Source organism: Methyloversatilis universalis EHg5, assembly GCF_000378945.1.
Classification (GTDB): domain Bacteria; phylum Pseudomonadota; class Gammaproteobacteria; order Burkholderiales; family Rhodocyclaceae; genus Methyloversatilis; species Methyloversatilis universalis_A.
The window spans coordinates 3017252-3073206 of sequence record NZ_KB900539.1 but is presented as its reverse complement, the minus strand read 5'-3'; the positions used below and the strand labels follow the sequence as shown (position 1 = coordinate 3073206).

Genomic DNA, 55955 nt, shown 5'->3' with positions numbered 1-55955 from the left:
CGCCACCGCAAAATCGAAGCTGCCGCCGTACTGGGCACGCCAGATCACCTCCAGCCACAGGCTGGCCATGTCCTGCGCACCGGGCGTCAGCGCTTCGTCCATGGTTTTCGCGCCGCTGCGGAGCATAACCCGACTGCCGGCCCAGTCGAAAACCACGGTTTCTTCCGGCGGCTTGCCGGAAGAGGATATCTGGCTGAAACGCTGCGGTCTGAGGCCATCATCGGCCAGTTCGCCTTCGCTGCGCTGATCGATGCGCAGGGGCTTTAGCAGCGCGGCCAGGCCGGTGGTTTCGGTCACCGTGTCCATCCGGTAGCGCTGGCCGTCGTGCACCCAGTGGTAGCGGCTTTCACCGATGCGCAGCGCGTCGCCGCGATACACCTCGAATTCGATCTTCGCCTCGCCCGGCAGCACGTCCTGCGGCTTCATCGCCACCGCGTCGTCGCCGACCGGTGGCATGTGGTCTTCGCCGGCCTGGTCGCGCGCACCGGTGCCGGCATCGGCTGCCACGCCGTCGTCGCTTGCCGACAGCGCGGGCTGACTGGCCGGCGAAGCGGCGGCGGTGCCATCGACCGGTTCGCTGACCGGAGGCACGGAACGGGGTCGGCGCACCTTGGGTGGGGCTTTCGGAGCAGGGCGGGCGGCGGGTACCGGTTCCGGCTCGGGTGGGGGCGGTGGCGGGGGGGCGACCAGCGCGGCGTGGATGACGGGTCCGTCATCTGGCTCAGCCGTGTGGTCGATGCCGCGCAGGCCGCCGACAAGCAGCAGGTGCAGCAGCAGCGACACGGCCAGCGCGATCGCCAGCCGCGGGCGGGACAGCGGCTCAGTCATCCGCACCCGGAACGCACAGCGCGGCGTCGCCAGGGGTGGCGTCGCCGGTCAGCACCGCGCGGCCGTCGCGCAGGCTGAGCCGTCCGTCCACGAACCAGCGCACCACCTGCGGGTAGAGCACGTGTTCCTGCTTCAGCACGCGGGCGGCCAGTGTGTTTTCGTCGTCGCCGGCCAGTACCGGCACCGCCGCCTGGGCGACGATGGGGCCGCCATCCAGTTCGCCGGTCACGAAGTGCACGGTCACGCCGGCCACGCGGCAGCCGGCCTCGATCGCCCGCCGGTGGGTGTGCAGGCCGGTAAAGGCAGGCAGCAGCGACGGATGGATGTTGATCATGCGGCCGCTGTAGTGATTGACGAATTCCGGCGTCAGGATGCGCATGAAGCCGGCCAGCACCACCAGATCCGGGGCGTGGCGGTCGATCTCGGTGGCGAGCGCGCGGTCGAAGTGGTCGCGGTCCGGGTAGCGCTTGTGGTCGACCACCGCGGTGGCGATGCCGCGCTCGCGGGCGTAGTCCAGACCGGCGGCGTCCGGCCGGTTGCTGATCACCGCGCGGATGTCGGCGGCCAGGCCGGCCTCGACGATGGAGCGCATATTGCTGCCGCGGCCGGAAATGAGGATGACGACGGATTTCATGGGGCGCCGGCACCGGGCCGGATCGGGTGGATCAAGGCGCGATTATCGCCCAGCCGCCCGGCGGCTGGCGTCTCCGCTCACCGGACCGGCAGGAAGACCGCGGTGGCCAGCGACTGCAGGATGCGGGTGACCACCCGCCGGTTCTTGTCGGCGACGATGGTCGAACTCATGTCGAGCCAGCCTATCATTTTGCCGATCTCGCGCTCGAAACTGAGGTTGCGCGTGCCGTCGGCACCGATCTCGTTGGACAGCAGCAGCAGGTTGCCGGCCTCGTCGCGCGACTGGGCCAGTTTCCAGGCGGCGATCTCGAGGTTGCGCGCGCAGTTCGACAGCGACTGCGGGTCCAGCTCGTCCATGATGAACAGTTCGCTGCGGTCGCCCCATGCGGTCTGGATCATGCCGCCCATGCCGGCGATCAGCGCGGCCACCCGGTCGCCGCCGAAGTCGGCAGCGAACGCCATGCGCATCACCTCGATGCCGCGCCGGCCGTCGAATTCCTTCAGCCGCCAGTCATGCTGCGCGGCGAACAGCCGGGCCATTGCTGCCTCGCGGCTGTCCAGCCCGGCGCGTCGCCATTCGCGCGGATTGCGCCTGTACAGCTTGTCGGCCAGACGCTCAAGACTGGCGAACACTTCCCGGTGATGAGCCTCCAGAACCCGGTCGATGTCACTTTTAACAATCTGTTTAGGATGCATGGAATCGGCCACTGGCGCGGGTTTCTGGCCGGTGCCCGAACAGCCCGTGATCAAGTTGGCTATCGCGGCGCAACAGAGCGCGCGCAGAATCGACTTGCAGGCTGTCATAAGGTCCATGACCGACAGCGTACGACAACCCGGGCAGTGTGTGGGACCCCGCCGCGAAGCGGATGAAGGGTCCGATGCAGCCCCTGAAGGAATCGATGCCGCAATGAAGATGGAACCGCTCGAACGGGTACGCGCTCCCGGTGTGAAGGCAGGCAGCCGGCGCTTTGGCCAGCTGCTGCGCACGCTGGCGCGCGTCGATCACGGCGGCGTGCTCATCTGCGGCGGCCAGGACGTGCAGTGCGACGCGCTGGCGATGGCGCTGGCTCGGCTGCGCGACCAGCCGCTGATGCGGGTCGAACTCGAGGCGGCCAATGACGAGCCGATCACGTCTGACCAGTGGCGGCCTTCGCTGCAGCAGGCGCGCGAACACGCGGCGCTGCTCTACCTGCATCTGGGCGAGGGCGCCGAAGTCGCCTTTGGCCGCGAAGCCAACGCCCGCAGCGGCCTGAAGGCGGAACACCTGCTGGCTGATGTGCAGCGCGCAGGCGTGGTGGTGATCGTCGCCGGCGCCGAGCGCTACAGTGTGGCGCTCGAAGCCTGCTGGCCGCGCATCAGGCTGCCTGATCCGGCTGCGTCACGGCTTTCGAACCCAGTTTCGACTTCACCCAGGCCACTGCCAGTGGCGCAAGTGATATCGCGATGATGGCGAGGATGACCAGGGTCAGGTTCTGCTTGACCCAGGGCTGATTGCCGAGCCAGTAACCCGCCAGCGACAGCGACACCACCCAGATCACCGCACCGGTCACGTTGAACAGCGCGAAGCGCGCGTAGCTCATCTGCGCCACCCCGGCCACGAAGGGCGCGAAGGTGCGGATGAGCGGCATGAAGCGCGCGATGATGACCGTCTTGCCACCGTGCTTCTCGTAGAAACCGTGCGTGCGGTCGAACGCTTCGCGGTTGAAGAAGCGCGAATTTTCCCAGCGGAACACCTTGGGGCCGAACCAGGCGCCGATCGAGTAGTTCACCGCGTCCCCCAGTACCGCCGCGATCACCAGCAGCACGATGAGCAGGCCGATGTGCATGCCGCCTGCGGCCGCCAGCGCGCCGGCCACGAACAGCAGCGAATCGCCGGGCAGGAAAGGCGTCACCACCAGGCCGGTTTCGCAGAACACGATGATGAACAGGATGGCGTACACCCAGGCGCCGTAGTTGGCGACCAGCACCGCGAGGTGCTTGTCCAGGTGCAGCATGAGGTCGATGAAGGTGGCGAGCAGTTCCATGTCGGGGCCGGCTGAAAACGAGCGCTGATGATAGCGGATGCGTATTGCGGCCCGTAGAATCGCGGTCCGAATCCCGTCCCGCGCGCCCGGCCGTGCCCCCCCTCATGCCCGCCATCCGTCTGTTGCCCGACCTGCTGATCAGCCAGATTGCCGCCGGCGAAGTGGTCGAGCGGCCGGCTTCGGTGCTGAAGGAACTGCTGGAAAACAGTCTGGACGCCGGCAGCCGCGACATCCGCGTGCAGCTCGAAGGCGGCGGCGTAAAGCGGCTGCGGGTGGCTGACGACGGCTGCGGCATGCCGCGCGAAGACCTGCCGCTGGCGCTGGCCCGGCACGCCACCTCCAAGATCGCCTCGCTGGACGACCTCGAAGCGGTGGCCACCATGGGGTTCCGCGGCGAGGCGCTGGCGTCGATCGCCAGCGTCGCCCGCGTCAGCATCACCAGCCGCGAGACTGGCAGCGCCCATGCCTGGCGCATCGACAACGAGGGCGAGGTCGAACCGGCCGCGCTCGATGCCGGCACCGTGATCGACGTGGCCGATCTCTACTACAACACGCCGGCGCGCCGGAAATTCCTGCGTACCGAACAGACCGAGTACGGCCACTGTGACGACGTGTTCGGTCGCATCGCGCTGTCGGTGCCGCAGGTGGCGTTCCAGCTCATGCACAACGGCCGCCTGATGCAGCGCCTGCCGGCCGGCGACATGGCGAGCCGGGTGCGCGCGCTGCTGGGCGACGAATTCATGCAGCACGCCCGCCAGGTCGAGGCCGATGCCGGCCAGATCCGGGTCAGCGGCTTCGCCGCGCAGCCCGCCTTTTCGCGCGCCGGGCGCGATGCGCAGTACTGTTTCGTGAATGGCCGCTTCGTGCGCGACCGCCTGCTCGCGCACGCGCTGCGCGAGGCCTACGCCGACGTGCTGCACGGCGCGCGCCACCCGGCCTATGCGGTGTTCATCGAACTCGATCCGCGTGCGGTCGATGTGAACGTGCATCCGGCCAAGACCGAAGTGCGCTTCCGCGATTCGCGCGGCGTTCACCAGTTCGTGTTCCACGCGGTCGAGCGCGCGCTGGCGCCGTCGATTCAGGTGGGCGCGGCCGCTGCGTCGCAGCCGCCACCGGCATCGACCGGCATGCAGCCGGTCTTCCAGGCGCCGTGGCCGTCGCAGCAGCAGGGTATGGCGCTGGAGCAGCCGCTGGCGCGCTATTTCGATTTCGTCCGTCAGGACGCGCCGGCTGCCGGCGGTTTTGCCACGTCACCGGCTGCGCTCGCGCCGGCCGCACGCCCCGACCTGCCGGCCCAGCAGGCCGATGCGCCGCCGCTGGGCTTCGCGCTGGCCCAGTTGCAGGGCGTCTATGTGCTGGCGCAGAACGCCGCCGGTCTGGTGCTGGTGGACATGCACGCGGCGCACGAGCGCATCCTGTACGAACAGCTGAAGAAGGTGCTCGAAGGCGAGCCGGCGGTGCAGCGCCTGCTCATTCCGGCAGTGCTGGCGATGAGCGCGCGCGAAGTGGCGACCGCCTTTGAATACGCCGACGTGCTGGAAAAACTCGGTTTTGACATCGGTCAGGCCGGCCCGAACGAACTGATGGTGCGCGCGGTGCCGGCGCTGCTGGCGCGCGCGGACACCGGGGCGCTGCTGCGTGCCCTGCTTGAGGAACTGCGCGAGGCGCCGGCCAGCCAGGTGGTCGAGCGGCGGCGCAACGAACTGCTCGCCACCATGGCCTGCCACGGCGCGGTGCGCGCCAACCGCCTGCTCACGCTGCCCGAAATGAACGCGCTGCTGCGCGACATGGAAGCCTGCGAACGCGCTGACCAGTGCAATCACGGCCGGCCGACCTGGGTGCAGCTCAGCATGGCCGAACTGGACCGCCTGTTCATGCGCGGTCGCTGACATGGCCGATTCGTCTGCGCCCGCATCCGCGCCGCCGGTCCTGGTGCTGCTCGGCCCGACCGCCAGCGGCAAGACCGCGGCGGTGGCCCGCATCGCGCAGGCGCTGCCGATCGAACTGGTCAGCGTGGATTCGGCGCTGGTGTTCCGTGACATGGACATCGGCACCGCCAAGCCCTCGGCGGAGGAACAGGCGCTGTGCCCGCATCACCTGATCGACATCGTGTCGCCGGAAGAGGCGTATTCGGCCGCGCGCTTCGCCGCGGACGCGCGGCGGCTGATCGGCGACATCCACGCGCGCGGCCGCATTCCGCTGCTGGCCGGCGGCACCATGCTGTACATCAAGGCGCTGCGCGAGGGCTTGTCGGATCTGCCGGAGGCGGACGCGGGCTTGCGCGCCGACATCGATGCGCGCGCGGCGGAACAGGGCTGGCCGGCGCTGCACGCCGAACTGGCCGCGCTCGACCCGGACGCCGCGGCCCGGCTCAAGCCCACCGACGCGCAGCGCATTCAGCGCGCGCTGGAAATCGTCACCCTCACCGGCCGTCCGCTGGCCGAAAGCTATGCGAAGCGCGAGGACGACGCACCGCTGCCGCCGCTCACCGTGCTGTCGCTGGAGCCGTCGGACCGCGCCTGGCTGCATGCCCGCATCGCTCAGCGTTTCGACCAGATGCTGGCGCAGGGGCTGGTCGACGAGGTGAGTGCGCTGCGTGCCCGATACCGCCTCGACCCGGGCCTGCCGTCGATGCGCTGCGTCGGCTACCGGCAGGCCTGGAGTTTTCTGGAAGGCGAAACCGATGCCACCACGCTGCGCGACACCGGCATCTACGCCACGCGGCAGCTGGCCAAGCGGCAGATCACCTGGCTGCGCTCGATGCAGATCGACCAGCGCATCGATTGCCTGCGCGCCGATGCGGCGGATGCGGTGCTGCACGCCTTCGCTCGCGTCTGCAGGTGACGGACACCAGACTTCCGCGGTCCGCGTGCGCAGGCCATTGGCCTGCACACCCTACGGCCTTCGTGCTGCGCGATTCGAGGTGCAGGGAAGACCGTCGGATTCCCGGGTAGGGTGTGCTCGCTGGCGAGCGCACGCTGTCGCGGCGGGTCACGTAAGCATGATTGTGGTGCGGTCCGCGTGCGCAGGCCGTTGGCCTGCTCACCCTACGGCCGCCGTTCCGGCGGGTTCCTCATCCGCTGTCCGCACATGAAAAAGGCGCCTCACGGCGCCTTCAGTGCATCATGAAACGGGCCGCCCGATCTCAGCAGCGCGGGCTCATCGCCTTTTTCAGGTCGTCCAGCTTGTGGATGCGGATGTTCTTGTTGCTGACCGACAGCAAACCTTCGTCCTGCAGGCGCGACAGGCCGCGGCTCACGGTTTCCAGCTTCAGGCCGAGGTAGGAGCCTATTTCCTCGCGCGTCATGCGCAGATTGAATTCGGTGGCCGAATAGCCGCGCGACGCGAAGCGCTGCGACAGGTTCACCAGGAAGGCGGCCAGCCGTTCTTCGGCGCGCATGGTGCCGAGCAGCATCATGACCGCCTGATCGCGCACGATTTCGCGGCTCATCACCTTGTGGAAGTGATGCTGCAGCGTGTCGATCTCGCGCGACAGTTCGGACAGCCGGTTGAACGGAATCACGCACACCTCGCTGTCTTCCAGCGCGCGGGCGTCGCAGTTGTGGTTGCCGGTGCCGATGCCGTCCAGCCCCATCAGTTCGCCGGCCATCTGGAAGCCGGTCACCTGTTCGCGGCCGTCCTCCGAAATGACTTCGGTCTTGAAGAAGCCGGTGCGGATGGCATACAGCGACTGGAAGGCTTCGCCCGAAAGATAGAGCGGCATGCCGCGCGCGATTTTGCGGCGGGCGCCGATCAGGGTGTCGACGCGCTCAAGCTCATCGTCGGACAGGCCGACCGGCATGCACAGTTCGCGAAGGTTGCAGGCAGAGCAGGCGACTTGAAGCCCCTGCGTGGTGATGGGTATCGATACGCTGTTCATTGATTGCGATCAATGCGCAACAAAGGGTGCGCTTGCATGATGAACATAACGCAAAGTGTGCCAATAAATCATGAATGTCGCAAAGGAACTGGTGTTCGACCCGCAGCTGATGCGCCGTTTCGACGTGCCCGGGCCCCGTTACACCTCCTACCCCACCGCCGACCGGTTCAATTTCTCGCACGACGCCCGCGCTCATGCCGGGCGTCTGGGTGCGCGGACCGCCAGCGCCGGCCCGCTGTCGATCTACATCCACATCCCGTTCTGCGACACCATCTGCTACTACTGCGCCTGCAACAAGATCATCACCAAGGACCACGCGCGCGCCGACAGCTATGTCGATACGCTGCTGCGCGAAATGGCGATGAAGGCAGCGCTGGTGAAGGGCAGTCGCGAAGTGGCCCAGCTGCATCTGGGCGGCGGTACCCCCACCTTCCTGAACGACGCGCAGATGGCCCGGCTGATCGAGGGGCTGCGCACTCACTTCCGGCTGTCCGACAGCGCGCAGTGCTCGATCGAGATGGATCCGCGCGGCGTATCGGCGGCGCGCATTGCGCACCTCGGTTCGCTCGGTTTCAACCGTATCAGCGTCGGCGTGCAGGATTTCGACCCGGTGGTGCAGCGCGCGGTCAATCGCATCCAGAGTGTCGAAGAAACCGAAATCGTGCTGAATGCCGCGCGTGACAACGGTTTCGTATCCACCGGCATCGACCTCATCTACGGTCTGCCCGGCCAGACGCCGGACAGTTTCGATGCCACGCTGGCCACTCTGGTACGGCTGGCGCCGGACCGGGTTGCCATCTACCACTACGCCCACCTGCCCAAGCAGTTCATGCCGCAGCGGCGCATCGACGAATCCATGCTGCCCGGCCCCGAAGTGCGGCCGCAGCTGCTGCGTCTGGCCATCGACCGGCTGCACGAAGCCGGCTATGTCCATGTCGGCATGGACCATTTCGCCCGTCCGGATGACGAACTGGCCATGGCGCAGCGCCATGGCCGGCTGCAGCGCAACTTCCAGGGCTATTCCACCCATGCCGGCTGTGATCTGGTCGGGCTGGGCGTGTCGGCCATTTCGCGGGTCGGCGCCAGCTTCGCGCAGAATCACCGCACGATAGAAAGCTGGACCCAGGCCATCGACGACGGCGAACTGCCGGTCATGCGCGGTCTGGACATGACGCCGGACGACAGCGTGCGCAGCGCGGTGATCGGCGCGCTCATGTGCCATTTCGAACTGTCGATCGAGGCGATCGAAAGCGCCTACGCCATCGATTTCCGCAAGTATTTCGCCCCGGAACTGCAGGAACTGGCCGAACTGGAAGAGGCCGGCCTGCTCACGCTGGAGCCGGACTGGATCGCCATCACGCCGCGTGGCCGGCTGCTGGTGCGCGCGGTCTGCATGGTGTTTGACCGCTATCTGCGTCTGGACAGCGAAACGGTGCGCTACTCTAAGGTGGTGTGAGCGCGGCACCGGCCGCGCGGTTTCCGGCCTTGCGTGTGTCCTGAATGAATCTCGGTCTTGCAGCGGTTTTCGTCGTCGGCCTGCTCGGCGGCGTGCATTGCGCCGGCATGTGCGGCGGCATCGTGTCGGCCATTTCGGCCGGCGTGCCGCAGGCGCGGCGCCCGGGCTGGCGCGGCCAGCTGCCGGCGCTGGCCCTGCACCTCGCCTACAGCGGCGGGCGCATCAGCAGCTATGCGCTGGCCGGTGCGGTGGCGGGCGGCGTCGGCGGCGTAAGCCTGCTGGCCGGCCGGGCTGCACCGGTGCAGATGACGCTCTACGTACTGGCCAATCTGATGATGATCGCGCTCGGCGCCTATCTGGCCGGCTACACCCGGCTGCTGGCGCCGGTCGAAGCGCTCGGCCGGCCGCTGTGGACGCGCATCCAGCCGCTGGCGCGCCGCTTCCTGCCCGCCCGCTCGCCGGCTCAGGCGCTGGGTGTCGGCCTGCTGTGGGGTTTCCTGCCCTGCGGCCTGGTGTACAGCATGCTGGGGCTGGCGCTGCTGTCCGGTTCGCCCGGCAGCGGCGCGCTCATCATGGTCGCCTTCGGCCTCGGTACGCTGCCCAATCTGCTGCTGGCCGGCATGCTGCTGACCCGGCTGCGCGGCCTCACCCGGCACCAGGGGCTGCGGCGAGTGGCCGGCCTGCTGGTGCTCGCCTTCGGCGTGGCCGGACTGGCCCGCGCATCGACGCTGGGCGACGGGCTGTGGAACGGCCTCATCTGCCATACTTAGCGCTCTTCCTATAACAATACGTCGAGAGACCACCATGCGTATCCTGCTTGCCGTCGACGGCTCCGACCACGGCGTGCGTGCCACCGCCGAAGTGCTGCGCCTGACTTCACAGCTCACCGCAGCGCCGGAAATCCACCTGCTTTTCGTTCATGCGCCGGTGCCCGGCGGCCTGCTGCAGCATCACGTGAGCCGCGAAGCGCTGAACGACTACTACCGCGAAGAGGGGCAGGACGCGATCCGTTCCGCGCTGGAAACCCTGCGCAACGCGAAGATCGAGCCGGTGGTGCACCTGCACGTCGGCCCGCCGGCTGAAACCATCGCCCGCTACGCCGAACAGCAGGATTGCGAACTGATCGTGCTGGGCCGCCGCGGCCACGGCGCACTCGCCAGCTTTGCCCTGGGCTCCATCGCCAGCGGCGTGCTGCACCATTCCAACCGCCCGGTGCTGCTGGTCAAATAAACGCGCCCGCGTGGCCGGTATCCGGGCAGGCCCCGGAAGGCCGGCCGCTCAAGCTTTCGCGTCTGCGCGCCGTTAGCCGGGCATGAAATCCATTTCCATGTCCGGATCCCGCCCATGAGCGCTCCCTCCGTCGCTGCGACCGATCCGCTGTCCGCCTGGGTTGCGCGCCTGCGTGCCCAGGACATGCCGATCTTCAGCGCCACGCTGGCTGCCATCGGCGAAGTGGCGGGTGACGAAGCCAGCCCGGCCTCGGCGCTCGGCCGCATCATCCTGCGCGATGCCGGCATGACCACGCGCGTACTGCGCATGGCCAATTCCGTCTTCTTCCGGGGCGAAAGCCACCGCGTCAGCACGATTTCGCGTGCCATCGTGGTGCTTGGCTTCGACACGGTGCGCAATATCGCGGTGTCGGTTGCGCTGATCGACGCCTTCCTGGCCGGCGGTGTGCGTGAGCGGGTAGCCGCCGAAATGGCCCGCTGCTTCCACGCCGCCGTACATGCCCGGCACGCCGCCCAGGCGCGTGGCGACGCTTCGCCGGAAGAGGTGTTCATCGCCACGCTGCTGTCGCACATCGGTGAAATGGCCTTCTGGTGCTTTTCTGGCGAGGTCGGCATCAGGCTCGACCGTGCGCTGCGCGAACAGCGCGGTGCGCCGGAACAGATCGAAATGGACATGCTGGGCTTCCGCCTGCGCTCGCTTACCCAGATGCTGGCCCGTGAATGGACGCTGCCCTCGCTGGTGGCCAGTGCGCGCGCTGACGGTGTGCGCGCCGACAGCCGCGAAGGCCTGATCGTTGCGGCCTACCGGCTGGCCGAGGCGGCCGAGGGCGGCTGGGATTCCGAACGCGCCCGCTCAGCGGTGCGCGATTACGCCAAGCTGCTCAAGCTGGGCGTGATCGAAGTGGCGCCGGTGGTGGCCGCCCACGCCAAGGAGGCGGCGCGCATCGCCGGCTTCTACGGCTGCGACGACGCCGCCCAGCGCATTCCGCAGGCCAGTCGAGCGGTGGATGCGGGCGCCGACGCGCCGGCGGGCGATGCCGAACCCGACCCGCTGGCCGAACTGGACGTGGCGCGCCGCATTGTGTCGCTGATCGCGCTGCAGGCGGCCAGCACCACGGTGCTGGATCTCGCACTCGAAGGCGCCGGGCGCACGCTGGGTGCCGACCGCGCGGTGCTGGCGCTGGTCACCGCCAACCGTGCACAGCTGGCAGCGCGCGCCACCGAAGGGCTGGGCGCGCAGCAGCTGATGCGGCATTTCAACTTCCTGCTTGCCGGTGCGCCGCGCGACGCGCTGACCGAACTTGTCGACCACGCCCGCACCATCGACGTGGCGGCCGGCTTCGTGCCGGCGCCCGGTCTGCCTTCGCTGACCCGGCTGCGTGCCGCGCTCGGCGACCGGCACCAGATGCTGGTGCCGGTCGAGGCGCACGGCCAGGTGATGGGCGTGCTCTACATCGACCGGGCGCCATCGCGCCCGGTGTTCCCGGAAGACGCCCAGGAGGGGCTGCTGCACTTCGCACGGCTGGCCGGGCTCGCGCTGGAACAGTCCGGCCCGCGCCCGCGCGGCTGAGCACTCAGCCGCGGCGTCGGGCCGCCCAGCCGATCAGGCCGAGGCCGGCCAGCAGCAGCGCGTACTGTTCCGGTTCGGGCACCGGCGCGATTTCCAGCGCGATGAACTGGGTGCTCTGGCTGCCGCTGAAATTGTTGTCGGCGGCCAGCACCAGCGTGCGGTGGCCGTTGGCCAGCGTGTGGCCCCAGCTGACCGCCTCGATGTTGTCCAGCGTGATGCCCTGGTAGGTGAGGGGCATTTCCAGCAGCAAGGTGCGGCGCATCGGCGTGTAGGCCGCGCCGGCCAGACTGGCGAAGGCGGACACGTCGGTGGTGTCGGCGGTGATTTCGGCCAGCGTCAGGCGGATGGTGTTGCCGACGCCGGACGCGAAGGCGCGTTCGATGGCGATGAACTGCGTGTCGGAAATCGCCAGCAGTTCGGGCAGACCGTTGTCCGGGACGAACGGGGCACCGGGGGCGGCATCGACCGGAATCGGCGGCAGTGCGTAGGCGTACTGCGCGCGGGCGCTGCCGCTGACCGGGTCGAGTGCGGTGACGCGCACCACGCTGCCCGCGTTCAGCGTCGTGATGTTTCCGTCCTGGATCAGCGCGTCTTCGTTGGCCACGAACACGGTGCCGTCCGGCGCCACGGTCAGCGCCTCGAACAGCTTGTTGCTGCGGCCGCCGGTGCTGGCGTTATCGACATAGTTGTACATCGCCGGCGTCGCGAACTCGCGCACGAAGGCGCCTGAGGTCGTCATTTCGCGGACGAAGGGCTGGTAGCGGGCCGCCGCATTCGTGCTCCAGTTGCCTTCCGACGACCAGTAAAGATTGCCGTTCGGCGCCACGCGCAGCCCTTCCGGATCGACCGTGCGGGCATTGGCCGGGAAGGTCGAGCCATCCGGCCGCTGCATGAAGGTCTGGCTGTTGATGCGGACGCCATGGAAGCCGCTGGCGTCGTAGTCCAGCGACAGATTGTAGAAGCGCGGCGTGCCGCGCTCGCCACCGCGGTCATCGGAAATGGCCCAGTAGCTGCCGTCGGCGGCGCGGTCGATGCCGGAAATGCCGCCGAACTCCACGCCCTGGTACAGCGTGCCGGTGGGCAGCGAGGTGGCGCCGATCACGCGCAGGGAAAAATCAGCCGCCTGCGCACCGGTTGCGAAGGCCGCGATCACGGCCGGGAGGATGAGCTTTTTCATTGAGACGTCTCCAGGTTCAGCCGCGACGGCGGGCCGCCAGACCGATCAGGCCGAGACCGGCCAGCATCAGCGCGTAGGTTTCCGGCTCCGGCACCGGGTTGGCGAGCTGTATGCGCAGGAATTCGGTGTTGTCCGAGGTCAGCGCGCGGCCGCCACCGCCCGGAAAGTTGTTGTCATTGACCACCAGCAGCGTCCGCTCGTCGAGCAGCAGCACGTCCTCGATCGTCACGTAGGGGAAGGTGAAGGTGGTCGAGCCGTCGCCATTCAGGTCGTCCGGGTCGGCGATGTTCATCAGGTCGACCAGTTCGGTCTTCTTCGCGAAGCCTTCGGCATCCCGCTGGCTGCTGTCGATCATGAAGATCTTCTTGAACGGCGTGCCGCTGGTGGCGGTGCCGCCGTTGCGCTCGATCACCAGAAAGCGGTGGTCGTCGATCGCGGTCATGTCGCCGATATTGGTGCCGTCCGCGTCCAGCCGGTAGCCGAACCAGTCGCCGGTGAAGGCTTCGTCCGCCAGGCTGAATTCCTGAACCAGCAGGCGCTTCTGGTTGCTGTCGGTGGTGAGCGGGCGCTCCAGCAGCGTGTACAGATGGGTGCCGCTGGCGTTCAGCGCCATGCCCTCGAAGCCGCCGGAGCCCGGCAGGTTGGTGGCGCCGCTCACCAGCGGGCTGGACGGCGACTGCACATACGGGTTGCTGCCCAGGCCCAGCACATTGGGCGTACGGAACACGTTCTGCACCGTGCCGGTGGCGTCGGTCTTGACCAGGAAGGGGCCGAATTCCTCGCCGAACCACAGATTGCCGGTGCGGTCGCGGCGCACCGACTCCAGATCGAGATCGGCCCCGGTGAGCAGGCGGCCGCTGCTGATGCGGCTGTCCACCGCGATGCTGCTGCCCGGGTAGGTCGCGCCGTCGGCCACGATGGCGAAGGGCAGCCTGCGGTTCGCGTCATTGAGCGTGATGCGCGAGGCGGCGTCGAAGCCGGGCAGGGCGGCGCCGTTGCCGAAGCCGGCCGCGCTCACGCTGTGCGCGCCCCAGTTCACCTGTACCGCATACATGCGCAGCAGCGCGTCCGCCGAATTGCCTTTGGCGCCGAAACCGTTGTCCACCAGCATCTGGTAGCTGCCGTTCGGGCCGGCCAGCACGCCGGAGAAGCCCTGTACCGGCTGGGCGTGCAGGTAGGGCGGATTGTTTTCCGGGCTGGCACCGTTGGTGAAGGCGAACTGGCCGGAGGTCGGGCCGTCGGAAAAGGTGGCGGCCGGCAGCATCGCCCAGCCGGTCAGCGTGTTCTGGGCGGCGTGCGCGGTGCTGGCGAACGGGCTGCCGAGGGCGCCGGCGATGGCCAGCGCGAGGGTGAGGCGGGCGGGTGCGTGCATGGTCAGCTCCTGTGCAGTGGTCGGCTCCGCTTCTTCGCGAATGCAAAAAAGCGTTAAGCCGGCACGGTAGGAGGGCGGCTTTTCACTGCCATGAAGACCGGGTGGTCCGTTCGGACCATGGCTGACGCATTCGCTGCGCTGCGGAAAGCAGGACGCCTGCGCGTGTAAACTGCGCGTTTTGCCTGACTGGATGAGCCTGCCATGCCCGTGAATTACCAGACGCCTTCCGCCGAAACCCTGCTGCCGGTCGCCGGCGTGCGCCTGGGCATCGCCCAGGCCGGCATCCGCAAGGCCAACCGCCGCGACCTGTGCCTGATTTCGCTGGTGCCGGGTGCGCGCGTGGCGGGCGTATTCACGGTGAACCGCTTCTGTGCGGCGCCGGTGCAGGTGTGCCGCGATCACCTGTCGCGCAGCGACATCCGCGCGCTGGTGATCAACACCGGCATCGCCAACGCCGGCACCGGCGAACCCGGCCTGGTGGCCGCCCGCGCCACCTGCGTAGCGGTCGCCCGCGCGCTGGAACTGGCGCCGGAACAGGTGCTGCCCTTCTCGACCGGCGTCATCATGGAGCCGCTGCCGGTGGATCGCATCGAGCGCGGCATTCCGGCCGCGATGGACAATCTGGACGAAGCCAACTGGTACGAGGCGGCGCACGCCATCATGACCACCGACACCGTGGCCAAGGCCGGCTCGCGCACCGTGCAGATCGGCGGCCGCAAGGTCACCATCACCGGCATCAGCAAGGGCGCCGGCATGATCAAGCCCAATATGGCCACCATGCTGGGCTTCGTCGCCACCGACGCGGTGCTGTCGCAGGCGGCGCTGGAGGCGCTGGTGAAGCACGCCGCCGACCGCTCGTTCAACTGCGTCACGGTCGATGGCGACACCTCGACCAACGACTCCTTCATGCTGATCGCCTCCGGCACCGCCGGCCACGCCGAAATCACCTCGCTCGACAGCGCCGACGGCCGTGCGCTGGCCGACGCGGTCACCTCGCTGGCGGCCGAACTGGCGCAGGCCATCGTGCGCGACGGCGAGGGCGCGACCAAGTTCATCACCATCGAGATCGAAGGCGGCCGCGACGTGGCCGAGTGCAAGGCGGTCGGCTACGCCATCGCCCACTCGCCGCTGGTGAAGACCGCCTTCTTCGCCTCCGACCCCAACCTCGGCCGCATCCTGGCCGCGGTCGGCAACGCAGCCCAGACCCACCCCTCGCTGATGGACCTCGACACCTCGAAGGTGAGCCTGTGGATCGGCGACTTCCTGGTGTCGAAGGACGGAGGCCGCAATCCGGACTACAAGGAAGAGCAGGGCGCGGCGGCGATGGCGCCGGCCGAAATCACCATCCGCGTGGCGCTGGGCCGCGGCGAAGCCCGCGCCACCTGCTGGACCTGCGACTTCAGCTACGACTACGTGAAGATCAACGCGGACTATCGCAGCTGATCCGTCGCAATTGAGTTGAGGCGGCCAGCGCTGCTTATCTGCAGCGCTGGCAAGTACATCAGAAACGCTGCGAAGCGGCGGTGGTCCGGATGGCGAGAATGAGGGTTTCACCCTCACCGGAATTCGTCACATGACACCTGCTTCGCTGCTGCGCCACCTGTTCGGCCTGACGGGCGCCTTCTTCACGTCGCTTGCGCTGGCAGGCGGAACCGTGGTCTATCACATCAACGATGCTGCGGCTGCGCGCGGGCTGCTCGGCAACGTGCAGAACCACCTGAACGCATCGCCGGACATCCGCATTCATGTCGTGAGCAACGGGCGCGGCGTCGATTTTCTGCTCAGGGACGCGCTCGACGCGGAGGGCAAGGCCTATGCGCCTGCAGTCCAGGCGCTGGCCAGCCGTGGCGTGGCATTCAAGGTGTGCCGGAACACGCTGAAGGCGCGCAGCCTGACGGACGAAGCCGTACTGACCGAAGCCAGCGTGGTGCCGGCCGGCGTAGCCGAAGTGGCACGGCTGCAACTGGACGAGAAGGCGGCGTATATCAAGCCCTGAGATCGTCTAATTCTTGGTTTTTAGGTTCTTGTTATTTTTGACCAACCTCTAACTTATGCGTTTGAAATAAACGCAACAGCAATAGACTGACCGCAGCGTGCATTACGACCGAATTTAGCCCACGCGCCCGCGAGGGAAGCGACCTCGCATATCGCTCCCGAGATCTGAAAGCAGGCAAGTTTCAACCCACGCGTCCGCGAGGGACGCGACGGTCACGCGGGGCGCCAGGCGCCTGCGCGAGGCGAAGTTTCAACCCACGCGTCCGCGAGGGACGCGACGACCGTGGGCGGACAACTACGTCGAGATGGGCCGGTTTCAACCCACGCGTCCGCGAGGGACGCGACGCGAGGAACTGGCCTGGGTGCGCGCGCTGGTCGAGGTTTCAACCCACGCGTCCGCGAGGGACGCGACACCTCGTAGTCGGTCAGCTTCAGGTCCGGGGTCTTGTTTCAACCCACGCGTCCGCGAGGGACGCGACTGATCAGGGCAGTGAAGACCGCATAGGCGGTCCAGTTTCAACCCACGCGTCCGCGAGGGACGCGACTCGCCGCGGTAGCGGATCGCTTCCAGCTCCTCCGTTTCAACCCACGCGTCCGCGAGGGACGCGACGGCGCGCGGGCGGCGGCATGGTACTGGACCGACCGGTTTCAACCCACGCGTCCGCGAGGGACGCGACATCGCCGCCCGCCTCACCGGCTACGTGAAGCGAGGGTTTCAACCCACGCGTCCGCGAGGGACGCGACAACCCCATCGCCCTTCAGGGCGGTGGCACAGCATGGTTTCAACCCACGCGTCCGCGAGGGACGCGACGCAGCGGAGCTGCCGGTCGAGCTCCCCAGTCGGTGGTTTCAACCCACGCGTCCGCGAGGGACGCGACGGAACATGGCGGCCCAGATCAGCCTGGAGACCCTGTTTCAACCCACGCGTCCGCGAGGGACGCGACGGCCTCGGTTGGCTCGACCTTGTACAAGCTGACGTGGTTTCAACCCACGCGTCCGCGAGGGACGCGACGCGGCGTAGTCTGCCGCGAACGATTCCGCCCGCTTGTTTCAACCCACGCGTCCGCGAGGGACGCGACAAGATCAGCCGCGCTGACCTGAAGGCGGACGCCAAGTTTCAACCCACGCGTCCGCGAGGGACGCGACCTGGCGGCCGCGTGTGGCGATGCGCGGGACGTTCTCGTTTCAACCCACGCGTCCGCGAGGGACGCGACCTCTATCTGCCCCCCTGTCGCAAGTGTTTGCCTGACCGTTTCAACCCACGCGTCCGCGAGGGACGCGACCGGTTCGCATCGCCCTGAGTCGCAAGAAGATCATGGTTTCAACCCACGCGTCCGCGAGGGACGCGACTCGGCATTGCTCTCGACGTTCTTCGCGCAGCGCCAGTTTCAACCCACGCGTCCGCGAGGGACGCGACGTGCGCATCGGGCGCATGCTGTAGCGGTAGATAGTGTTTCAACCCACGCGTCCGCGAGGGACGCGACCGCTATTGCGGTGGCACTGGGCGGCATGTACATCGTTTCAACCCACGCGTCCGCGAGGGACGCGACGCAGGCGAATTCATCCATCAAGACCGGCAGCGGTACGTTTCAACCCACGCGTCCGCGAGGGACGCGACCGGCGCGTGTCGCGGATCAACTCGGCGTCGCCTTGTTTCAACCCACGCGTCCGCGAGGGACGCGACTTCGAGTCGGCGCGCAGCTATGAGCAGTGGGGCGTGTTTCAACCCACGCGTCCGCGAGGGACGCGACTTCCGCCCGACGCGGAGGAAATGGCTGTGTCGGGTTTCAACCCACGCGTCCGCGAGGGACGCGACTTCGGTCGTCAGGGGCGCACCCGCGGCAGCGAGGGTTTCAACCCACGCGTCCGCGAGGGACGCGACGAAGCATTCCATACGGCGTCTGCGGACGAGAACTTGTTTCAACCCACGCGTCCGCGAGGGACGCGACCACTCGACTTTTTTGGCGGCTGCCGCGGGCCGGAAGTTTCAACCCACGCGTCCGCGAGGGACGCGACTGCTGCAGGGCGATGAGCTCAAGTCCATTCTGGAGTTTCAACCCACGCGTCCGCGAGGGACGCGACGATCGCTGCGCGCGCCATCGGTGTGACCACGCAGGTTTCAACCCACGCGTCCGCGAGGGACGCGACACGGTGCTGGTGCAGGGCGAAGTCGCGGCGGTTGTTTCAACCCACGCGTCCGCGAGGGACGCGACGACGAGGGGGCGGGGCATGTTGGTCACCATGTCAGTTTCAACCCACGCGTCCGCGAGGGACGCGACGCTGCCGGCGGCAGCCGCCATCGGTGCGGCGCTGTTTCAACCCACGCGTCCGCGAGGGACGCGACGGTCAAACCAGCTCACGACGCCCCCACAGAATCAGTTTCAACCCACGCGTCCGCGAGGGACGCGACTGGCGTCGTGGCGGCGCTGGGCGTGCTGGAAGGCGTTTCAACCCACGCGTCCGCGAGGGACGCGACGAGCGGGTGTTCGGCCGGGAGAGCAGCGGCGGCGTTTCAACCCACGCGTCCGCGAGGGACGCGACTATAGACGGTTGAGCCGCCCGGTGCGCAATACATCCAGTTTCAACCCACGCGTCCGCGAGGGACGCGACTTCAGCGGCCGGCTACATCGCGAAGTACATCAGCAAGTTTCAACCCACGCGTCCGCGAGGGACGCGACGCTCCGCTACCAGCCGAAGCCAGCTATTCGCCGCGTTTCAACCCACGCGTCCGCGAGGGACGCGACCGATACAGCATTTCCATCACCCCTTCATCAACATGGTTTCAACCCACGCGTCCGCGAGGGACGCGACTATTTCTCTACCTGGGCGCGCATTCCTCGTGCATTGTTTCAACCCACGCGTCCGCGAGGGACGCGACCAGCGTGGAGCGGCGGAACGCACCGGTGCCGACGTTGTTTCAACCCACGCGTCCGCGAGGGACGCGACTACGGCGTACCCGGCGAGCCCGATTCCGATCGTCTTGTTTCAACCCACGCGTCCGCGAGGGACGCGACCCGCGCTGCCGCTGCCGCAGGCCGCAGCACCCACCGAGTTTCAACCCACGCGTCCGCGAGGGACGCGACGGCCGGCGTGCGGGTTGTCCTCGTTGCTGACTTGTTTCAACCCACGCGTCCGCGAGGGACGCGACCCTGCACCGGCTCGATGTACGCGCTCTGCGTGCTGTTTCAACCCACGCGTCCGCGAGGGACGCGACGCCGACGCCCGATTAGGGCGGTCGGCCTTGACCGGTTTCAACCCACGCGTCCGCGAGGGACGCGACCGGCGGAAAAGAAGGGCGTGCAAGGCGTCATTGGCGTTTCAACCCACGCGTCCGCGAGGGACGCGACCGGGTCGCGCTTGACCAAACTGTTGAGCGGGCAGTGTTTCAACCCACGCGTCCGCGAGGGACGCGACCTCGATGGTGTCGATACGCCCTTCCTGGAGCTGGAGTTTCAACCCACGCGTCCGCGAGGGACGCGACGCCCGTTGGTGACCGCGTCGTCGAAGGTGACCCTGTTTCAACCCACGCGTCCGCGAGGGACGCGACACCCGGCAGCCAAGGCCATTGAGCGCGACAAGATGTTTCAACCCACGCGTCCGCGAGGGACGCGACAAAAAAGCCCCGCCGCTTAGGTTCCGCCGGAGCGGTTTCAACCCACGCGTCCGCGAGGGACGCGACACGGGCGACATCAGCGGCGCGGCAGCGGTAGCCTGGGTTTCAACCCACGCGTCCGCGAGGGACGCGACCAGAGGGAAGTCGGGGCATCGAACAGCTCCTCGCGTTTCAACCCACGCGTCCGCGAGGGACGCGACTCGGGTTCGTGGTGATGAAAGGGGGTGGTCTGGTGTTTCAACCCACGCGTCCGCGAGGGACGCGACCATCACGCACCGCTCCGGCTGAACATCAGCGAGAGTTTCAACCCACGCGTCCGCGAGGGACGCGACCTTGCATCCGCGCGGTGCTGAGGTCGGCATAAAGCAGTTTCAACCCACGCGTCCGCGAGGGACGCGACGGGCGTGTCGCTTTCGCTCACCGGCATCCCGTCGGGTTTCAACCCACGCGTCCGCGAGGGACGCGACGCCGCCCCCTCCGGCACAACGATTGCGGGCGTCTCGTTTCAACCCACGCGTCCGCGAGGGACGCGACGGCGTCGACGACATCAGCTATCTCGACCTGGAAACGTTTCAACCCACGCGTCCGCGAGGGACGCGACGCGGCCGGGGTGAGAGTCGTCAAGTGATCCGCGGCGTTTCAACCCACGCGTCCGCGAGGGACGCGACTTCACAGCTGACCCCCGTAGAAGCCGCCCGGAGCGTTTCAACCCACGCGTCCGCGAGGGACGCGACCTCTACGACACCTATCAGGACGACACGCTCACCCAGGTTTCAACCCACGCGTCCGCGAGGGACGCGACAATGGTGGCGCGCGCCAGTGCGGGCCAGCGCTGGCCGTTTCAACCCACGCGTCCGCGAGGGACGCGACCTGCAGCGCCTGGTGACACGCATCGAGACCGATATGTTTCAACCCACGCGTCCGCGAGGGACGCGACCGTCCGAACGGTCGTTTTCTCGCAATCATGGCGACGTTTCAACCCACGCGTCCGCGAGGGACGCGACCTGGCGGCGGCCTGGGTGTATTCGCGCGGCATCAAGTTTCAACCCACGCGTCCGCGAGGGACGCGACGTCGTGAGCTGGTTTGACCTGGGAATGACCGCGCTGTTTCAACCCACGCGTCCGCGAGGGACGCGACCACCGCGGGCTCCGAACACAGGGGGGGCGGGGTCGTTTCAACCCACGCGTCCGCGAGGGACGCGACACGGGGCCATCAACCAAGGAAGCCGCGAATGAACATGTCGTTTCAACCCACGCGTCCGCGAGGGACGCGACGTCTTCCTCTCGAACGAGCGCATGCCCGTGGTGCTGGTTTCAACCCACGCGTCCGCGAGGGACGCGACCCCAGGTGTCACCGCTTGAGCCGGAGGTACGCGACGTTTCAACCCACGCGTCCGCGAGGGACGCGACCAGCAACGCGCCCGCCCTAACGCTCCGGGGATTCGTTTCAACCCACGCGTCCGCGAGGGACGCGACACTGTCCGGCGGCCGATTACATCAAGTGGGCCGCGTTTCAACCCACGCGTCCGCGAGGGACGCGACAGCACACCCAACGCTGCCAGCCCCGCCCAGGTTGTTTCAACCCACGCGTCCGCGAGGGACGCGACCCGCGCCGGCCAGCAGCCACGGCAGGAAGCGGGCGTTTCAACCCACGCGTCCGCGAGGGACGCGACACCTATCCAGCATGCATGCGGCGCGGGCAAAAAAGTTTCAACCCACGCGTCCGCGAGGGACGCGACCTGCGAGGCGGTGTCGGTGCTGAGCGCGGTGACGTCGTTTCAACCCACGCGTCCGCGAGGGACGCGACCGACCGCTCACTCGCTGATCGAACGTCACATGACGTTTCAACCCACGCGTCCGCGAGGGACGCGACCCCGTCACGGTAACACCGTGCAGGAGAACGGAAATATGACTGGATTCCGCGAACCGGAACTTACGAGCGGGATGAAATAGCGGAGTACTTGGTGGCGCTAAGAAAGAGCCCACTAAATCAGTCGGATAGGAGCGCGCGAACGTTCCGGGGCTACTCCGGTTGCTAGAGGTTCGCGGAGGCGGTCAGAAAACCAGTGGGCCGTTCAGATCAAGCGATGCTTTCGCGCCTGCATGTTCGACCTTTGTCTTCCAGTTCTTGCCGAGGTAGTAGAAGCGCAGGCTGTCTTGCGCAGGGTCGATCACTTCCAGCAACCGGTGCTTGAGCAGCGTCCATTGCGCCGGATCGACTTCAATCTCAAAGACTGAGCATTGCACGCGCTGCCCGTAGTCCTGACAGGCCTTGGCGACGCGGCGTAAACGCCGCTCCCCTGCGGGCTCCCGGGTGCTTACGTCATAAGTCACCAGAACCATCACCTTGTTTGGCTCACTTCCACAGGAACGGCGGATAGGCTTCAAGGTCACCACGAAGGTGGCGGGCAAGAAGCTGAGCTTGTATTAAAGGAAAGAGACCGACAGCGATCTTCTCCTCGACAAAGATGTGGCGCAACTCTTCTCGTTTGCGCTCCTGATAAGCCGTCAGCACTGTTTTTCGAGATTCTTCCCGCAGCGACACTGCTCCATTATCTAGCTGGATGAAATCGCGTTTTGTCAGCTGACGCCGATTGATGAGCGATAGTGCCAAGCGATCCGCCATGACGGGGCGGAACTCTTCAAGCAGATCCAGCGCGAGGCTGGGCCGACCAGGACGATCTCGATGCAGGAAGCCAACAGCTGGATCGAGCCCCACGCTCTCTAACGCAGAACGGCAGTCGTGAGTCAGCAGCGTGTAGAGGAACGAGAGCAGGGCATTCACGGCATCCAATGGCGGGCGGCGACTCCGTCCCTTGAAGCGCAGGGTGGATTCTGGGGCACGGATCAGGTGGTCGAATACGCCGAAGTAGGCCTGTGCAGCCTCTCCTTCAAGTCCGCGGAGCACTTCTATGTCATCTTCCTGCAGCAGGCGTGCGGATATACGACGCAGGCGCTCACGGGCGTGCGTCAAAGCGGCCATATCAGCTTCTCGCATCCCCTCGCCGTGATCCCTCATCGCACGGCCAAGCACCGCGCGTTGGTTATGTACCTTGCCAATCAGCAGATTGCGAACTACCAGAGCACAGCGGGAGGGATCGTCGGTGCGGCGGTATTGCTCCCGCCGCAGCAGTACGTTGCCTGACACAGGGCCTTCCATCCGAGCCAGAAACCGGCCGTTCGGCGACAAAAAACTGACGGAAATGCCTTGTTCGGCGCAATAGCCGAGAAGCGGAGGCGAAACCATCACCCGCCCCATGCACACCATGCTTTCAAGCATGTGGGAGGGTAATCGGGCCCGTTCCTCGCCCTCGACCTCCATCACGATGTTGGCGCCGTCCTTCTTGAGCCAGGCGCCGTCGGTGGTGACATATAGGGTGTTGAGCTGGCGGCGCATGCGCTTCAGTCCTCGTTCTGCAACTGGCGTTTCAGCCAGGCGTCCACATGGCCGGCTTTCCCCAGTAATCGCGGCTGACAGAGATCAAGCAGGGAGCAGCTGTCACAGCGTCTGGCCTCATAACTCGCGAGTGGCGTAAGGCGGGAAATGAACATGGCACGCGTGCCATCGATCGTTTCTCGTGTCAGCGAACGCAGCGTTTCATCAAACACCACACGCTCCCGCCTCCGTGGCTGCCCGTAAAACAAGGCACCCTCCGCCACTGTCTTCCCGAACATTGCTTCGAGGCACAGGCCCTGAGCACAGAGTTGAACTTCATCCGCACGGTGAGCCTTGGGACGCCCTCGTTTGTACTCCACCGGATACGGCCGTTCGCCGGTTGGTTCGACGTGGAACTCCACTACGTCCGCCACCCCGCCGATACCCAGGTCCGCGCTGGACAAGGGCATGGCGGTGACTGTGCGCACGCCGTGCCGCAGCTCCACGGCGGGTGTATCGGCCTTGTCGTGCAGCAAGCGCCCTTCTGCTGTCTGGCGGTTCTCTGCCCACTGCTGCTCCAGATGAATGAGCGCACACTGGCGCGGGCAATAGAGATAGTGCTGCAGAGCGGACAGGGGGATGAGATCGTCGTCCATGCTCGTCCCCCTGTCTGTACTCAGAGGTACTCGCGCATCGTGACGCCCTGGGGCAGGGCCTCTGCATTCACGGTGACCCGGTAGTCGGCGAAGCTGCGCGCAGGACCATCCTCATCGTGCGTCGCCCGGGCCACGACGACGGCCTCGAAAAGTTTGTGCGCAGGTGCGTTGCCCATTGCACTCTCATGCTCGAACACGATCAGCTTGCGAGCCGCCATTTCACCGCGGGCGGCAGAGCGGTCGTGCTCGAACATGTTGATGAGTGCCTGCCAGAGCAGCTGCAGATCGGCATCGGAGAAGCCGGTGCGTTCGGCCAGCTTGGCGGAGACGAAGCCGTGTGCGCGGTAAAGACCATAGGGCAGGATGTGCTTGCGGCCCATCGTGCGGTTGTCACCGCTCTGTGCCTCAGCTTCTTTCTCGGTGGTGACCGCCATGCGCGTGATGGAGATTTCCAGCGGCAGCACCGGCTCAACCGAGGTGGCGAAGCCGAGCTGAACTGGGCCGCGCACCTGACCGGCATTGATGCCGGTGGTCATCACAGCGCCGAAGGTACGCACATCGAAGAAGTTGGCGCACATCCAGGCCGTGATCTCGCGCGCCTTGGCTTCGTCCTTGGGCAGCTTCTTGTCTTCCGGTTTGATCTCTAGCGCCTCATAAGCTCGTTTGTGCTGGTTGTTTAGCACGGCCTTTTCTTGCATGTAGATCGCGTAACCCGGGCCACCTTCCTTGTCGAGGGTGACGAAGTTGCGGATCTTGCGTTTCAGCGCGACGTCAGTGACTAGACCATGGTTGGTTTCAGGATCCAGTCGCGGCAGGTTGCCGGCATCCGGATCGCCATTCGGATTGCCGTTGGTGACATCGAACAGGAAGACGAATTCGTAGCGGTGGGAGATGGCCGTCATCAAAGGGCTCCTTCGGTCTCGGTTTCGGTGTGTTCGGCAGCGTCGCCTGTGGCGTCGCGCTTGGTGAAATGGGTGTGGGACTGGTGGTAGTAACCGATGGCGAAGCTGCCCTGGCCCTCGATCTTCAGGCTGCGCGGAAAGCGGTCGGGCAGGCCTTCCACGATGTCGCGGATTTCCCTCTCCAGCGTTACCGCCTGCCCCGGGCGCTCCTTGCGCAGCTTGCCGAGGTGATTCTGGGTATTGCGCAGCAGCACCGGGAAGATGGCGGCCGGGGTTGCCGAAGCTGCGCCGTAATAGCGGTCCCGGATGGTGGCGTTGACCTGACCACCCAGCGCACAGCGCTGCACGTATTCCAGAACGGCGAACAGGCGCCCGAGCTGATAGCCTGGCAGGGTGGATTGCTTGTCTAGACTCACGGGGATCTCCTCGTCAGAAGTGTGGATGCCCCGGCGACGCTCTCGCGTCAGGACACCCTTGCAGATCGCGGCACGCATGCCGGAAAGATTGCCGTCGCTTCGGATGCGCATGACCGTGTTGGCAAGCAGGCTGCGCGGATACAGGCCACCACTGAGGATGGCGCGCATGGTTTCGCCGATCAGGTTGTCAAACGCGTCGTCGGTCTTGGGCTTCGCGCCCTCGCGGTTGGGCACCGTTGCAAGAAGCAGGCGATAGACCGTGGGCTCGACGCGCCAGGGCAGCGGCTCGATGCGCAGGTCCTGCGCATGCTCGGCCAGCCGTTTCGCGAACACCTCCAGCGTATCGGCCTGCCAGTAGCGCACAGAGAGGCGCGACGCGTTCGGGGCCAGTCCCAGCACATACATGCGGGTTCCGGACGCGAGGCCGGGGTCCAGCTCCGCCAGCGGTCTTCCCTTGCTCAAGCCATCCAGCACCGTGCGCAGTCGTTCGGCTTCGCTGTCGTCGTCCGGCGGCATGAGCAGGCTGGCGAGGAAATTCTCAGCTGCCTGGGCGTCGACCTCGCCGCCGGCAGCCTCCGCCCAGAACACCACCGAGGTGTCGCCTACTTGCTGGCGCTGGCGGTTGTCGGGGCCGCGCCGCAGCAGGTAGTTCAGTACCGAGGTATAGGCGAAGGCGGCCTGTTCGGATATCGGCGCGTTGTCGCCCTGACTCTTGCAGTAGGAGGTGAAGGCATCGAGGTTGAATGACACCAGTGAAGCGCCGGAACTTTGCGCGCCGTTCACGCCCTTGATCGGCGGATGCAGACGGGCGATGGGCGCCACCTCTCCGCTTACCAGGCAGATTGCGCTAGAGGCCGAAATCGGCTGTGCGCCCTCTTCAGCGCTTTCATCGCCAAGTAGCCGGGCACGGACGGCCTGCGCCGCTTCGCGCTCATGCAGGTGGCGACGCTCGTCGCCCAGGCGGAATACAAGATTGGCATCCAGCATTTCTTCAAGGAACAGCGGAGCCTGGAACTGATCCGGCGACCAGCGGCGCAGAAAGGCCAGCAGGGCTTGCAGGCCCTCATCCTGCGTGCCGGCCAGCGCTTCCTCATGAAACACCTTGAAAGCCTCGTGCTCCTTGTCGGTGCGCTTGCTGGTGGCACTGACGCCGAGCACGTAGCTGGTCTTGTCCCACAGGAAATTGGGCTTGATGCCGACAGTGCGCTTCTCCGGCTGGGGCACATCCAGCAAACGCGGCTGAGGCTTCTTGCCCGTGGTGTCGCGAATGTCATTCACAGCTTGCACCGTGCCATCCGGCGCCAGCACGATCTCGTAGCTGATCTTCTCCGGGCTGTAGCCATAGCCTGCAATACCCTTGGCCTCCCGCTCGACCATGCGCTGGTAATAACGAACGAGCGCCTGCAGGATCATGCCTTCACCTCCGCAGCCTGCCAGGGCGGTACCTCGATCACCCCATTGCGCATATGGGCGCGGAAGAAGCGGGGCGTCATGCCGTCCGAAAAATCGATGTCGTGCAGCATCCAGCCGAGGTCCTTGTCTGGCTCCACTCCGTTTTCCGGCGGCGGTGCAGGGGCGTCGCTCTCCAGCAACTCGAAATGGGCGGGGAACTCGCGCACACCGAGGCAGGGTGCATGGAAGCACTGCCCCTTTCGGGCACGGCGGTTGAAGATGTCAAGGTGCTTGCCGACAGAGTTGTCCGGCCCGGCTCTTCCGGTCAGTTCGAAATGGGCTTCGATCAGATAGCGCACGTCGCGCAGCACGGTGGCCGCGCGCTGCTGACGATCTTCATCCACATAGTTGGCAAGGCTGGCGGTGCTGCCTGCTTTCATCGCCTTGACCACGCTGGCCGGCGACAGCTTTCCGCCGACCTCGTTGCGGCGGATCGATTCGAAGCGCACTGGCTTCAGTACGTGGATGCGGTCGATGTGCCAGCGGATCGCCGGCTTCCAGTGAATGGCCTCCAGAATGCCGCGGGCGGCCGAAGGCGTGATCACGTCGTAGCTCACACGCTCGACCTTCATCTCGGGTCGCGTGAAGCAGGCACGTTCGCCCCAGACCAGAAGGCGGATTCCATACGTCAAGGTCAATTCCCTCCCTATCTCACCTGCTGGACAGCGGCCAGAAGTTTTTCAGCCATCACCAGCACAGGCTCTCCGCTTTGATAAAAGCTGGGTCGTCCCAGCTCAAACCAAACTGCGGGTCGTAAAGATCCATCACCGTCAGCTCCATGAACTGCTCTCCCCAACGCTCTGGCGAAACGGGCTGGATCGCTCCTGATTTGAGCAGCGCCTCGAAACCCTGGCGCGGCAGCTGCACCAGATAGGGCTGCAAGCGGCGAGCGATGCTTCCACTCTTTTCCGCGAAGCGCAGGCCCCGCAGGGCTTCGCGTGCGGTGTCGTCGTACGGCACGATCACCGGCATCTGTACCGAATCGATCATGCGGAAACGTGTTGCCAGGGTTTCCAGCGGCAGGCTGTCGAGCCGGCTACGTCGCAGCAGGCCCATCAGATCGCCGCCATCCAGCGCGGATTCACCCTTTCGCCAGTAAAGTTCGCGAAAATAAGCTTCGATGGCTGCAGGGCAGAGCGGGTCTTCGGAATGTTGTCGCAGCACCGTGGCCGCGGCCTGGGCGAACTGCTTGAGTTCCGGCGGTGGTGCCCAGTCGGCATTTGTGTTGGAGAAAACCCGTACTTCGCTGGCGGCTAAATCTCGGAGTCCTTCCCGGTTGCATCGTCCTGCTGCTTGGGCGATGGAGTCGAGACCGGCCTCGGCGCGCAATACCAGCGGGAAATCCACATCCACCCCGGCCTCGATCAGACTGGTCGACACAAGACGGCAGGGACGTTCCGATCTGAGGTCTTCCCGAACATTTGCCAATACCTGGCTGCGATGCCGGGCGCACATCAGCGTCGTCAGGTGGCGGGCACCGGGCAGGTCTGCCATGTCCTTGAACACCGCGCGGGCATGGCGACGGTTGTTCACGATGCACAGCACCTGATCGTGAGCACGCATCTGGGCGGCCAGGGCCTCATCCGCAAGTTCGCCCACATGACGGACGCGCACGCGTTCAAGTGCGCGGAAGAGGTCGTGTGGCTCCGGTGCGAGTTCCCGCACGTGCTCCAGCCCACCGACGAATTCCGGTGCTTTCAGGGCAGGTTGGGTCGCTGTGCACAGCACTACGCTGCTGCGATAGTTGCGTGCCAGTTCGTCGATCGCGGCGACGGCGGGGCGCAGCAGTTTCAGCGGCAGCGTCTGGGCTTCGTCGAGTATGACCACGCTGCCCGCAATGTTGTGCAACTTGCGGCATTGCGACGGCCGCGCGGCAAACAGGCTCTCGAAAAATTGCACCGCGGTCGTGACGATGATGGGTGCATCCCAGTTCTCCATCGCCAGTTTGAGTTTTGCCTGCGCCTGATAGCGTTCCGCATCGGCACGCGAGGGCTCGGGCATGACGAAGGCGCTGTGGTGTTCGAGTACGGCGGCATCGCCCAGTTCGCCCAGCGCGCGCCGGAATACGGCAGCGTTCTGTTCGACGATGCTCGTGAACGGGATGACGAAGATCACGCGCCGCAGACCGTGATGGAGTGCGTGGTCCAGTGCGAAGGCGAGCGATGCGAGCGTCTTCCCGCCACCGGTGGGAACGGTCAGTGAAAACAGACCCGGGTCGAGCGCCGCCTCTGAACGTACATGCGAAAGGATGCGTGCGCGCACTTGATTGACTTCGGTATCCACCGAAAAGCATGACAGATAGGCGTTCAGGCTGTCTCGCAATGCCGACAGAGATGGCCGGGGCAGGGCACGCAGTTGGCTTCTGTCATTGGGTTCCCCGGACAGAGCCACTTTGTCGTAGAAGGACTCCGTATCTAGATAGTCGGCATCGACGAGACAGGAAAAGAGCATTCGGACCAGAAATGCTGCTTGAAAGATCGGCTCACTTGTGCCCGGTCCCTTGAACGGAAGTTCCCCAAGGCTGGGAGGCAGTTGAATGTCGTGCTGCCAGTCCGGAGAAAGAGGAGGCAGCGCATTCGCGCGCATGCGCTCCTTCAGCGACGTTCGCTCCCCGTTCTCGATACCGTTGGCGAGGCCAGCGTGGTGGCCAGCGATTGCGTAAGCAATAAGATGTGCCAGTGGGCCATACTTTTGCAGTGCGACAATAGCGCCCCAGGTTGCATGATCGACGCGGAGAGCCTCACCAGCGATGCGGCGCTGGAAGCCCTCGGTGTATTTCCCGAGGTCATGGAGAAGGCCGGCGACCTCTGCAAATCGCTCGCCCTTGAACAGCGCGGCGAACTGCCCGGCCAGTTGACCAACGCTTCTCAGGTGTTCAGGGAGCGGCTGCCAATCTGATTGGTCTTGCCGGGACGTCGAATGCGCGAAAAAGAGCAAACTTCGTGGCCTCCTCTTGATACCCGCTCGCTCGCGATGGTGGGGATATGTCAGTGGACTTTAGTGTTCCTTTTGTCATGGGTGGTGGCGGGGTTTGTTCCGCCACATTATTTAACGATTGGCCGCGATGGGTTATCCGGTCCGCATTCTGGTAAAAACTCGTGGAAAATGCTTTTCTCAGATGGGATGAGAATTCGATCGAACAACGTGCCCGCTGGCAATCCGAAGCCGGCGTCGCACCCCCGAAGAAGGTGGTCGTTGCCGACGACACGATGACTGCCGACCAGGCGTTCCGTCTGGCCAGCGAAGGCACGGCGCTGCTGTGGCGCGGTGACTTCCAGAATGCGCGGCAGCTGCTGCAGGCGATGGCGCGGCGGGTGGATCGCAAGCCGCGCAAGCCTGCGGCGACGCCGCGCGATGCGTTCAACCAGCATCGGCTGGCGCAGTCGCAGCGGGCGCGCACGCTGGGCATGCTGCTGATTCCGGTGGATGCCGGCCACGTGATTCCGCTGCGCCGCGCGCCGGACGTGACGGCGGCCTGCACGCAGGCCCATGGCGAGGCGACCGAGCCCTATGTCATGTCGCTGCGCGAGCTGCTGGGGCTGATCGGTGCCTACGAGTGGCGGCGCAACGGCGTCGAGATTCCGGCGCTGGGCGCGCGCATCCATCCGCATTACGGCGTGTTCTCGCCGGTACGCGGCGAATATGTCGATCTGGTTGCGAAGGCGCCGCTGCCTGACGCGCTGAAGGGCGATTCAACCGCTTTCGACGTCGGCACCGGCACCGGCGTGCTGTCGGCGGTGCTGGCGAAGCGCGGCATTGCGCGCGTGGTGGCGACCGACCAGGACGCGCGTGCGCTGGCCTGCGCGCGCGACAACGTCGAGCGGCTGGGCAGCGCGGCGAAGGTCGAGGTGATCGAGGCTGATCTGTTTCCGGCCGGCCGCGCGCCGCTGGTGGTGTGCAACCCGCCCTGGCTGCCGGGGCGGCCGAGTTCGCCGCTGGAGTACGCGGTGTATGACCCGGACAGCCGCATGCTGCGCGGTTTTCTTGCCGGGCTGGCGGCGCATCTGTCGCCAGGCGGCGAGGGCTGGCTCATCCTGTCGGATTTCGCCGAACACCTCGGCCTGCGTGCGCCGGACGAACTGGCTGGCCTGATCGCCGCCGCCGGGCTGCGCGTGGCAGGTCGCCTGGATGCGCGTCCGCGTCATCCCAAGGCGATGGACCGCAGCGACCCGCTGTACGCGGCGCGCTCGAAGGAAGTGACCACGCTCTGGCGCCTGGCTGCCGTCTGACACCCCGGCAATCACCGCCCGGGCGCTGTCCGGACGGTGATTCAGGTTCATCCATTCCGGATATGCAAAGCGCTGCCGGTCTTGTGAGTGCCGACGCGATCGGCTTAGCATCGTTATTCCCTATAAAACATAGCGTAAGGAAGAACGATGCATATTCCCCGTCTGGTCGCGCTCTGCGGCGCGCTGTGCGCGCTGCCGCTGCAGGCCGCACCTTCGCTTTCCGTGAGCGTCGGCGGCGCGGTCAACGCGCCGCAGGTACTGGATGCGGCCGCGCTGCAGGCCCTGCCGTCGCTCACCCAGACCGTCAGCTATCAGTCCGGACGCGGGCCGCAGACCCACACCTACACCGGGCCGTCGCTGTGGTCGGTGCTGCAGTCCGCCTCGCCGGCACTCGATGTCGCGGTGAAGAACGACAGCCTCGCGCATTACGTGGTGGCCACCGCGACTGACGGCTACAAGGTGGTGTATTCGCTCGGCGAACTGGATCCGGGCTTTGGCAACCGGCAGGCGCTGCTCGCGCACAGCGAAGTGATCGCCGGGCTGACCCGGCCGCTGTCGTCGGACGGCGTCGCGCGCACCACGATGCCGGGCGACGTGAAGGGCGGTCGCTATGTGTCCGCGGTGGAATCGCTGGCCGTTGCCCGCGCCGCTGGCGACGACTTCACCGCCGGCGGCGGCCGCACCACGACCTTCACCGTCGGCGGTGACGTGCTGAATGCCCATACCTTCGATCTGGCGGCGCTGCAGGCGCTCACACCCACTTCGGTCACCGCTGGCGGCGTGCGCTATACCGGCGTGAGCTTCTGGGACCTGCTCACCGGCGCGACCGGTCTGGCCACCGATCCGGTGGTGAAGAACGATCTGCTGGGCATGTATGCGGTGGCCACCGGCAGCGACGGCTACCGGGTGGTGTTCTCGCTGGGTGAACTGTCGCCCGACTTCGGCAACCAGCCGGTGCTCATCGCCTACGAGGCCGACGGCGTGCTGCTGGAGGATGCCGGTTTCGCCCGCATCGTCGTGCCGAACGACGTGAAGCGGGGTCGCTATGTGTCCAACCTGTCGCGCATCGAGGTGTTCCACGCCGCCGCCGCGGTGCCCGAGCCGCAGACCTGGGCACTGCTGCTGGGCGGACTGCTGCTGACCGCAGGCGTCGCGCGCCGCCGGCTGCACTGACCTCTGCGCCGGGCCGGCCGGGCTGGCGGCAAGTCTGCGATGATGCGGGCTTCGTCCAGTCAAAAGTCCGGCCCGCCCCATGAGTGCAGATGTCCAGTTCCGTGTCCGTTTCCTGTCCGGCGATGAAGTGGCGCTCGGGCCCGGCAAGGTGTCGCTGCTTGAGGTCATCGCCCGCACCGGTTCGATTTCGGCCGCGGCGAAGGAGAAAGGCATGTCCTACCGTCGCGCCTGGCAGCTGGTCGACACCATGAACCGCTGTTTCCGTGAGCCGCTGGTCGACACCGCGGTCGGTGGCCGTGACGGTGGCGGTACCCGCCTCACCGCGGCCGGCGAAGCGGTGGTGGTGGCCTACCGGGCGATGGAGGCTGCGGCGACCGAAGCCGCCTCGCGCCATATCAGTGCGATCGCGCGACGCATCGGCGGCGTGCGCTGACCATGGCTGAGACCGCGTACTACGTGATCGGCCACATCCGGGTGCTGGACGCCTCTCGCTGGGCGGACTATCGCGCCCGCGTTGGCGCCACGCTGGCGCCCTTCGGCGGCGAACTGGTGATGCGCGGCCGGGTGGATGCGGTGCTGGCCGGCGACTGGCCGCGCACCGATACCGTGGTGCTGCGCTTCGCCGATGCGGCCCGCGCCCGCGCCTGGCACGACTCGCCGGCCTATCAGGCGCTGGTGCCGCTGCGCGAAGCCGGGGCCGACGTGGTGCTGGTGGGCTACCAGGACGAGTAGGGCGCCCGCGCGTTCAGCCGGTCGCCCACAGCACCAGGCTGACCAGCGCCACATTCACCAGGATGGCCGCGAACAGCCCGCCGAGCAGGAAGTGCTGCGGGCCCAGCCCTGCGGTGGTGCGGTTGATCAAGCGGGTACGCCCGATGCCGGTGAAGGTGAGCAGGATGATCTTGAGAGCGCGCAGGCTGCCGCGCACGAGCGGTACGGGGGCTTGATCCATGAACGGATTGTGCCCGATGCGCCGCCGGCCGATCACGTCGCGCCGGCATGGCATCATGCGGCGATGACATCCAGAAGCCCTGTGATGAATGCGGAACTGACGCGCACCGAGGCGCAGCAGCGGGTCGATGAAATCCATGCCTGGCGGCGAGAGCAGATGCGGCTGGCGGCCGAAGGGCTGGGCGGGGCCGACGCGGCGGCGGTGGCTGCGCATCACGAGGCGCTGCTGGCACGGCTGGCGGCGCGGCCCGACGTCGATACCACGCAGCGCGACCGGCAGCTGACGCTCGGGCTGCGCATCGCCTCCTTTCTCGGCGCGCTCGCGCTGGCGGCGAGCGTGTTCTTCCTGTTCCGCCAGTTCTGGCCGCAGCTGTCTGAAGCGCTGCAGGTGGCAGTGTTGGCCGCCTCGTCGCTCGCCACGCTGGGCCTCACCGCCTGGCTGCACCGCCGCGACAGCGCCGGTTACTTCACCAAGCTGGCCGCGCTGGTCGCCTTCGTCTGCTTCGTGCTGAACCTCAGCCTGCTCGGCGCCAGCTTCAACATCACGCCGTCGGACAAGGCGCTGCTGCCGTGGGCGGCATTCGCGCTGCTGCTGGCCTATACCTGCGAACTGCGCCTGCTGCTGGTGGCCGGCCTCATCTGCGTCGCCGCCTTCATCGCGGCGCGGGTCGGCACCTGGAGCGGCCTCTACTGGCTGGATCTCGGCGAACGGCCGGAGCATTTCCTGCCGGCCGCGCTGGCCATGTTCTGTGTGCCCTTCTTCGTGGACCACCGGCGCCATCCGGGCTTCGACGCCACCTGGCGCATGGTGGCGCTGCTGGCGCTCTTTCTGCCGATGCTGGTGCTGGCGAACTGGGGGCGGGCGAGCTACCTGCCGCTGTCGGCCAGCGCGGTCGAAGGGGTCTATCAGATCGCCGGCTTTGTCGCCGGCGGCCTGCTGGCCTGGCTGGGTACCCGCCGCGGCTGGCCCGAAGTGAGCAATACCGCGGTCACTTTTTTCGTCATCTTCCTCTACACCAAGCTGTTCGACTGGTGGTGGCGGCTGATGCCGAAATTCCTGTTTTTCCTGCTACTCGGTCTGGTCGCACTGCTGGTCATTTTCGTGCTGAAGCGGCTGCGCGCGGCTGGCGTCGGCATCCCGACTCCGGTGATCGATCGCCGTGGTGCACCGGCGCCCGACCCGGCGCGTCCGCGCCGCCTGCAGCGCAGGCTGGCGGTGGGCGGTGTTGCGCTCATCGTAGCGGTGAATGCGTTCGTGCTGGCGGGGGTGGCGTGGAACCGCTCGGGCGAGCCCGCCAGTCAGCTCACGCTGAGCCAGCGCGAACTGCGGCTGCCCTATGCCTTCGAAGTGGACGGCGAGCGCGGCGGCCTCACCCTGGCGCTGAACTGGCGGGTCAGCCGCCATGCCGAACAGTTCTACGGCGGTGCCGAATGGCTGGACGAAGCGAAGCTGCGCAGCCTGGGATTCGATCTGTCGCGCGGCACCGATGCGCTCTACCCGGAGCGCGAGGTGTTCGTCGTGCTGGAGCTGGCCGGGCCGTCGTGGGCACGTGAGGTGGCACGCGCGCAGGCGCGGGTAGACGAGGTGATGAGCCGCGACGGGCAGCGAGAACAGGACGCGCGCGAACTGAAATCGGCGCAGGAGGGGCTGGCGCTCGAGCGCGAGCGCGCGTCACGGCTGTTCGCGATCGACGCCGGGCGCGATGCGGCGGTGCTGAGGCAGCGCTACCCCGATGTGCAGCGCCACGCCATCGTGCAGGGCCGGGTGCGGCCCTGGGTCAGCCGCCTGCCGGAACGCACGGTCATGTCCGGCACGTTGAGCGCGCTGGCGGTGAGCGACATCTCCGTGCCGCATGCGCTGCGCGGCGGTTTTGACGGGCTGGACCGCGCGAAGCTCGAAAACGGCAAAGGGTCGTTCGAAGCCGAGGTGGCGTGGGGGCGTCGCTTCGAACCCTGGATAGGCGCGGTGCGCGCGCAGGCAGCGCCTTGAAGCAGCCGATCACCGGCTATCTGACCGACGAGGAGGGGCACTGGGTGGCCCGGCTGGCCTGTGGCCACCGGCAGCACGTGCGCCATCTGCCGCCTTTCATCAACCGGCCGTGGGTGACCACCGAAGCAGGGCGCGCCGCCCACCTCGGCGCGCTGCTCGACTGCCCGCGCTGCGACGCCTTCGAGTGGCCGGACCATATCGTCGAACAGGCCGGCCGCCGGCAGTGATATCGTCCGCGGCCATATTTTCTGCCGACACCGGCAGAGCAGTTCCGGCAGTTCACTCGGAGGACAGGCATGCGCAAGGACGGACGGCTGCGTTCGTGGAAGGACGACAAGGGATTCGGCTTCATTACGCCGGATGAGGGCGGTGAGGACGTGTTTGTTCACGTGAGTGCCTTCGACGTCGAAGGCCGGCGGCCGGCCGAAGGTGAGCGGGTGTCTTTCGAGCCGGGCCGCGACCGCAAGGGCCGGCCGTGCGCGCAGCGGGTGACGCTGGCCGGTGCGGCACTGAAAACCCGTCGCGTGGAGGTCCGTGAGGCGCCGGCCGCAGCGCAGTGGGGCGGCGCCACGCTGTTCCTGATTCCGGCCTTCCTGCTGCTGATGGTGGTCGTGAGCCTGCTTTGGCAGGCGCCGCACGGCTGGTTCCTGCTCTATCTGACGGTGAGCCTGGTCACCTTCGCGCTGTACGCGATCGACAAGCAGCAGGCGCAGACCGGTGCGATGCGCGTGCCCGAACCGCGGCTGCATCTGCTGGCGGTGGTCGGTGGCTGGCCGGGTGCGCTGCTGGCGCAGCAGTTCCTGCGTCACAAGTCGGTTAAGGCCTCGTTCCGCCGTGTGTTCTGGGTCACCGTGGTGCTGAACGTCGTGTTTTTTCTGGTGCTCACCAGCCCGGTCGGCCGGCCGTGGGTGGCGCGGCTGGTCGGCTGAGCGGCAGTCCGCTCCTGCCGATGCCGCGGGCGGGTATGTTCGGGGGGAAGGTTCCGGTTCGCGGCCGCATCGCGGCGGGGGCGCCGCTCCCACGGCATCTGCCATGCGCGCTGCCGTTCCTGTGGGAGCGGCGCCCCGCCGCGATTGCAGCCCGTGCCGGCTCAGGTCCGCAGAAGCCGGATCTGCCTGAACCAGCCGCCGAAGGCCGCGGTTTCGTCACTCACCACCGCGAACGGCAGGCCGGCCGCCGCGTCTTCGAACACCACGTCGAGCCGGGTGGCGATGCGCCCGGCCAGCGGCGACAGCAGCCGGCGCAGCGGGGCCGGGCGGTTGCGCGACAGGAATTTGTCCAGCACCAGCGCAGCGCCGCCCGGGCGCAGCACCCGCGCCGCTTCGCGCAGGCAGGCGGCGCCGTCCGGCACCACGGCGACGATGAGGTGCAGCACCACGCAGTCGAAGCTGGCGTCGGCGAAGGGCAGGCGCATCGCGTCGCCGCGCACCGCGCGGTAATCCAGCCCGGAGGCGCGCGGCAGGCTGCGTGCCAGCATGGCGGCGTTGAAATCGAGGCCGGTATAGCGGTGGTCCGGCGGCAGGAAGGGCAGGTCGAGGCCGGTGCCGACGCCGGTCAGCAGCACGTCGGCCGGCGTGCGTGGCAGATGGGAAAGACTGTCTCGACGCGCGCCGCGCGAGGCGGCGGCGACCACCGTGTCGTACAGCGGGGCGAGCCGGGTATAGGAGGACGCGAGCGACATGTCGCCCGCGCGCTCAGTGCAGCACGCGCGGCATGGCCAGCGTGAATTCTGGAATGTCCGCCTCGAACGGGGTGCCGTCTTCGGCCACCATCTGGTAGCTGCCGCGCATGGTGCCGACCGGCGTGTTCAGCGCGCAGCCGCTGGTGTATTCGAAGCGTTCGCCGGCCTTCAGCAGCGGCTGCTGGCCGACCACGCCGAGGCCGCGCACCTGCTGTTCGGCGTTCTGCGCGTCGCGGATGATCCAGTGCCGGCTGATCAGCTGGGCCGGCACGCTGCCGGTATTGACGATGGTCACCGTATAGGCGAACACGAAACGGCTGTCCTCCGGGGCGGACTGGTCTTCGACATAGCGTGCCTGCACGCTCACCGTCGCTTCGTATTTTTTCGATTCGGCCATGACCGCTATTTAACCGAACTGCGGTGACGCGGCAAGCGGCGGACGCCGTCCGGCCACCGGTACAATCGCGGCTTCGAGAATACGGAGCCGTACCGTGAGCACCACCAATCTGGATTACCTGATCGCCCCCAGCATCCTGTCAGCCGACTTCGCCGCGCTCGGACAGGAGGTGCGCAACGTCATCGCCTCCGGCGCCGACTGGATCCATTTCGACGTGATGGACAACCATTACGTGCCCAATCTGACCATCGGCCCGCTGGTGTGCCAGGCGCTGCGTCCGCACACCGACGCGGTGATCGACGTGCATCTGATGGTGAAGCCGGTGGACCGCATCATTCCGGACTTCGCCAAGGCCGGCGCCAACGTGATCACCTTCCACCCGGAGGCGTCGGAGCACATCGACCGCACGCTGTCGCTGATCCGCGACAACGGCTGCCAGGCCGGTCTGGTGTTCAATCCGGCCACGCCGTTGCACTACCTCGACCACGTGATGGACCGCCTCGACGTGGTGCTGCTGATGTCGGTGAACCCGGGCTTCGGCGGCCAGAGCTTCATTCCGTCCTCGCTGGACAAGCTGCGCGCGGTGCGCGCCCGGCTGGACGAGTACGTGGCGCGCACCGGCCGCCACATCCGGCTGGAAATCGACGGCGGCGTGAAGGTCGACAACATCGCCGAAATCGCCCGCGCCGGCGCTGACACCTTCGTCGCCGGTTCGGCGGTGTTCGGTGCTGGCAAGGACAGTGACCCGCATCGTTACGACAGCGTGATCGCCGCGCTGCGCACCCAGCTGGAAGCGGTCTGAGCATGGTGCAGCGCTTCACGGTCGCGGCCATCAGCTTCGACCTCGACGGCACGCTGCTGGACACCGTGCCTGACCTCGCCGCCGCCGCACAGGACATGGCGGCCGAACTGGGCATGCCGCCGCGCAGCGAAGACGAGGTGCGGGTATTCGTCGGCCGCGGCATTCCCAATCTGGTCGAGCGCTGCCTCGGCGGGCGGGCGCAGAACGCTGCGCTGCTGCAGCAGGCGATCGCGGTGTTCAAGCGCTGCTACCGCGCGCGCAACGGCGAACGCGCGGCCCCGTATCCGGGTGCGCACGACACGCTGTCCGCGCTGCGCGCGGCCGGCTTCCGCCTCGCCTGCGTCACCAACAAGGCGGCCGACTTCACGCTGCCGCTGCTGGAACAGATGGACATGCGCCATCACTTCGCCAGCGTGGTGAGCGGCGACACCCTGCCGCAGAAGAAGCCGGACCCGGCGCCGCTGCTGCACGCCGCGCGCGAACTGGGCGTGCAGCCATCCGCATTGCTGCACGTGGGCGACTCGTACAACGACATCGACTGCGCCCGCAATGCCGGCGTGCCGGTGCTCGGCGTGCCCTGGGGCTATAGCGAAGGGCGCGTGCTGGACGCAAAAGATTGCGATGGGCTACTATCGTCGCTCCCCGACCTGCTCGAACGGGTCGCACTTCCGACCGACATCTGAATGGACAGCCTGACTTCCAAGGAGACACCCGCCCGCAGCCGCGCCCGCGCGCCCCTGCACGGGTACCTGTGGCGCGGCGCCTGAGCCTGCTCCCGGTCAGGCGTGCGCGTTAGATCCGCGGCGCCCGTTCAATCCCCGCTCTCCGGTCTGTCCATGAATCAAGATCAATTCGAGGCGCTCGCACGCGCCGGCTACAACCGCATTCCGGTGTCGCGTCAGGCACTGGCCGATCTCGACACCCCGCTGTCCGCCTATCTGAAGCTGGCTGACGCGCCGTATTCCTATCTGCTGGAATCGGTGCAGGGCGGCGAACGCTGGGGCCGTTACTCCATCCTCGGCCTGCCGGCGCAGACCCGCATCGTCGTGCGCCGCGAGCGCATCGAGGTGCTGCGCGACGACGCGGTGACCGAAACCGCCGAATCCGGTGATCCGCTGGCTTTCGTGCAGGATTTTCTCGGCCGCTACCGGGTGCCTGACCTGCCGGGTCTGCCGCGCTTTTCCGGCGGGCTGGTCGGCTATTTCGGTTACGACGTGGTGCGCTACGTCGAGCGCCGTCTGGCCGCGGGCTGGAACAAGGCCGACCCGCTGGGCGTGCCCGACATCCATCTGCTGCTGTCGGACGAACTGGCGGTGTTCGACAACCTGTCCGGCCGGCTCACCTTCATCGTCTATGCCGATCCGGCCCAGCCGGGTGCGCTGCAGGCGGCCGAGGCGCGGCTGGACGCGCTGAGTGCGCAGCTGAAGGCGCCGCTCGAAGCGCCGGACACGCCGCGCGGCCCGTCGGTGCCGGCCGAATCGGGTTTCGGCCACGACGCCTACTGCGCCGCGGTCGAGAAGGCCAAGACCTATATTTTCGACGGCGACATCATGCAGGTGGTGCCGTCGCAGCGCATGAGCAAGCCGCTGGCGACCACGCCGATGGCGGTGTACCGCGCGCTGCGCGCGCTGAACCCGTCGCCCTACATGTACTTCTTCAATCTGGGCGACATCCACATCGTCGGCGCCAGCCCGGAAATCCTGGCCCGCCTTGAAGGCGACAAGGTGACCGTGCGGCCGATCGCCGGCACCCGCAAGCGCGGTGCCAATGCCGAAGAAGACCGCGCGCTGGCCGAAGATCTGCTGTCCGACGAGAAGGAACGCGCCGAGCACATCATGCTGGTCGATCTGGGCCGCAACGATCTGGGCCGGGTCGCCACCATCGGTTCGGTCGAAGTGACCGACCGCATGGTGGTCGAGAAGTACTCGCACGTGATGCACATCGTGAGCAACGTCGAAGGCGTGCTCAAGCCGGGTCTGACCGCGATGGACGTGCTGCGCGCCACCTTCCCGGCCGGCACCGTCAGCGGTGCGCCCAAGGTGAGGGCGATGGAAATCATCGACGAGCTGGAACCCGTCAAGCGCGGCATCTACTCCGGCGCGGTCGGCTACCTCGGTTTCAACGGCGGCATGGATGTCGCGATCGCGCTGCGCACCGCGGTGATCAAGGACGGCCTGCTGCACGCACAGGCCGGCGGCGGCGTGGTGATGGATTCGACGCCCGAAGGCGAATGGCAGGAAACGCTGAACAAGGCGCGTGCGGTACTGCGCGCAGCGGAACTGGCCGAGGCGGGGCTGCAGCCTGGCTGACGCAGATAGCCCACGTCGTCCCGTCGCCGTTCAGGGCAGGACGACGTGACGCATGGCAGGCATCCCGCTGGGCGTGCGGGCTCCGCCATCAGGCCGGGCTGGCGTACGATTTCCGATGCCGTTCCGAACGTGGTGCACTGCACGCTCATGCAAAACGCCGGCAATGAGTTTCAGGCGATACTGGCGCCCTTTATTCCGGCGTCACGGCAATGCGCATCGGCATAGATCTTGGCACCACCAATAGCTTGGCTTCGGTATTCATCGACAACCGGACCGAACTGATCCCCAATGCGCTGGGCCATGTGCTCACGCCGTCCGCGGTCGGGGTTGCCGATGACGGCAGCGTGCTGGTCGGCCTGCCGGCGCGTGAGCGCCTGGATTTGCATCAGGATCTCACTGCGACGGCCTTCAAGCGTTGGATGGGCACACCACGCGTGCTGTCGCTCGGACGCCGACAATTCGATGCGGTCGAACTGTCGGCCATGGTATTGCGTTCGCTGAAGGTGGATGCCGAAACCTTTCTCGGTACCGAGGTCGACTCGGCCGTCATCACCGTGCCGGCCTATTTCAACCAGATGCAGCGCGAAGCAACCGTGCGGGCGGCTGCGCTGGCCGGGCTGAGGGCGGATCGGCTGATCAACGAACCGACAGCAGCCGGGCTGGCCTACGGGCTCCAGGAGCGCAAGGACCACACCCACTTTCTGGTTTTCGATCTGGGTGGCGGGACTTTCGATGTGTCGGTGCTTGGATACTTCGAAGGCGTCGTCGAAGTGCGTGCCAGTGCCGGAGATACCCGGCTTGGCGGCGAGGATTTCGTGGCCGTACTGCAGCAGATGTTCTTTGACGGCTGCAGCGAGCTGTCAGCCCAACAGCGCGAAACGATGCTGCGCGTCCGTGCCGTGTGGCATGCGGCGGAGCAGGCCAAGCGCGACCTGACCGAACACGAGGAAGCCCGCATGCGGGTGGTTTTTGCCGGTCGCGAGCATGTGGTCACCGTATCGAGACAGGCCTTCGAAGCCGCCTGCCAGCCGCTGCTTGCGCGTTTGCGCCGACCGATCGAACGTGCGCTGGGCGATGCCCGCATTGCCCCCGGCGAACTTGACGAAATCGTGCTTGTCGGTGGTGCCACGCGCATGCCGATGATCCGGCATCTGGTGACGCGACTGTTCCAGCGTCTGCCGCTGCGCGCGATCAACCCGGACGAGGCAATCGCACGCGGGGCCGCGATCCAGGCCGCACTGATGGACCGCAATGCATCGCTCGAGGAGATCGTGCTGACCGACGTGATGCCCTATTCGCTGGGCATCGTGATCAGCGAGCGTGTGGGGGGGCGGGAGATTACGGACCGCTTCTCGCCCATCATCGAGCGGAACAGCCCTGTTCCGGTGTCGCGTGTGGCCAGCTACTGCACGACACGCGACCAGCAGGCTGCGATCAGGCTTGACATCCGGCAGGGCGAATCCCCGGTCGGCAGCGAAAACCTGTTTCTGGGCGATCTGGAGATCGTCGTGCCGCAGCGGCCGGCCGGGGAGGTGACGGTGGATGTTCGGTTCAGCTACGACGCGAGCGGCCTGCTGGCGGTCGATGTCGAGGACAAGGTTGGTGGGCGCAAGGCAAACAAGGTCATTCTGCAGTCCGCCGACACCTTCTCGGACGGGAAGATGGCCGAGGTGCTGGCTCGCCTCGACGCCCTGAAGGTGCATCCGCGCGACGAGCAGGAAAACGTCTATCTGGTCGCCCGGCTGAAGAGGCTTTACGAGGACCACCTGGGCGACACTCGTCAGGCGCTGCAGCAGTGGTTGGCCGAGTTCGAACTGGCGCTCGACACTCAGGAGCCGAGAACGATAGAGCTCGCCAGAACGACGCTCCGCAGCCGGCTCGATGCGATGGGCAACGGCTTCATTCTGTAGCTGCAGCGATGACTTCTCCCTGGCAGATACTGGGCGTCGCGCGCGACGCCGATGCGCGTACCGTTCGCTCCGCCTATGCGCGCAAGCTCAAGACCACGCGCCCTGACGACGATGCGGCGGCCTATCAGCGCTTGCGCGAGGCCTACGATTACGCGCTCGAACGGGCGCGTCAGGCCGAGGCGCACTCGTCCGCCGCCATATCGGAGCCAACCTCTGTCGAGCCCGCCATGTCCGTGGCAGCGGTCGCCGACGTGGCGGCACCGGTCGATCCCATGCTCTCGCCGGTCGATGCGTCCGGACCGGACGGTGGCGCCGACGAGGCGGCGATGCAGTTTCTGGATGCCGAGCAGCTAGCGTGCAGCCTGCATCAGCACTGGCAGGAAAAGGGCGACGATGCGCTGCTCGACGCATGGCCGTCGCTGTGGACCCATCTGGATGCCCTGCCGTTGTCCGAGCGCGCGTCGGCCAATGTATGGTTTGCCGAGTTCGTGCTGCAGGCGCCACAGATGCCACCGGCTTTCGTGCTGAAGCTCGCCGACTATTTCGAGTGGGGCCGTGATTACCGGTCCGAATTCGCGCTTGGTCCGGAACGTTCGGAAAGGATGGCGTATCGCCTGTCTGCCGCACGGCGTGATGAGCGCGCCGTCGGCGCGCCGCCCGAAGTGGCACCGCTTGCGCGCGTGGTCGAGCTGATGCGCTCGCCCGGGCGGTGGTTCGCACTCATCGTGCTTTCGCTGCTGCAACCGGGCCTGAGGCAGACGCTGGACCAGCATGGTCAGTCCATGATCTACCTGTTTGGCAAGATGGACGTTCACGAAGGCCTTGAACTGTCACGACTGCTGCGGATCGCGTTCGGAGTGCGTTGCGCATTCGTGGCGGCGCTGCTCTTTCTGGGCAGCCACTTGGCGTTTCAGGACCAGCCGGCGGATGCCTTCGATGCCGCATTGGGAACGGTATTCGGCGCCGGCCTGGGCGTTTACCTTCTCGGTCGGGTATTCGGCGGTCTGCGTGTCGTGCTGCAGGCTCAGTTCGACTGGTTTGCCCGGCGAATGCCTGAACGCTTCGCAGGACTGGCTCGGCATCGCGAGTTGCTCGCCCTCGCACTGGCGCTCTCGCTTGCCTTGCTCATGTGGTTGTGGACGCCACCGCCTTACCCGGCCGCGGGCATCGATATGCGCGATCTGGCGCAAACGCTGATCCTCGGCGTTGGCGTCTGGAGCGGTCTGCTGCTGGTCTGGCCTTGCGGGAAGGCCGGCGATGACATGATGCTGTTCGTGTTTTCCCTGTTGGCCGTGACCATCGGCGGCGCGCTTCATGACACCGCCGGTGCCGGGACCGGCGTCGCTTTGGCGCTGGGATGGATAAGCGCCGTGCTCTACCTGTTGGCCCATCACCCGGAACGAACCGCACGCATCTGTTTCGGTCCGCGCGATTTCTCGTGGCCGCGTGGCGCCCGGGCGGTTCTGGTCTGGCTGCTCATCCTGCTGGGGCTGGTGTTCTGGAAGCTGGTGTCGATAGCAATTGCCGTCGTGCTCGTAGTGCTCATGCCCTTCAACTATCTGTTGCTGGAGCAGTTGCGTTCTCGAGATTTCGCGCTTGGCGCGCTGCTCATCGGACTGATCTGGAGCCCGCTGCTGTTCAATCTGGATAGGATGCCGGTCTTCGGCATCCTGGCATCCGCCGCCTTTGCCATGGCCGCGCTGTTCCAGTTGCAACGTGTTGCCGACGCGCTTGCCGGACGCATGATGACCTGGTTCGGCGGCGGATCGTGAGGCAGACTGCCCCGACCACGGGACCCGTGGTGGCGTTGCCGGAGGTCCAGATGGCGGCGCCTTGTACAAGGCGCCGCCTCACGCCATAATCCGTGGCATGCGCTCGATTCCCGTCCTGTTCGCCCTCTGTTCCGGCCTGCGCTGGCGCAAGCCTGCAGCCTGAATTCCCTTCCTGCGCACCCGTGCGTGCGCCCAAGCCCTGCCTTCACCGTCCGCTGCCCGCCGCAGCCCCCGCTGCCCACCAGCGGGATCACGGGAAGGTTGAGAATGCTCCGAAAAACGGCCATCGGAAGACGCCACCATGCTGTTGATGATCGATAACTATGACTCCTTCACCTACAACCTCGTGCAGTACTTCGGCGAGCTGGGTGAGGACGTGCGGGTGTACCGCAACGACGAAATCACGCTGGACCAGATCGACGCGCTGAGGCCGGACCACATCGTGGTGTCGCCCGGCCCCTGTTCGCCGAACGAGGCGGGCGTGTCGGTGCCGCTGATCAAGAACTTCGCCGGCAAGTACCCCATCCTCGGCGTCTGCCTGGGCCACCAGAGCATCGGCGCGGCCTTCGGCGGCGACGTGGTGCATGCCAAGGTGGTGATGCACGGCAAGACCGCGGCCATCCACCATGCCGACAAGGGCATGTTCCGTGGTCTGCCGAATCCGTTCACTGCCATCCGCTACCACTCGCTGGCAGTGTCGCGCGACACGCTGCCGGACTGTCTGGAAGTGACCGCGTGGACCGACGACGGCGAAATCATGGGCCTGCGCCACAAGACGCTGGCCATCGAAGGGGTGCAGTTCCATCCGGAATCCATCCTGACCGAGCACGGCCACCAGATGCTGAAGAACTTCCTGGACGAGTTCCGCAAGTAAGGAGGGCACCATGAGCAGCTTCACCCCGAAGCAGGCGCTCGAGCGCGTGATCGAGCATCGCGAAATCTTCCGCGATGAGATGACCGCGCTGATGCGCCAGATCATGACCGGCGAGGTATCGCCGACGCTGATCGCCGCCATCCTGATCGGCCTGCGGGTCAAGAAGGAAACCGTGGGCGAGATCGCCGCAGCCGCCATGGTGATGCGCGAACTGTCGATGAAGGTGCCGGTGGACGGCACCGCCACTCTGGTCGATACCTGCGGCACCGGCGGCGACGGCGCCCACACCTTCAATATTTCCACCGCGTCGATGTTCGTCGCGGCGGCCGCCGGGGCCCGCGTCGCCAAGCATGGCGGGCGTGCCAGCTCGTCGCAGAGCGGCTCGGCCGACGTGCTCGAGGCGCTCGGCGTCACCCTGAATCTGACGCCGGCCCAGGTTTCGCAGTGCATCGAACAGGTGGGCGTGGGCTTCATGTTCGCGCCCAACCACCACAGCGCGATGAAGTACGCGGCGCCGGTGCGCCGCGAACTGGGCGTGCGCACCATGTTCAACATCCTTGGCCCGCTGACCAATCCGGCCGGTGCCGCCAATCAGGTGATGGGCGTGTTCCACGCCGATCTGGTGGGCATTCTGGCGCGCGTGCTGAAGGAACTGGGTTCGCGCAACGTGATGGTGGTGCATGGTCGCGACGGGCTGGACGAGCTGTCGATCAGCGGCGACACCTTCGTCGGCGAACTGCGCGACGGCGAGGTGCGGGAATACACGGTGCACCCCTCCGACTTCGGTCTGGCGGTGCATGCGCTGGACACGCTGCGCGTGGCCGACGTACAGGCCTCGCGCGACATGCTGCTGGCCGCACTCGACGGCAGCCACCCGCCGGCGCGCGACGTGGTGCTGCTCAACGCCGGCGCCAGCCTCTATGTGTCCGGCGTGGCCGACAGCCTGCGCGACGGCGTGGACCGGGCGCGTGAAGCGATCGAATCCGGCGCCGCGCGGCAGCGGCTCGACAAGCTGGTCGAGCTGTCGCGCTCGTTCGCCGTCTGATTTCCGCAGGCGCCCCGACCGTCAGGGCGGCCGCTTCGCCGCCCAGGCAGGCGCCTGCAGCTCACATTTGAAAGGGCACAACGATGTCCGACATCCTGCAGAAAATCCTCGCCACCAAGCGCGAGGAAATCGCCGCCGGTCGTGCGGTCGAGTCGATCGACGCACTGCATGCGCGGGCTGCGGCGCAGACGCCGGTCCGCGATTTCGTCGCGGCGCTGAAAACCCGTGTCGCGGCGAAACAGCCGGCGGTGATCGCCGAAGTGAAGAAGGCCAGCCCGTCCAAGGGCGTGCTGCGCGCCGATTTCCGGCCGGCGGACATCGCGCGTTCCTATGAAGGCGGCGGCGCGGCCTGTCTGTCGGTACTGACCGACCGCCAGTACTTCCAGGGCAGTCCGGACTATCTGGTCGAGGCGCGCGCCGCCTGCAGCCTGCCGGTGCTGCGCAAGGACTTCATCATCGACCCGTATCAGGTGGTCGAGGCGCGGGCGATGGGCGCGGACTGCATCCTGCTCATCGTGGCCGCCTTCCTGCCGCCCTCGGGCGAAGCCGATGCTGCGCAGCAGGCGCAGGCGGTGGCCGACATGCGTGCGCTGGAAGCACTGGCCAACGGGTTGGGCATGGCGGTGCTGGTGGAAAGCCACGACGCCGGCGAGCTCGACCTCGCGCTGCAGCTGGCCACGCCGCTGATGGGCATCAACAATCGCAGCCTGCGCACCTTCGAGGTGTCGCTGGAGTTCACGCTGTCCCAGCTCGACCGCATCCCGGCGGACCGGGTGGTGATCACCGAAAGCGGCATCCTGGCGCCGGAGCACGTCGCCACCATGCGGGCGCGCGACGTGCATGCCTTCCTGGTCGGAGAGGCCTTCATGCGCGCCGCCGACCCGGGCGCCGAACTGGCCCGGCTGTTCGGCACCCGCTGACCGGCCTCAGCCGCGCGGCGCTTCCGCCGGCTTCGGGCCGTCGCCGTGCGGACGGTGATGGCCACCCTTGCCGTGTCGCGGTCCGTGGCCGCCCATGCCCGCCAGCATCGGGGCGGCGTCCTTGCGCTGGGCCGGCGTCAGCACCTCGGCCAGATCGGCCAGCGCTCGGGTCATCAGCTTCGATGCCTCGTCCATGTGCGCCACCCGGGCGGCCCGCTGCTGTTCGAGCGCGCTGCGGTCTATCGTGTCGGCCGACAGCAGCGCCACGGTGCGGCTGCGCTCGTCGGCGTGGCCGGCGTGCAGTGTCTTCATCTGTTCCTCGCTGGCGCGCAGGATGTCGCGTGCCCGCGCCTTCTGCTCATCGCTTGCGCCCACCTTGGCGAATACCCGCTCGATGTGGCGCTCGAAATGACGGCCGTGGGCCCGGCCCGGCTCGCCGTCTGGCCGCTGTTCGCCGGACATGCCGTGCCGCGCGTGCGGTGCGCCGTCGCCGGCGGAAGGGTGGGCCTGCGCCGGAAGGTTGATCGCCAGCAGTGCGGACAGTGCGCCGGCGCCCGCCAGGGCGCTGAACCAGCGGCTGCGGGAACGGGGCGTGTGGTGCGTGTTCATGATCGTTGTCTCCATCTGCCGGAATGCTCCGGCGGCGAAACCAGCATGTCCGGACGCTGTAAACCCCGATTGGAATTCGCGTAACGATTTGTAATGGTTGGCGTAATTCCGGCAATTCCTGCGCCCGGCTTCGGCTTGCAGGCGAAATGGGCGACGACCACCTGCAACGACCCTGTGAACCATGACGCATCCCAGTATTGGCGCGGGTTTCCGTCAAATTGCTGCGGTATTATCGAGACCAGATACCGTCATCAGAACGGCCGATAAACCAAAGAGGTCAGCAGCGGACGCCAGTCCGCTGCAACAAAGAGCGTTCACCCCGCATGACAGCCCCCGCCGCACGTGCGACCGACTGTTCCATGCCGTCCGGCCTGCCTGCGCTTCCGCTTGTTGCGGACGTGGCACTCGGGCGGCGTGCGCTGCCGGCCGGGCTGCCTTCATTCAACGCGCTGCTGCGACTGGACCCGGTGCTGGTGCTGCGGCTGCTGCGCGTGGCCAGCCGCCTGCCCGGACTGCCGGTCGATGGGCCTGGCCACCGTCTCGATGCGGTGATCGACGCCTGCGGCCGCCCGCTGCTGCAGGCGGCCCTGCTGGATGCCGACGAGCGTACGCGCAGCGGCATCCAGGGCGGCGCCGGTCACCAGTCCTTCTGGCTGCATTCGCTGCTGACCGCCGAAATCGCGCGCGAACTGGCGCTGCGCAGCGGCCGGGCCGATCCGGACGACATGGCGCTGGCCGGTCTGTTGCTCGACGTGGCACTCCCGCTGCAGGCGATGACTGCGCCCGCTCGCTTCAGCCGCGCACTGGGCGAAGCCGATCTGGTTGCGCTCGAAGTGGGCGAAACCGGCCGCCATCATGGCGAAGTCGGTGCAGATCTGCTCAGTGCCCCCTGGGCGCTGGATCTGTCCGACGCGTTGCGCTTTTCGCACGCCGATGCGGCGCTGTTCGGCGACGCGCCGCACAGTCTGAGACTGGCCCGAGCGGCGGAAGAGCTGGCCGGTGGCGGGCGGGGGGATGCGGCCCAGCAGTCACTGCTGGCGCAGCACCTGACCGGGCTGGATGAAGCCGCGGTGAGCGGGGCGATACAGTCGGCGCGTGTCCGCCTGCTCGAACTGGGTCACCTGCTCGGATTGACGCGGATGGAGCAGGTGGCCGTGACCGGCCAACCCTGGCAGCCGGCCTTCGATGCACCGCTTGCCCCGTCGGCCGAACCGCCGGTGGTGCTCGAACTGGCCCGCGCCGGCCTGCTGACCCGGGTATGCGATCACGAGGACAAAGATTCGCTTTGGCGCTCGCTTGATCTGGCGTCCGCGCTGCTGCTCGACCTGCCGCCGCCCTGCGTGCTGCGTGTCGATGGAGCGCTGGGCACCCGCTTCAACCCGGGTGATCCGCAGGCGCTGCCGGTGGATTTCGCTCGCCCGGGGCTGGAGGCCATCTGGGCGCTGCTGGCGTCCGGTCTGCCCTGGTCGTGCGCCGACGCGCGCGCCGCGTCGGCATTGCCGGTCGGCCTGCAGCGTCTGCTGCGGCTGTCGACGGGCGAGTCTGCCTGGCTGCAACCGCTGGTGAGTGGCGGTGGCGTGGAGGCGCTGGTGCTGTACCGCTTGCCGACCGCCGGGCTGAATGCGCTCACACAGCGCGGCGGCGAACTGACCGCGCTCGCCGGTGCCGCGGCTGCCACGCTGCGCCGTCAGGCCGAGCGTGCGCAGGCGCTGACCGAACTGCGCGACGGCATGGCCGAACAGTACGCGGTGCATGCGCGTCAGCTGCGCGGCGACCTGCATACACCGCTGGGCCTGCTGCGCCATCAGGTGAAGTCCATGCGGCTCAAGATGGGCGCCGATTCGCTGGTCGATTCCGAACTGACCGTGTTCGGCGACCAGATCGAGCGCATCGAAACCGTGCTGCGTCAGTTCGAGGGCCGTCCGCCGGACGTGTCGGCCGAGGCGCAGCGCATCGATCTGAACCACCTGATCGAACAGGTGCTGGCCGAAGCGGATGAACGCCTGTTCCGCAGCCGCTCGATCACCACCGAACTGCATCTGGACAGCGCTTTGCCGCCGCTGCATCTGCCGCTGGCGCTGCTGCGCGAACTGCTGCAGACGCTGCTGGCCACCAGTGCCGAACATGTCGGCACCTCCGGCCGCATCGCGGTCAGCACGGCCGAAGGCATCAATCTGAACGGCGCGCTGTTCGCCGAAATCCGCATCCGCGATTTCGGTCGCGGCATGGATGCGGCCCGGGTAGCGGCCTTGTTCGCGCCGGATGGCTCGGCCAGCGGCCGGCCGTCGCTTGCGCAGGCGCTGGCGCTGACCCGCGCGCTGGGCGGTTCGCTGTCAGGCAAGAGCGCGGTCGGTCAGGGCACGGTGTTCCAGCTGCTGCTACCGCGCAATACCCGCCGTCCGGTCCTCGTCGCGGGCTGATTCCGGCCGCTCAGGCCGCCTTCCAGCGGCTGTTGGCATTCACGTGCTGGGCCAGGAAATCCATCTGGTCGGCCAGGATGTTGCGGTTGCTCAGGATGAGGTATTCCGCCTTGTTCGGCACATACGGCGTGTACAGCAGCTGCATGCGCGCCTGCTCCGGCGTGCGGCCGCTCTTGCGCTGGTTGCACGGGCGGCAGCAGGTGACCACATTCATCCACAGGTCGCGTCCGCCCTGCGACACCGGCACGATGTGGTCGCGCGTGAGCTTCTGGTAGGAAAACTCGCCGCCGCAGTAGCCGCAGATCGAGCGGTCGCGATGGAACAGTTCGCGGTTGTTCAGCGGCGGCACCGCGGTCTGCAGCTTGTGCGCGTGGCTGCGGCCCTTGATCGCGATGATGCTGTTGGTGCGGATGCACGACTGTTCGCCGGTCAGCCGGTTGATGCCGCCGCGGATTTCGAATTCATGGCTGCCGGCCACCCAGGCCACCAGATCCTTCGAGTGATAGAACACCGCGTGCTGCCAGCTCACCCAGCGGTGAGGTACGCCATTGGCATCCAGCGTCAGTATCCACGGATGGGTCGACCGACGCGGTTCATGAACTATGCTCGGTGAAGGCGGCTCCTGCATGATCGTCCTACGCATCCTCGTTCTGAAATGGGGTCAGGCGAAGTGAAACGTGTGTCGTCACGCATCCGTACCGGCAAGCGGTACAAGGTGCCCGACCACTCTAGCAAAGGAAGATGAATTTGCAACCGCGTCAATCGCTTGCGCCGCTCCGGTCGCTTGCGTTGCCGATGCTGGCTTCGCTGCTTGTGCATGGGGCGCTGCTGTGGCCCGACCTTGCGCGCCGGCCGGCCGGCCCGGAGCGCCCGCGGACAGTGATGGCCCGGCTGGCGCCGGCGCCCGCCATCGCCGCTGAACCGGAGCGGGCCGTACCGGCGATGGCAAAGGACGCCGCCAGGGCTGCATCGGTGCGCCGGGCTGACCTTGCGGGCCGCCCGGAGACCGGACCGCAGCCGGTGCCGCGCTCCGCGGGGGCGATGGCGCCAGGTCCGTCCGGAGCGCCGTCCGAAGGGGCGGTGCGTGCGCTGCGCTATGCACTGGCGCGGGAACTTGCCGGCGGCGTTCTGCCCGATCTGTCGGGTTTGCCGCCGACTTTCACGGTGGCGGTGCATCTGCGCGCGCGCCGGGTGGTTGATGTGACGCTGTCCGGCACCGGCGGGCCGCCGGCGCTTGCGGCAGCGCTGCGATCCGCTTTCAAGACCGCGGCGCAAAAGGCCGTAATACCGGACGCGCTTCCGGCGGAAGGGTTCTCGGTGGAACTCGAACTGGAGGCGGGAGACGCCGAACGGCCCGATCATGACCGCCCGCACCTGCCCGGATGACGAAATTCAGTCTTCCTGCGTACGCTCAGCAGCGCACTTGCTGCCGGCAGAACTGATCCATGCCGAGCACCCGGGTGGTCGGGCCCACCGGACGTGCGGCGCGCTCGCCGCCGTGTTCCAGCGCGAGCCGGAAGCCGAAGGTTTCAAAGAAGCGGTCGAACAGCACATTGCCCAGCGTGCCGATCGCGCTCAGTTCGTCGCGCTCCGCGTCATAGTCGAGCACGACGGCGGCCAGCGGCTGCGGCGCCGGCCCGTCCAGCACGCGGGCACCCGCGGCCGGGTCGAACTGGCTGTGTTCGGAACAGCAGTGAATCACCCGGGCGTGCCGGCTGTGCGGCGTGCCCTGTTCGCGATAGGCAATGAAGCTGATATCGCGTGTCGGATGCGTCAGCTTGTGCGAGCATATTGCCGAGTAGGCGACGACAGATTGCCGGGGACCGACACCGCCCGGCCAGTCGTAGCGCTGCCCGTCGGCCGTGCGCAGGTCATCGCGGCCGTCTATCTTCCTGCCCAGATCCAGCAGGAAGCAGGGCGTTGCTGGATAAGGCCAGGGAAAAACGTAGTTGCGGCCGATCTGCAGCGTCGATGCTTTCAGCGGTCTGTCGTGCGCATCGGTGAGCACACTGCGGGGAAAGCTCCGCGCCACCGCAGCCTCCGCAGGCCAGTGCAGTCCGGCCATTCCGCATGCGGCACCGCATGCGGTGATGAATCGACGTCGTTCCATCACCACGCTCCACAGGAATGTTTCGTGCGGCAGTCGTTGAAAACTAGAAAGGGCCGCCCCTTTAGTCAAGCCGGCATCGGTCGTCCGGAGTGCCGCGCATGAACCAGCCGGAACAGGCTTCTGCCGGCGGTCAGGGCGGTGCGCACCGGCTGGCGATCAATCTGCTGGTCGCGGTCGCCTATTGCCTGCTTGCCGCGCTGAGTGCGCGGCTGCGGGATCCGGTTTCGGGTCTGATGCCGATGTGGGCGCCCATGGGGCTGGCCACTTTCGCGCTGCTGCATGGCGGCATCCGCAATCTGCCGGGCGTGCTGGCCGGCGTGACGGCGTCGGCGCTGCTGGCCGGGCACGGGGTGGTGGGCACGCTGTTTCACGCCGCAGGCCAGGTGTTCGCGCCCTGGCTGTGTGCCGCATTGCTGCGCCGCTACGCCGGACGCAGCGAAGATCTGATTGAACGTACTGACGGGGCGCTCAAGCTGCTGGCCTTCATCTACCTGTCGGCGGTGCCCAGTGCCGCCGCGTCGGTGGCCGGCAGCGTACTGGGGCAGGGGCTGCCGGCGGCACGCTGGCTGGAGCAGGGCTCGGCGCTGTGGCTGTCCGACGCACTGGGTACCCTGGTCAGTCTGCTGCCGCTGCTGGCCTGGTCGTCCGGCCGCCCGTTCGCCCAGCTGCGCAAGCGCGCGTTCGAACAACTGCTGGTGGTCGGTGGTCTGCTTGGCCTGCTGGCGGTGAGCTTTTCCGGCGTAACGCTGTTTCCGGATCCGATGCTGCAGCTCTACATGGCGCTGCCGCTGGTGGTGTGGGTGGCGCTGCGCTTTGCGCCCCGGGTCGGCTGGTCGGCCTTCCTGATCGCCTCGCTCACCGCGCTGGCCGGCACCGTCAGCGGTACCTCGCCGTTCAGCCCGCATTCGATGCAGGTGCAGCTGCTGGTGCTGCACGGGCTGATCATGTTGACCGCCGCGACCGCACTGTTCATCGGTGCCGCGATGTCGGAAAAGCAGGCGGCGCGACGCGCGCTGCGCGAACGCGAATCCCACTTCCGGGCCCTCACGTTGCTGTCTTCCGACTGGCACTGGGAACTGGATGCCGATCTGCGCTACCACCGGCTGCCGGACGAACTGACCGGCGTGCATTTCGGTGATGCCGAACTCGACGGTTGTGCCCCCTGGGAGATTCCGGGTGAAGAGGCACTCACCTTGCCCTGGGGCATGCTGCGGCAGACGCTGGAACGTCATGAAGCTTTCCGTGACTTCCTGTCGCGCCGGCGCGACGGCAACCGCTGGCGCTATCTGGCTTCGTCCGGCGAACCGGTGTTTGGCGCCAGTGGCAATTTCTCCGGCTACCGCGGCGCCAGTCGCGACATTTCAGCGGAAATGCAGGCGCGCGAAGCCCTGCGCGAAGAGGAGTTCAGGCTGCGCGCGCTGGTCGATGCGCTGCCCGAACTGATCGTGCTGAAGGACCGTCACCTGCGCTGGCGGCTGGCCAACCGGGCGCTGCTCGATACCCGCTGCCTGAAGAAGACCGCCTGGCTGGGAGCGACCAGCGAAGAGCTGGCCGCCTACCTCCCTTCAATGACCGAGGTACTGCGCCGGCATCACGCCATCGCCGAAGAAGTCGCGCGTACCCGTCGTCCTTACGAGGGGGAGGAGGTGCTTGACCTGGCCGGCAACGATCCGCGCACCTATGAGGTGAGCGTGATTCCGCTCAGCGACGACGATGGCGAATTCACCGGACTGGTGTCGGTCAGGCGCGACGTGACCGCGCTGCGCGAGGCGATCCGGCTGCAGGCGGAGAAGGTGGACAACGTGCGCCTGCAGAACGATGAACTGGAACGCCGTGTCGGCGAACGCACGGTGGCACTGGAATCGGCGATCAAGGAGCTGGAGGCGTTCAGCTATTCGGTGTCGCACGACCTGCGTGCACCGCTGCGCGCGCTGGACGGCTTTTCGCGGCTGCTGGTCGAGGATTACGGCGATCTGCTGGACGAACAGGGCCGCGAATACCTGTCGCGCATCCGCCGCAACAGCCAGCGCATGGGCGAACTGATCGACGACCTGCTGGAACTGTCGCGGGTGTCCCGCGCCGAGGTACGCCGCACCCTGATCAATCTGTCGGATTTCGCACGCGACATCGCGCGCGAACTTGAGGCCGAGGCGCCGGAGCGACGGATACAGTGGGTGATTCCGGAGGGGTTGTGGGTCGATGCCGATCCGGGGCTGGCGCGGGTGGTGCTCGAAAACCTGTTGCGCAATGCATGGAAGTTCACCCGGCTGCAGCCGCAGCCCTGCATCGAACTGGGCCAGGCGCCGGTCGGCGGACAGACAGGCTACTACGTGCGCGACAACGGAGCAGGCTTCGACATGACCTATGTCGGCCGGCTGTTTGCGCCTTTCCAGCGCCTGCACAACAACCGCGAATTCGACGGTGGCGGCATCGGCCTGGCCATCGTGCAGCGCGCGATCCGCCTGCACGGCGGTCAGGTGGCGGCCGACGGCGTGCCGGGGCAGGGCGCCACCTTCAGTTTCAGTTTCGGTGCGTCGGGCAGCGATGCGGTGACGACCGGCTGAGTCCCGGGCAGCTCAGGCCCGGATTCAACGTTCGATCGGCGGCAGGCTGATGTGGTGCACGCCGAAGCGACCGCTGCGGCGCTCATCGAAAAAGGCGCGCAGCGTCAGCGTTACGCTGCGGAACGCCAGTTCGTTCCACGGAATGTCGGCTTCATCGAACAGCCTCACCTCCAGCGATTCGGGGCCCGGCGCGAAATCGAGGTCCAGCAGTTCGGCCCGGAACAGCAGGTGGAGCTGGTCGATGAAGGGCACGCTGACCAGCGTATAGGGATCCAGCACCCGGACCCGTGCGCACGCCTCTTCGAGGGTTTCGCGCTGAGCGCCGTCGGCGGCGCTTTCGCCGTTCTCCATGAAACCGGCCGGCAGCGTCCAGTAACCCTGCCGGGGTTCGATCGCCCGCCGGCACAGCAGCACTTTGTCCTGCCAGACCGGCAGCGTGCCCACGATCAGGCGCGGATTCAGGTAATGGATCCGGCCACAGTCCATGCATACGTGACGCGGCCGGTTGTCGCCGTCCGGCACCTTCAGTTCGACCTTGCCTCCACACTGGGCGCAATACTTCATCTGTCTGTTTTCCTGCATGTTTTTTCGTTCAAGCCCGGAGTTTAGCCTCCCGCGACCGACGGCGTGCCCTCAAGTGCTCCGTCGCCCCGGCCGTAAGCATTCCGTATGCCGGATTCCAGTTGCCACGCATGAACGATCTGATCGACACCCAGCGCTTCGAGGAAATCAAGGCCGCAGGCGAACTGCCTTCGCCCAAGGGCATCGCGCTGTCGATCGCCCGCATGAGCCAGCGCGGCGATGCTTCGCTGGCCGAACTTGCACGTCTGGTGCAGGGCGACCCGGCGCTGGTCGGCCGTCTGGTGCGCGCCGCCAACGGCACGCTGGCGCCGGGGGCACGCCCGGTGGTGGCGCTGCGCGATGCGCTCGCGGTGCTGGGCATGGCGGCGGTGCGCAATCTCGCGATGGGCTTTTCGCTGATATCGAGCAGCGGCGAAGGCCTGTGTCGCAGCTTCCCTTACGCGCGTTTCTGGACCGGCTCGGTCATCCGGGCCATCGCGATGCAGCGGATACTGACCCGGCTGCGCACCGCCGGCGTGGAGGAAAGCTTCAGCGTCGGGTTGCTGGCCGGCATCGGCGCGCTCGGGCTGGCCAGCGTGTTCCCTGCCCAGTATTCGCGCGTGCTGGACGAGGCGCGCGGCGACCCGCTGGCGCTGCTCGATCTCGAACGCCAGGCGTTCGCGATGACGCATGTCGAACTCAGTGCGGCCATGCTCGCCGACTGGGGCATGCCGCGCTTTTTCGTGGCGGCCGTGCTGCGCCATGAATCTGCGCTGTCGCTGCCGGCCGGCGAAGTGTCGCGCGAATACAGTCTCACGCTCGCACTCGGTCTGGCACGGGCGCTCGAAAACGCCTGCATGACCGACGACCTCAGTCGCGGTGCGGCGCTCGATGCCGCGCGCGCGCTGGCGGCCCGCATGGAGTGGGTGCCGGAACAGGTTTCCGCGCTGTACGAGGACGTCGCGGCCGACTGGAAGGAATGGTCGGCCATGCTGCCGGTCGATGCCTACACGCTGCCGGGTCTTTCTGCATCGCCCGAACCCGTGCTCGAAGTACAGC

General features: G+C 66.9%; 50 protein-coding genes and 1 CRISPR repeat array (2 of these 51 running past the window's edge). Of the genes, 28 read left to right on the top strand and 22 right to left on the bottom strand.

Annotation, left to right across the window (positions count from 1 at the left end; translation table 11 throughout):
• From METUNV2_RS0114070 to METUNV2_RS0114060, 3 genes are all read right to left on the bottom strand, one after another.
• Window positions 1–828, bottom strand: partial view of a DUF3108 domain-containing protein gene (locus METUNV2_RS0114070; RefSeq protein WP_018230110.1) — the 5' portion only. Its footprint begins 333 nt before the window's first position; the window shows 828 of its 1161 coding nt (coding positions 1–828); its start codon is at window positions 826–828; its stop codon lies off the left edge, out of view.
• Entirely contained in the window at window positions 821–1462 is a 642-nt protein-coding gene (gene purN / locus METUNV2_RS0114065; protein WP_018230109.1) for a phosphoribosylglycinamide formyltransferase, read from the bottom strand. The genes METUNV2_RS0114070 and purN overlap by 8 nt, the downstream gene beginning before the upstream one ends.
• A 77-nt stretch (window positions 1463–1539) precedes the next feature.
• Window positions 1540–2157 carry a hypothetical protein gene (locus METUNV2_RS0114060; protein WP_051081932.1) on the bottom strand — a complete coding sequence of 206 codons (618 nt, stop codon included), beginning with the start codon at window positions 2155–2157 and terminating at the stop codon, window positions 1540–1542.
• A gap of 211 nt (window positions 2158–2368) precedes the next feature.
• Between METUNV2_RS0114060 and METUNV2_RS19690 the strand changes: the two genes are divergently transcribed.
• Entirely contained in the window at window positions 2369–2908 is a 540-nt protein-coding gene (locus tag METUNV2_RS19690; protein ID WP_081618546.1) for a hypothetical protein, read from the top strand.
• Here the strand turns inward: METUNV2_RS19690 and METUNV2_RS0114050 are convergent.
• Window positions 2817–3485, bottom strand: coding sequence for a DedA family protein (locus METUNV2_RS0114050; RefSeq protein WP_018230106.1), 669 nt, complete (start codon window positions 3483–3485; stop codon window positions 2817–2819). The two genes, METUNV2_RS19690 and METUNV2_RS0114050, sit on opposite strands and share 92 nt — an antisense overlap.
• A gap of 104 nt (window positions 3486–3589) precedes the next feature.
• On the opposite strand from METUNV2_RS0114050, the gene mutL reads away from it, so the two are divergent.
• Together mutL and miaA are read left to right on the top strand one after the other, a co-directional pair.
• Entirely contained in the window at window positions 3590–5374 is a 1785-nt protein-coding gene (gene mutL, locus METUNV2_RS0114045) for a DNA mismatch repair endonuclease MutL (protein WP_018230105.1), read from the top strand.
• 1 nt (window position 5375) lies between these two features.
• Complete coding sequence (gene miaA, locus METUNV2_RS0114040) at window positions 5376–6329, top strand: tRNA (adenosine(37)-N6)-dimethylallyltransferase MiaA (RefSeq protein ID WP_018230104.1); 954 nt, start codon at window positions 5376–5378, stop codon at window positions 6327–6329.
• Between the two features lie 301 nt (window positions 6330–6630).
• Here the strand turns inward: miaA and fnr are convergent, their stop codons facing one another.
• Window positions 6631–7365 (bottom strand): fumarate/nitrate reduction transcriptional regulator Fnr, encoded by a 735-nt coding sequence (gene fnr, locus METUNV2_RS0114035; RefSeq protein WP_026188172.1) that lies wholly within the window; start codon window positions 7363–7365, stop codon window positions 6631–6633.
• Between the two features lie 70 nt (window positions 7366–7435).
• On the opposite strand from fnr, the gene hemN reads away from it, so the two are divergent.
• The 4 genes from hemN to METUNV2_RS0114015 all read left to right on the top strand — a co-directional run bounded on the left by hemN (window position 7436) and on the right by METUNV2_RS0114015 (window position 11620).
• Window positions 7436–8821 (top strand): oxygen-independent coproporphyrinogen III oxidase, encoded by a 1386-nt coding sequence (hemN, locus tag METUNV2_RS0114030; RefSeq protein WP_018230102.1) that lies wholly within the window; start codon window positions 7436–7438, stop codon window positions 8819–8821.
• Window positions 8822–8865: 44 nt separating this feature from the next.
• Entirely contained in the window at window positions 8866–9591 is a 726-nt protein-coding gene (locus tag METUNV2_RS0114025; RefSeq protein WP_018230101.1) for a sulfite exporter TauE/SafE family protein, read from the top strand.
• 34 nt (window positions 9592–9625) lie between these two features.
• Entirely contained in the window at window positions 9626–10051 is a 426-nt protein-coding gene (locus METUNV2_RS0114020; RefSeq protein WP_018230100.1) for a universal stress protein, read from the top strand.
• A gap of 114 nt (window positions 10052–10165) precedes the next feature.
• Window positions 10166–11620 carry an HDOD domain-containing protein gene (locus tag METUNV2_RS0114015; RefSeq protein WP_018230099.1) on the top strand — a complete coding sequence of 485 codons (1455 nt, stop codon included), beginning with the start codon at window positions 10166–10168 and terminating at the stop codon, window positions 11618–11620.
• A 4-nt stretch (window positions 11621–11624) separates the two neighbouring features.
• Here the strand turns inward: METUNV2_RS0114015 and METUNV2_RS0114010 are convergent, their stop codons facing one another.
• Window positions 11625–12797: an esterase-like activity of phytase family protein gene (locus tag METUNV2_RS0114010; protein WP_018230098.1), complete on the bottom strand. Its 1173-nt coding sequence runs from the start codon at window positions 12795–12797 to the stop codon at window positions 11625–11627.
• 16 nt (window positions 12798–12813) lie between these two features.
• A complete protein-coding gene (locus METUNV2_RS0114005; protein WP_018230097.1) occupies window positions 12814–14169 on the bottom strand; it encodes an esterase-like activity of phytase family protein in 1356 nt (451 codons plus the stop codon).
• Window positions 14170–14370: 201 nt separating this feature from the next.
• Between METUNV2_RS0114005 and argJ the strand changes: the two genes are divergently transcribed.
• Together argJ and METUNV2_RS0113995 are read left to right on the top strand one after the other, a co-directional pair.
• Window positions 14371–15612: a bifunctional glutamate N-acetyltransferase/amino-acid acetyltransferase ArgJ gene (gene argJ, locus METUNV2_RS0114000; protein WP_018230096.1), complete on the top strand. Its 1242-nt coding sequence runs from the start codon at window positions 14371–14373 to the stop codon at window positions 15610–15612.
• Between the two features lie 130 nt (window positions 15613–15742).
• A complete protein-coding gene (locus METUNV2_RS0113995; RefSeq protein ID WP_018230095.1) occupies window positions 15743–16165 on the top strand; it encodes a DsrE family protein in 423 nt (140 codons plus the stop codon).
• A gap of 111 nt (window positions 16166–16276) precedes the next feature.
• Window positions 16277–21650: a CRISPR direct-repeat array (repeat unit 32 nt; unit sequence GTTTCAACCCACGCGTCCGCGAGGGACGCGAC).
• A gap of 182 nt (window positions 21651–21832) precedes the next feature.
• Here METUNV2_RS0113995 and cas2 read toward each other — a convergent pair.
• From cas2 to METUNV2_RS0113960, 7 genes are read right to left on the bottom strand one after another with little or no spacing between them, the layout of a single operon-like run.
• Complete coding sequence (cas2, locus tag METUNV2_RS0113990) at window positions 21833–22120, bottom strand: CRISPR-associated endonuclease Cas2 (RefSeq protein ID WP_018230094.1); 288 nt, start codon at window positions 22118–22120, stop codon at window positions 21833–21835.
• A gap of 13 nt (window positions 22121–22133) precedes the next feature.
• Complete coding sequence (gene cas1c / locus METUNV2_RS0113985; protein WP_018230093.1) at window positions 22134–23174, bottom strand: type I-C CRISPR-associated endonuclease Cas1c; 1041 nt, start codon at window positions 23172–23174, stop codon at window positions 22134–22136.
• Between the two features lie 5 nt (window positions 23175–23179).
• Window positions 23180–23809, bottom strand: a complete 630-nt coding sequence (gene cas4 / locus METUNV2_RS0113980; protein WP_018230092.1) for a CRISPR-associated protein Cas4 — start codon at window positions 23807–23809, stop codon at window positions 23180–23182.
• A 20-nt stretch (window positions 23810–23829) separates the two neighbouring features.
• A complete protein-coding gene (cas7c, locus tag METUNV2_RS0113975; RefSeq protein ID WP_018230091.1) occupies window positions 23830–24711 on the bottom strand; it encodes a type I-C CRISPR-associated protein Cas7/Csd2 in 882 nt (293 codons plus the stop codon).
• Window positions 24711–26540 carry a type I-C CRISPR-associated protein Cas8c/Csd1 gene (cas8c, locus tag METUNV2_RS0113970; protein WP_018230090.1) on the bottom strand — a complete coding sequence of 610 codons (1830 nt, stop codon included), beginning with the start codon at window positions 26538–26540 and terminating at the stop codon, window positions 24711–24713. Before cas8c ends, cas7c begins: the two co-directional genes overlap by 1 nt.
• Window positions 26537–27211 (bottom strand): type I-C CRISPR-associated protein Cas5c, encoded by a 675-nt coding sequence (gene cas5c, locus METUNV2_RS0113965; RefSeq protein WP_026188169.1) that lies wholly within the window; start codon window positions 27209–27211, stop codon window positions 26537–26539. Before cas5c ends, cas8c begins: the two co-directional genes overlap by 4 nt.
• A 55-nt stretch (window positions 27212–27266) precedes the next feature.
• Window positions 27267–29516, bottom strand: a complete 2250-nt coding sequence (locus tag METUNV2_RS0113960; protein ID WP_036271209.1) for a CRISPR-associated endonuclease Cas3'' — start codon at window positions 29514–29516, stop codon at window positions 27267–27269.
• Window positions 29517–29677: 161 nt separating this feature from the next.
• On the opposite strand from METUNV2_RS0113960, the gene METUNV2_RS0113955 reads away from it, so the two are divergent.
• From METUNV2_RS0113955 to METUNV2_RS0113940, 4 genes are all read left to right on the top strand, one after another.
• Complete coding sequence (locus METUNV2_RS0113955) at window positions 29678–30808, top strand: methyltransferase (protein WP_018230086.1); 1131 nt, start codon at window positions 29678–29680, stop codon at window positions 30806–30808.
• A gap of 147 nt (window positions 30809–30955) precedes the next feature.
• Window positions 30956–31981, top strand: a complete 1026-nt coding sequence (locus METUNV2_RS20155; protein ID WP_018230085.1) for a PEP-CTERM sorting domain-containing protein — start codon at window positions 30956–30958, stop codon at window positions 31979–31981.
• 79 nt (window positions 31982–32060) lie between these two features.
• Complete coding sequence (locus METUNV2_RS0113945; protein ID WP_018230084.1) at window positions 32061–32414, top strand: winged helix-turn-helix domain-containing protein; 354 nt, start codon at window positions 32061–32063, stop codon at window positions 32412–32414.
• Between the two features lie 2 nt (window positions 32415–32416).
• Complete coding sequence (locus METUNV2_RS0113940; RefSeq protein WP_018230083.1) at window positions 32417–32713, top strand: DUF1330 domain-containing protein; 297 nt, start codon at window positions 32417–32419, stop codon at window positions 32711–32713.
• A 13-nt stretch (window positions 32714–32726) separates the two neighbouring features.
• Here the strand turns inward: METUNV2_RS0113940 and METUNV2_RS0113935 are convergent, their stop codons facing one another.
• Window positions 32727–32933 (bottom strand): DUF2970 domain-containing protein, encoded by a 207-nt coding sequence (locus tag METUNV2_RS0113935; protein WP_026188167.1) that lies wholly within the window; start codon window positions 32931–32933, stop codon window positions 32727–32729.
• Window positions 32934–33017: 84 nt separating this feature from the next.
• Between METUNV2_RS0113935 and METUNV2_RS0113930 the strand changes: the two genes are divergently transcribed.
• From METUNV2_RS0113930 to METUNV2_RS20365, 3 genes are all read left to right on the top strand, one after another.
• On the top strand, window positions 33018–34922 hold the full coding sequence (locus tag METUNV2_RS0113930; protein WP_018230081.1) for a DUF4824 family protein: 1905 nt from the start codon (window positions 33018–33020) through the stop codon (window positions 34920–34922).
• Window positions 34919–35149: a DUF3565 domain-containing protein gene (locus tag METUNV2_RS0113925; protein ID WP_018230080.1), complete on the top strand. Its 231-nt coding sequence runs from the start codon at window positions 34919–34921 to the stop codon at window positions 35147–35149. The genes METUNV2_RS0113930 and METUNV2_RS0113925 overlap by 4 nt, the downstream gene beginning before the upstream one ends.
• Before the next feature lie 69 nt (window positions 35150–35218).
• On the top strand, window positions 35219–35851 hold the full coding sequence (locus METUNV2_RS20365) for a DUF1294 domain-containing protein (protein WP_018230079.1): 633 nt from the start codon (window positions 35219–35221) through the stop codon (window positions 35849–35851).
• 161 nt (window positions 35852–36012) lie between these two features.
• Here METUNV2_RS20365 and METUNV2_RS0113915 read toward each other — a convergent pair whose 3' ends face one another.
• Together METUNV2_RS0113915 and apaG are read right to left on the bottom strand one after the other, a co-directional pair.
• A complete protein-coding gene (locus METUNV2_RS0113915; protein WP_018230078.1) occupies window positions 36013–36603 on the bottom strand; it encodes a class I SAM-dependent methyltransferase in 591 nt (196 codons plus the stop codon).
• A gap of 13 nt (window positions 36604–36616) precedes the next feature.
• Window positions 36617–37000, bottom strand: a complete 384-nt coding sequence (gene apaG, locus METUNV2_RS0113910) for a Co2+/Mg2+ efflux protein ApaG (RefSeq protein ID WP_018230077.1) — start codon at window positions 36998–37000, stop codon at window positions 36617–36619.
• A 94-nt stretch (window positions 37001–37094) separates the two neighbouring features.
• Here apaG and rpe point away from each other — a divergent pair, with 94 nt between their 5' ends.
• The 3 genes from rpe to trpE all read left to right on the top strand — a co-directional run bounded on the left by rpe (window position 37095) and on the right by trpE (window position 40111).
• Window positions 37095–37802 carry a ribulose-phosphate 3-epimerase gene (rpe, locus tag METUNV2_RS0113905; protein ID WP_018230076.1) on the top strand — a complete coding sequence of 236 codons (708 nt, stop codon included), beginning with the start codon at window positions 37095–37097 and terminating at the stop codon, window positions 37800–37802.
• A gap of 2 nt (window positions 37803–37804) precedes the next feature.
• The gene (locus METUNV2_RS0113900; RefSeq protein WP_018230075.1) at window positions 37805–38485 is read left to right on the top strand and encodes a phosphoglycolate phosphatase; all 681 of its coding nucleotides are present in this window, start codon (window positions 37805–37807) and stop codon (window positions 38483–38485) included.
• Between the two features lie 153 nt (window positions 38486–38638).
• The gene (gene trpE, locus METUNV2_RS0113895; protein WP_018230074.1) at window positions 38639–40111 is read left to right on the top strand and encodes an anthranilate synthase component I; all 1473 of its coding nucleotides are present in this window, start codon (window positions 38639–38641) and stop codon (window positions 40109–40111) included.
• A 170-nt stretch (window positions 40112–40281) separates the two neighbouring features.
• Here the strand turns inward: trpE and METUNV2_RS20230 are convergent, their stop codons facing one another.
• Window positions 40282–40413 (bottom strand): hypothetical protein, encoded by a 132-nt coding sequence (locus tag METUNV2_RS20230; protein WP_269745078.1) that lies wholly within the window; start codon window positions 40411–40413, stop codon window positions 40282–40284.
• On the opposite strand from METUNV2_RS20230, the gene METUNV2_RS0113890 reads away from it, so the two are divergent.
• The 5 genes from METUNV2_RS0113890 to trpC all read left to right on the top strand — a co-directional run bounded on the left by METUNV2_RS0113890 (window position 40357) and on the right by trpC (window position 46632).
• Window positions 40357–42021 (top strand): Hsp70 family protein, encoded by a 1665-nt coding sequence (locus METUNV2_RS0113890; protein WP_232415748.1) that lies wholly within the window; start codon window positions 40357–40359, stop codon window positions 42019–42021. The genes METUNV2_RS20230 and METUNV2_RS0113890 overlap by 57 nt on opposite strands.
• An 8-nt stretch (window positions 42022–42029) precedes the next feature.
• The gene (locus METUNV2_RS0113885) at window positions 42030–43793 is read left to right on the top strand and encodes a J domain-containing protein (RefSeq protein WP_018230072.1); all 1764 of its coding nucleotides are present in this window, start codon (window positions 42030–42032) and stop codon (window positions 43791–43793) included.
• A gap of 301 nt (window positions 43794–44094) precedes the next feature.
• On the top strand, window positions 44095–44667 hold the full coding sequence (locus METUNV2_RS0113880; RefSeq protein WP_018230071.1) for an aminodeoxychorismate/anthranilate synthase component II: 573 nt from the start codon (window positions 44095–44097) through the stop codon (window positions 44665–44667).
• 10 nt (window positions 44668–44677) lie between these two features.
• On the top strand, window positions 44678–45712 hold the full coding sequence (gene trpD / locus METUNV2_RS0113875; protein WP_018230070.1) for an anthranilate phosphoribosyltransferase: 1035 nt from the start codon (window positions 44678–44680) through the stop codon (window positions 45710–45712).
• A gap of 83 nt (window positions 45713–45795) precedes the next feature.
• The gene (gene trpC, locus METUNV2_RS0113870) at window positions 45796–46632 is read left to right on the top strand and encodes an indole-3-glycerol phosphate synthase TrpC (RefSeq protein ID WP_018230069.1); all 837 of its coding nucleotides are present in this window, start codon (window positions 45796–45798) and stop codon (window positions 46630–46632) included.
• A gap of 6 nt (window positions 46633–46638) precedes the next feature.
• On the opposite strand, the gene METUNV2_RS0113865 is transcribed toward trpC, so the two are convergent.
• On the bottom strand, window positions 46639–47241 hold the full coding sequence (locus METUNV2_RS0113865) for a Spy/CpxP family protein refolding chaperone (protein ID WP_157281423.1): 603 nt from the start codon (window positions 47239–47241) through the stop codon (window positions 46639–46641).
• Between the two features lie 323 nt (window positions 47242–47564).
• Between METUNV2_RS0113865 and METUNV2_RS0113860 the strand changes: the two genes are divergently transcribed.
• The gene (locus tag METUNV2_RS0113860) at window positions 47565–49661 is read left to right on the top strand and encodes an HDOD domain-containing protein (RefSeq protein ID WP_232415678.1); all 2097 of its coding nucleotides are present in this window, start codon (window positions 47565–47567) and stop codon (window positions 49659–49661) included.
• A 10-nt stretch (window positions 49662–49671) separates the two neighbouring features.
• Here the strand turns inward: METUNV2_RS0113860 and METUNV2_RS0113855 are convergent, their stop codons facing one another.
• Window positions 49672–50289 (bottom strand): HNH endonuclease, encoded by a 618-nt coding sequence (locus METUNV2_RS0113855; protein ID WP_051081930.1) that lies wholly within the window; start codon window positions 50287–50289, stop codon window positions 49672–49674.
• 113 nt (window positions 50290–50402) lie between these two features.
• On the opposite strand from METUNV2_RS0113855, the gene METUNV2_RS0113850 reads away from it, so the two are divergent.
• A complete protein-coding gene (locus METUNV2_RS0113850; protein ID WP_036271208.1) occupies window positions 50403–51047 on the top strand; it encodes a hypothetical protein in 645 nt (214 codons plus the stop codon).
• Between the two features lie 25 nt (window positions 51048–51072).
• On the opposite strand, the gene METUNV2_RS0113845 is transcribed toward METUNV2_RS0113850, so the two are convergent.
• Entirely contained in the window at window positions 51073–51771 is a 699-nt protein-coding gene (locus METUNV2_RS0113845; RefSeq protein ID WP_157281570.1) for a twin-arginine translocation signal domain-containing protein, read from the bottom strand.
• Window positions 51772–51869: 98 nt separating this feature from the next.
• On the opposite strand from METUNV2_RS0113845, the gene METUNV2_RS0113840 reads away from it, so the two are divergent.
• Entirely contained in the window at window positions 51870–54335 is a 2466-nt protein-coding gene (locus METUNV2_RS0113840) for an MASE1 domain-containing protein (RefSeq protein WP_018230063.1), read from the top strand.
• Window positions 54336–54359: 24 nt separating this feature from the next.
• Here METUNV2_RS0113840 and METUNV2_RS0113835 read toward each other — a convergent pair whose 3' ends face one another.
• Entirely contained in the window at window positions 54360–54899 is a 540-nt protein-coding gene (locus METUNV2_RS0113835) for an NUDIX hydrolase (RefSeq protein ID WP_018230062.1), read from the bottom strand.
• A gap of 128 nt (window positions 54900–55027) precedes the next feature.
• On the opposite strand from METUNV2_RS0113835, the gene METUNV2_RS0113830 reads away from it, so the two are divergent.
• A protein-coding gene (locus METUNV2_RS0113830; protein WP_018230061.1) for a GGDEF domain-containing response regulator crosses the window boundary here: on the top strand, window positions 55028–55955 show its 5' portion. 1004 nt of this gene lie beyond the right edge of the window; only the first 928 of its 1932 coding nucleotides appear in the window; its start codon is at window positions 55028–55030; the stop codon falls past the right edge of the window.

Excerpts from the sequence above, each read along its gene's own strand:
- METUNV2_RS0114015 (WP_018230099.1), top strand. The coding sequence starts at position 10,166 with ATGAGCGCTCCCTCCGTCGCTGCGACCGATCCGCTGTCCGCCTGGGTT.
- METUNV2_RS0113930 (WP_018230081.1), top strand. The coding sequence starts at position 33,018 with ATGAATGCGGAACTGACGCGCACCGAGGCGCAGCAGCGGGTCGATGAA.
- cas1c (WP_018230093.1), bottom strand. The coding sequence starts at position 23,174 with ATGCGCCGCCAGCTCAACACCCTATATGTCACCACCGACGGCGCCTGG.
- METUNV2_RS20155 (WP_018230085.1), top strand. The coding sequence starts at position 30,956 with ATGCATATTCCCCGTCTGGTCGCGCTCTGCGGCGCGCTGTGCGCGCTG.
- trpE (WP_018230074.1), top strand. The coding sequence starts at position 38,639 with ATGAATCAAGATCAATTCGAGGCGCTCGCACGCGCCGGCTACAACCGC.
- fnr (WP_026188172.1), bottom strand. The coding sequence starts at position 7,365 with ATGAACAGCGTATCGATACCCATCACCACGCAGGGGCTTCAAGTCGCC.
- apaG (WP_018230077.1), bottom strand. The coding sequence starts at position 37,000 with ATGGCCGAATCGAAAAAATACGAAGCGACGGTGAGCGTGCAGGCACGC.
- METUNV2_RS0114050 (WP_018230106.1), bottom strand. The coding sequence starts at position 3,485 with ATGGAACTGCTCGCCACCTTCATCGACCTCATGCTGCACCTGGACAAG.
- METUNV2_RS0113900 (WP_018230075.1), top strand. The coding sequence starts at position 37,805 with ATGGTGCAGCGCTTCACGGTCGCGGCCATCAGCTTCGACCTCGACGGC.
- METUNV2_RS0114025 (WP_018230101.1), top strand. The coding sequence starts at position 8,866 with ATGAATCTCGGTCTTGCAGCGGTTTTCGTCGTCGGCCTGCTCGGCGGC.
- METUNV2_RS0113865 (WP_157281423.1), bottom strand. The coding sequence starts at position 47,241 with ATGAACACGCACCACACGCCCCGTTCCCGCAGCCGCTGGTTCAGCGCC.
- cas2 (WP_018230094.1), bottom strand. The coding sequence starts at position 22,120 with ATGGTTCTGGTGACTTATGACGTAAGCACCCGGGAGCCCGCAGGGGAG.
- METUNV2_RS0114010 (WP_018230098.1), bottom strand. The coding sequence starts at position 12,797 with ATGAAAAAGCTCATCCTCCCGGCCGTGATCGCGGCCTTCGCAACCGGT.
- METUNV2_RS0113845 (WP_157281570.1), bottom strand. The coding sequence starts at position 51,771 with ATGGAACGACGTCGATTCATCACCGCATGCGGTGCCGCATGCGGAATG.
- argJ (WP_018230096.1), top strand. The coding sequence starts at position 14,371 with ATGCCCGTGAATTACCAGACGCCTTCCGCCGAAACCCTGCTGCCGGTC.
- METUNV2_RS0113860 (WP_232415678.1), top strand. The coding sequence starts at position 47,565 with ATGACAGCCCCCGCCGCACGTGCGACCGACTGTTCCATGCCGTCCGGC.
- cas4 (WP_018230092.1), bottom strand. The coding sequence starts at position 23,809 with ATGGACGACGATCTCATCCCCCTGTCCGCTCTGCAGCACTATCTCTAT.
- METUNV2_RS0114060 (WP_051081932.1), bottom strand. The coding sequence starts at position 2,157 with ATGCATCCTAAACAGATTGTTAAAAGTGACATCGACCGGGTTCTGGAG.
- trpC (WP_018230069.1), top strand. The coding sequence starts at position 45,796 with ATGTCCGACATCCTGCAGAAAATCCTCGCCACCAAGCGCGAGGAAATC.
- METUNV2_RS0114020 (WP_018230100.1), top strand. The coding sequence starts at position 9,626 with ATGCGTATCCTGCTTGCCGTCGACGGCTCCGACCACGGCGTGCGTGCC.
- METUNV2_RS0114005 (WP_018230097.1), bottom strand. The coding sequence starts at position 14,169 with ATGCACGCACCCGCCCGCCTCACCCTCGCGCTGGCCATCGCCGGCGCC.
- METUNV2_RS20230 (WP_269745078.1), bottom strand. The coding sequence starts at position 40,413 with ATGGCCCAGCGCATTGGGGATCAGTTCGGTCCGGTTGTCGATGAATAC.
- METUNV2_RS20365 (WP_018230079.1), top strand. The coding sequence starts at position 35,219 with ATGCGCAAGGACGGACGGCTGCGTTCGTGGAAGGACGACAAGGGATTC.
- METUNV2_RS0113855 (WP_051081930.1), bottom strand. The coding sequence starts at position 50,289 with ATGCAGGAGCCGCCTTCACCGAGCATAGTTCATGAACCGCGTCGGTCG.
- hemN (WP_018230102.1), top strand. The coding sequence starts at position 7,436 with ATGAATGTCGCAAAGGAACTGGTGTTCGACCCGCAGCTGATGCGCCGT.
- trpD (WP_018230070.1), top strand. The coding sequence starts at position 44,678 with ATGAGCAGCTTCACCCCGAAGCAGGCGCTCGAGCGCGTGATCGAGCAT.
- METUNV2_RS0113995 (WP_018230095.1), top strand. The coding sequence starts at position 15,743 with ATGACACCTGCTTCGCTGCTGCGCCACCTGTTCGGCCTGACGGGCGCC.
- METUNV2_RS0113915 (WP_018230078.1), bottom strand. The coding sequence starts at position 36,603 with ATGTCGCTCGCGTCCTCCTATACCCGGCTCGCCCCGCTGTACGACACG.
- METUNV2_RS0113940 (WP_018230083.1), top strand. The coding sequence starts at position 32,417 with ATGGCTGAGACCGCGTACTACGTGATCGGCCACATCCGGGTGCTGGAC.
- miaA (WP_018230104.1), top strand. The coding sequence starts at position 5,376 with ATGGCCGATTCGTCTGCGCCCGCATCCGCGCCGCCGGTCCTGGTGCTG.
- METUNV2_RS0113945 (WP_018230084.1), top strand. The coding sequence starts at position 32,061 with ATGAGTGCAGATGTCCAGTTCCGTGTCCGTTTCCTGTCCGGCGATGAA.
- METUNV2_RS0113885 (WP_018230072.1), top strand. The coding sequence starts at position 42,030 with ATGACTTCTCCCTGGCAGATACTGGGCGTCGCGCGCGACGCCGATGCG.
- METUNV2_RS19690 (WP_081618546.1), top strand. The coding sequence starts at position 2,369 with ATGAAGATGGAACCGCTCGAACGGGTACGCGCTCCCGGTGTGAAGGCA.
- cas8c (WP_018230090.1), bottom strand. The coding sequence starts at position 26,540 with ATGATCCTGCAGGCGCTCGTTCGTTATTACCAGCGCATGGTCGAGCGG.
- cas7c (WP_018230091.1), bottom strand. The coding sequence starts at position 24,711 with ATGACGGCCATCTCCCACCGCTACGAATTCGTCTTCCTGTTCGATGTC.
- METUNV2_RS0113935 (WP_026188167.1), bottom strand. The coding sequence starts at position 32,933 with ATGGATCAAGCCCCCGTACCGCTCGTGCGCGGCAGCCTGCGCGCTCTC.
- METUNV2_RS0113835 (WP_018230062.1), bottom strand. The coding sequence starts at position 54,899 with ATGAAGTATTGCGCCCAGTGTGGAGGCAAGGTCGAACTGAAGGTGCCG.
- mutL (WP_018230105.1), top strand. The coding sequence starts at position 3,590 with ATGCCCGCCATCCGTCTGTTGCCCGACCTGCTGATCAGCCAGATTGCC.
- METUNV2_RS0113850 (WP_036271208.1), top strand. The coding sequence starts at position 50,403 with ATGAATTTGCAACCGCGTCAATCGCTTGCGCCGCTCCGGTCGCTTGCG.
- METUNV2_RS0113880 (WP_018230071.1), top strand. The coding sequence starts at position 44,095 with ATGCTGTTGATGATCGATAACTATGACTCCTTCACCTACAACCTCGTG.
- purN (WP_018230109.1), bottom strand. The coding sequence starts at position 1,462 with ATGAAATCCGTCGTCATCCTCATTTCCGGCCGCGGCAGCAATATGCGC.
- METUNV2_RS0113840 (WP_018230063.1), top strand. The coding sequence starts at position 51,870 with ATGAACCAGCCGGAACAGGCTTCTGCCGGCGGTCAGGGCGGTGCGCAC.